At 69.4% G+C, this 43463-nt stretch carries 35 protein-coding genes, 2 tRNA genes and 3 rRNA genes (1 of these 40 only partly in view); 37 read left to right on the forward strand and 3 right to left on the reverse strand.

Features of this window, described 5'->3' with window-relative positions:
• From hpt to GB932_RS11220, 12 genes are all read left to right on the forward strand, one after another.
• Positions 1–430: the 3' portion of a hypoxanthine phosphoribosyltransferase gene (gene hpt, locus GB932_RS11165; protein ID WP_156760779.1), read on the forward strand. The gene continues 122 nt to the left of window position 1, outside the view; the window shows 430 of its 552 coding nt (coding positions 123–552); the start codon falls outside the window, past its left edge; its stop codon occupies positions 428–430.
• A gap of 391 nt (positions 431–821) precedes the next feature.
• A complete protein-coding gene (gene ftsH / locus GB932_RS11170; RefSeq protein ID WP_156760780.1) occupies positions 822–2831 on the forward strand; it encodes an ATP-dependent zinc metalloprotease FtsH in 2010 nt (669 codons plus the stop codon).
• 14 nt (positions 2832–2845) lie between these two features.
• On the forward strand, positions 2846–3478 hold the full coding sequence (folE, locus tag GB932_RS11175; RefSeq protein ID WP_156760781.1) for a GTP cyclohydrolase I: 633 nt from the start codon (positions 2846–2848) through the stop codon (positions 3476–3478).
• Positions 3475–4266, forward strand: coding sequence for a dihydropteroate synthase (gene folP, locus GB932_RS11180; RefSeq protein ID WP_156760782.1), 792 nt, complete (start codon positions 3475–3477; stop codon positions 4264–4266). Before folE ends, folP begins: the two co-directional genes overlap by 4 nt.
• A gap of 44 nt (positions 4267–4310) precedes the next feature.
• Positions 4311–4694 carry a dihydroneopterin aldolase gene (folB, locus tag GB932_RS11185; RefSeq protein ID WP_156760783.1) on the forward strand — a complete coding sequence of 128 codons (384 nt, stop codon included), beginning with the start codon at positions 4311–4313 and terminating at the stop codon, positions 4692–4694.
• On the forward strand, positions 4691–5224 hold the full coding sequence (gene folK / locus GB932_RS11190) for a 2-amino-4-hydroxy-6-hydroxymethyldihydropteridine diphosphokinase (protein ID WP_156760784.1): 534 nt from the start codon (positions 4691–4693) through the stop codon (positions 5222–5224). Before folB ends, folK begins: the two co-directional genes overlap by 4 nt.
• Positions 5221–5709, forward strand: coding sequence for a DUF3180 domain-containing protein (locus GB932_RS11195; protein ID WP_156760785.1), 489 nt, complete (start codon positions 5221–5223; stop codon positions 5707–5709). Before folK ends, GB932_RS11195 begins: the two co-directional genes overlap by 4 nt.
• 127 nt (positions 5710–5836) lie before the next feature.
• On the forward strand, positions 5837–6412 hold the full coding sequence (locus tag GB932_RS11200) for a PH domain-containing protein (RefSeq protein WP_156760813.1): 576 nt from the start codon (positions 5837–5839) through the stop codon (positions 6410–6412).
• The gene (locus tag GB932_RS11205) at positions 6409–8079 is read left to right on the forward strand and encodes a PH domain-containing protein (protein ID WP_231916146.1); all 1671 of its coding nucleotides are present in this window, start codon (positions 6409–6411) and stop codon (positions 8077–8079) included. The genes GB932_RS11200 and GB932_RS11205 overlap by 4 nt, the downstream gene beginning before the upstream one ends.
• Entirely contained in the window at positions 8079–8786 is a 708-nt protein-coding gene (locus tag GB932_RS11210; RefSeq protein WP_156760786.1) for a Rossmann-like and DUF2520 domain-containing protein, read from the forward strand. The genes GB932_RS11205 and GB932_RS11210 overlap by 1 nt, the downstream gene beginning before the upstream one ends.
• A gap of 116 nt (positions 8787–8902) precedes the next feature.
• Positions 8903–10423: a lysine--tRNA ligase gene (gene lysS / locus GB932_RS11215; protein ID WP_156760787.1), complete on the forward strand. Its 1521-nt coding sequence runs from the start codon at positions 8903–8905 to the stop codon at positions 10421–10423.
• A gap of 154 nt (positions 10424–10577) precedes the next feature.
• Complete coding sequence (locus GB932_RS11220; protein WP_156760788.1) at positions 10578–11243, forward strand: hypothetical protein; 666 nt, start codon at positions 10578–10580, stop codon at positions 11241–11243.
• Positions 11244–11258: 15 nt separating this feature from the next.
• Here GB932_RS11220 and GB932_RS11225 read toward each other — a convergent pair whose 3' ends face one another.
• On the reverse strand, positions 11259–12419 hold the full coding sequence (locus GB932_RS11225; protein ID WP_156760789.1) for a DUF4192 family protein: 1161 nt from the start codon (positions 12417–12419) through the stop codon (positions 11259–11261).
• A 138-nt stretch (positions 12420–12557) separates the two neighbouring features.
• Between GB932_RS11225 and GB932_RS11230 the strand changes: the two genes are divergently transcribed.
• Together GB932_RS11230 and cls are read left to right on the forward strand one after the other, a co-directional pair.
• Positions 12558–12752, forward strand: coding sequence for a hypothetical protein (locus GB932_RS11230; RefSeq protein WP_156760790.1), 195 nt, complete (start codon positions 12558–12560; stop codon positions 12750–12752).
• 101 nt (positions 12753–12853) lie between these two features.
• Positions 12854–14260: a cardiolipin synthase gene (cls, locus tag GB932_RS11235; protein ID WP_231916150.1), complete on the forward strand. Its 1407-nt coding sequence runs from the start codon at positions 12854–12856 to the stop codon at positions 14258–14260.
• On the opposite strand, the gene GB932_RS11240 is transcribed toward cls, so the two are convergent.
• Positions 14241–15242 carry a diacylglycerol/lipid kinase family protein gene (locus GB932_RS11240; protein ID WP_156760792.1) on the reverse strand — a complete coding sequence of 334 codons (1002 nt, stop codon included), beginning with the start codon at positions 15240–15242 and terminating at the stop codon, positions 14241–14243. The genes cls and GB932_RS11240 overlap by 20 nt on opposite strands.
• Before the next feature lie 42 nt (positions 15243–15284).
• On the opposite strand from GB932_RS11240, the gene serS reads away from it, so the two are divergent.
• The 6 genes from serS (at position 15285) to GB932_RS11270 (ending at position 20483) form a co-directional block, all read left to right on the forward strand.
• The gene (gene serS, locus GB932_RS11245; protein WP_156760793.1) at positions 15285–16556 is read left to right on the forward strand and encodes a serine--tRNA ligase; all 1272 of its coding nucleotides are present in this window, start codon (positions 15285–15287) and stop codon (positions 16554–16556) included.
• Complete coding sequence (locus GB932_RS11250; protein WP_197517444.1) at positions 16553–17398, forward strand: HAD family hydrolase; 846 nt, start codon at positions 16553–16555, stop codon at positions 17396–17398. Before serS ends, GB932_RS11250 begins: the two co-directional genes overlap by 4 nt.
• A 111-nt stretch (positions 17399–17509) precedes the next feature.
• Positions 17510–17594, forward strand: a tRNA-Ser gene (locus GB932_RS11255).
• A gap of 56 nt (positions 17595–17650) precedes the next feature.
• Positions 17651–18895: an LCP family glycopolymer transferase gene (locus GB932_RS11260; protein ID WP_156760794.1), complete on the forward strand. Its 1245-nt coding sequence runs from the start codon at positions 17651–17653 to the stop codon at positions 18893–18895.
• Positions 18896–18965: 70 nt separating this feature from the next.
• Positions 18966–19057: transfer RNA gene (locus GB932_RS11265), tRNA-Ser, on the forward strand.
• Between the two features lie 178 nt (positions 19058–19235).
• On the forward strand, positions 19236–20483 hold the full coding sequence (locus GB932_RS11270) for an MFS transporter (protein WP_156760795.1): 1248 nt from the start codon (positions 19236–19238) through the stop codon (positions 20481–20483).
• 9 nt (positions 20484–20492) lie between these two features.
• Here GB932_RS11270 and GB932_RS11275 read toward each other — a convergent pair whose 3' ends face one another.
• Positions 20493–22148: a helix-turn-helix domain-containing protein gene (locus tag GB932_RS11275; protein ID WP_197517446.1), complete on the reverse strand. Its 1656-nt coding sequence runs from the start codon at positions 22146–22148 to the stop codon at positions 20493–20495.
• 142 nt (positions 22149–22290) lie between these two features.
• Here GB932_RS11275 and GB932_RS11280 point away from each other — a divergent pair, with 142 nt between their 5' ends.
• From GB932_RS11280 to rrf, 17 genes are all read left to right on the forward strand, one after another.
• A complete protein-coding gene (locus GB932_RS11280; protein ID WP_156760797.1) occupies positions 22291–23397 on the forward strand; it encodes an alcohol dehydrogenase catalytic domain-containing protein in 1107 nt (368 codons plus the stop codon).
• Between the two features lie 51 nt (positions 23398–23448).
• Positions 23449–24816: a hypothetical protein gene (locus tag GB932_RS11285; RefSeq protein WP_156760798.1), complete on the forward strand. Its 1368-nt coding sequence runs from the start codon at positions 23449–23451 to the stop codon at positions 24814–24816.
• 61 nt (positions 24817–24877) lie between these two features.
• The gene (locus tag GB932_RS11290) at positions 24878–25726 is read left to right on the forward strand and encodes an ABC transporter ATP-binding protein (protein ID WP_156760799.1); all 849 of its coding nucleotides are present in this window, start codon (positions 24878–24880) and stop codon (positions 25724–25726) included.
• Positions 25723–26718 carry an ABC transporter substrate-binding protein gene (locus GB932_RS11295; protein ID WP_156760800.1) on the forward strand — a complete coding sequence of 332 codons (996 nt, stop codon included), beginning with the start codon at positions 25723–25725 and terminating at the stop codon, positions 26716–26718. The genes GB932_RS11290 and GB932_RS11295 overlap by 4 nt, the downstream gene beginning before the upstream one ends.
• Positions 26719–26808: 90 nt before the next feature.
• Positions 26809–28890 (forward strand): iron ABC transporter permease, encoded by a 2082-nt coding sequence (locus tag GB932_RS11300; protein WP_231916147.1) that lies wholly within the window; start codon positions 26809–26811, stop codon positions 28888–28890.
• Between the two features lie 162 nt (positions 28891–29052).
• Positions 29053–29883: an ABC transporter ATP-binding protein gene (locus tag GB932_RS11305; protein WP_156760802.1), complete on the forward strand. Its 831-nt coding sequence runs from the start codon at positions 29053–29055 to the stop codon at positions 29881–29883.
• A gap of 5 nt (positions 29884–29888) precedes the next feature.
• The gene (locus GB932_RS11310; RefSeq protein WP_156760803.1) at positions 29889–30638 is read left to right on the forward strand and encodes an ABC transporter permease; all 750 of its coding nucleotides are present in this window, start codon (positions 29889–29891) and stop codon (positions 30636–30638) included.
• Positions 30635–31390: an ABC transporter permease gene (locus tag GB932_RS11315; RefSeq protein WP_156760804.1), complete on the forward strand. Its 756-nt coding sequence runs from the start codon at positions 30635–30637 to the stop codon at positions 31388–31390. Before GB932_RS11310 ends, GB932_RS11315 begins: the two co-directional genes overlap by 4 nt.
• 32 nt (positions 31391–31422) lie before the next feature.
• On the forward strand, positions 31423–32472 hold the full coding sequence (locus tag GB932_RS11320; RefSeq protein ID WP_156760805.1) for an ABC transporter substrate-binding protein: 1050 nt from the start codon (positions 31423–31425) through the stop codon (positions 32470–32472).
• A gap of 11 nt (positions 32473–32483) precedes the next feature.
• Positions 32484–33503 carry an adenosine deaminase gene (gene add / locus GB932_RS11325; RefSeq protein WP_197517447.1) on the forward strand — a complete coding sequence of 340 codons (1020 nt, stop codon included), beginning with the start codon at positions 32484–32486 and terminating at the stop codon, positions 33501–33503.
• A gap of 92 nt (positions 33504–33595) precedes the next feature.
• Complete coding sequence (locus GB932_RS11330; RefSeq protein WP_156760806.1) at positions 33596–34984, forward strand: NtaA/DmoA family FMN-dependent monooxygenase; 1389 nt, start codon at positions 33596–33598, stop codon at positions 34982–34984.
• A gap of 49 nt (positions 34985–35033) precedes the next feature.
• Positions 35034–35609 carry a TetR family transcriptional regulator gene (locus tag GB932_RS11335; RefSeq protein WP_156760807.1) on the forward strand — a complete coding sequence of 192 codons (576 nt, stop codon included), beginning with the start codon at positions 35034–35036 and terminating at the stop codon, positions 35607–35609.
• Positions 35610–35701: 92 nt separating this feature from the next.
• A complete protein-coding gene (locus GB932_RS11340; protein WP_156760808.1) occupies positions 35702–37081 on the forward strand; it encodes an NtaA/DmoA family FMN-dependent monooxygenase in 1380 nt (459 codons plus the stop codon).
• A gap of 25 nt (positions 37082–37106) precedes the next feature.
• Positions 37107–37625 carry a flavin reductase family protein gene (locus GB932_RS11345; protein ID WP_156760809.1) on the forward strand — a complete coding sequence of 173 codons (519 nt, stop codon included), beginning with the start codon at positions 37107–37109 and terminating at the stop codon, positions 37623–37625.
• Positions 37626–38151: 526 nt separating this feature from the next.
• Positions 38152–39679, forward strand: a 16S ribosomal RNA gene (locus tag GB932_RS11350).
• Between the two features lie 372 nt (positions 39680–40051).
• A 23S ribosomal RNA gene (locus GB932_RS11355) occupies positions 40052–43151 on the forward strand.
• Positions 43152–43299: 148 nt separating this feature from the next.
• A 5S ribosomal RNA gene (gene rrf / locus GB932_RS11360) occupies positions 43300–43416 on the forward strand.
• Together the 16S, 23S and 5S rRNA genes form the textbook arrangement of a ribosomal RNA operon.
• The last annotated feature ends 47 nt before the right edge of the window (positions 43417–43463 follow it).

The following is a 43463-nucleotide window of genomic DNA, read 5'->3' on the forward strand; positions in this document are numbered from 1 at the left end:
CCTCGTCGGCGTCCTCAAGGGCGCGATCATGGTGATGGCCGACGTCGCCCGGCACCTCACGATCGACGCCCCGATGGACTGGATGGCCATCTCGAGCTACGGATCCTCCACGAAGTCGAGCGGCGTCGTGCAGATCCGCAAAGACCTCGACACCCCGCTCGAGGACAAGCACGTCCTCGTCGTCGAGGACATCATCGACTCCGGCCTCACCCTGCACTGGCTGCTCGAGCACTTCGCGACCCGCGGCGCCGCCTCGATCGAGGTCCTCACGGCCTTCCGCAAGCCCGATGCCATGAAGGTCGAGATCGACGCCAAGTACGTCGGCTTCGACATCCCCAACGACTTCGTCGTCGGCTACGGCCTCGACTACGCCGAGCGGTACCGCGGCCTGCGCGACGTCGCGATCCTCGCGCCCCACGTGTACTCGTAGGGATCCGCCGGGCGCGTGTCGCTGCGCCAGGTGTCATGTCCGCGGCGCGTTCCCGCGCGCTCGTTCCTCCCCGCTGCGCGCCCCGGGCGCCGCGGGCGCGTCGTCCGGGGACCCCGTGCGCGCGGCGTGGGCCCAGCGCGCCCGCCAGGCCCGCGCCAGCGCCGCGGACATGACACCTGCCTCCGCTCGCCAGCCGTCGGGATGTGTCGCGGGAGAAGACCCCGCCGCAGCGGACGGGAGCGGACACGATGCCTGCCGCAGCGGTCATCCCTCATTCCGCCGTCGGCGAATCACAGAGCGGGCATAGACACCGGCCGGTAGCCTGAGACGACCTGCGCCAGGGCCCTGCCCGCGCGTCGATCGTCAGGAGGAGTCGGGACAGTCCCGCACCATGAACGTCAAGAAGATCTTCCGCCATCCGGTCCTGTACGTCGTGCTGATCGCGGCCGTCCTCATCGCGGGATTCTCGCTGTTCACGAGCTTCAGCGGGCCGAAGCAGATCACGACGCAGGAGGGCTTCGAGCTCCTCGAGGGCGACACGGTGAGCGAGGTGCTCATCACCGACGGCGATCAGCGCGTCGACCTGACGCTCAGCGAGGCCCATGACGGCGCGACGAACGTCCAGTTCTACTATGTGGGCGCCCGCGCCGACGACGTGGTGAAGGCCGTCGAGGCCGCCGCGCCCGCGGACGGGTACGACGACGAGGTGCCGCAGGCGTCGTTCTTCGGCAGCCTCCTGTCGATCATGATCCCGGTCCTGCTGCTCGGCCTGCTGTTCTGGTTCCTGCTGTCGAACGCGCAGGGCGGCGGCAAGATGGCGCAGTTCGGCAAGTCGAAGGCGAAGAACGTCACGAAGGAGCACCCGGACGTCACGTTCGCGGACGTCGCGGGAGCCGATGAGGCGGTCGAGGAGCTGCAGGAGATCAAGGAGTTCCTCGCGGATCCGACGAAGTTCCAGGCGCTCGGCGCGCGGATCCCGAAGGGCGTCATGCTGTACGGCCCTCCCGGCACGGGCAAGACGCTGCTTGCGCGAGCGGTCGCGGGCGAGGCGGGCGTGCCGTTCTATCCGATCTCCGGATCCGACTTCGTCGAGATGTTCGTCGGCGTCGGCGCGAGCCGCGTGCGCGACCTGTTCAACCAGGCGAAGGAGCACTCGCCGGCGATCATCTTCATCGACGAGATCGACGCGGTCGGCCGCCACCGCGGCGCCGGCATGGGCGGCGGGCACGACGAGCGCGAGCAGACGCTGAACCAGATGCTCGTCGAGATGGACGGCTTCGATCCGAAGTCGAATGTCATCGTGATCGCGGCGACGAACCGCCCCGACATCCTCGACCCGGCGCTGCTGCGTCCTGGCCGCTTCGACCGCCAGATCGGCGTCGACGCCCCCGACCTCAAGGGGCGCCTGCAGATCCTGCACGTGCACGGCCGCGGCAAGCCGCTGGCCGACGGCGTCGACCTCGAGGACGTCGCGCGCAAGACGCCCGGCTTCTCGGGTGCCGACCTCGCGAACGTGCTGAACGAGGCGGCGCTGCTCACGGCGCGCTCGGATGCGCAGCTGATCGACGATCGCGCGCTCGACGAGGCGATCGACCGCGTCATCGCGGGGCCGCAGCGTCGCACGCGCGTGATGAAGGACAAGGAGAAGCTCATCACGGCGTACCACGAGGGCGGACACGCGCTCGCGGCGGCGGCGATGAACTACTCGGATCCCGTGACGAAGATCACGATCCTCCCGCGCGGCAAGGCCCTCGGCTACACGATGGTGCTCCCGGTCGACGACAAGTACTCGATCACGCGCAACGAGCTGCAGGATCAGCTGACGTACGCGATGGGCGGCCGCGTCGCGGAGGAGATCGTCTTCCACGACCCGACGACGGGCGCGGCGAACGACATCGAGAAGGCGACGAGCATCGCCCGGAAGATGGTCACCGAGTACGGCATGACGAGCGAGATCGGCCCCGTGAAGCTGGCCGGCTCGTCGGGCGAGGTCTTCATGGGCCGCGACATGGGTCACGGGCGCGACTACTCGGACACGATGGCGGAGCGCATCGACCGCGGCGTGCGCGAGCTGATCGAGCAGGCGCACGACGAGGCGTACGAGGTGCTGAACGCGAACCGCGAGGTGCTCGACCGGCTGGCGCGCGAGCTGCTCGAGAAGGAGACGCTCGATCACAAGCAGATCGCGGAGATCTTCCGCGATGTGAAGAAGCTGCCGCCGCGCCCGCAGTGGCTCTCGAGCAGCGAGCGCCCCGTGTCGGCCGTGCCGCCGATCGCGGTGCCGGCTCCGGGCGAGCAGTCCGAGGCGGGCCTCGCGGCGTCGACGGCGGCCGAGGGCGCCGGGGCGACCGCGACGGGCTCGCCCGAGACCGGCGGGTCGCCCCGCCCCGCGACCGCATAGTCACAGGAGGGCGCATGGCCGTCGACACCGAGCGGGTCGCCGCTCTGACCCGTGAGCTCCTCGTCGCGATCGGCGAGGATCCCGACCGTCCCGGGCTGCGGGAGACGCCGCGCCGGGTGGCCGAGGCGGCGGCCGAGCTGTATGCGGGCGTCGGCCAGGATCCCGCGGCGCCGCTCGCGCACACGATCGACGTCGCGCACGGGCCGGCCCCCGAGACGGTGCCGACGGGTGCGGTCCTCGTGCGCGACATCCGGTTCCGGTCGATGTGCGAGCATCACCTGCTGCCGTTCGAGGGGCGCGCCCACATCGCGTACCTGCCGGGCGACGGCGTCGTGGGGCTCGGATCCCTGGCGCGTGTGCTCGACATCGCGTCGTCGCGCCCGCAGGTGCAGGAGCGTCTGGGGGAGCAGGTGGCCGACGCCATCGCGCACGGCCTCGGCGCGAGGGGCGTGTTCGTGATGCTCGACGCCCAGCACGGGTGCATGCGCGCCCGCGGCGAGAGGCGCGTCGACAGCTCGACGGTCACGGTCGCGGCGCGCGGCGAGCTCGCGTCGCAGGCGGCGCGCGCCGAGATGGCCGCGTATGTGATCATCGGCGTGCAGAACGCCGCGACCGACGCGGGCCCGTCCGTGCAGGGGCGAGAGTGATCGAGATCATGGGCGTCGTCAACGCGACGCCCGATTCCTTCAGCGACGGCGGCGAGCACGCGGATCCCGCGTCCGCCGTCGCGCACGGGCGGCTCCTGGTGTCCGAGGGCGCGACGATCCTCGACGTGGGCGGCGAGTCGACGCGCCCCGGCGCGCAGCCGGTCGGGGTCGAGGAGGAGCTGCGCCGCGTGCTGCCGGTCGTCGAGCGCCTCGCGGGCGATGGATCCGTCGTGAGCGTCGACACGTATCGCGCCGAGACGGCGGAGCGGGCCGTCGCGTCGGGGGCGCGCATCGTCAACGACGTCTCGGGCGGCCTCGCCGATCCGCGGCTGCTGCGCGTCGTCGCCGAGTCGGGCGCCGAGGTCGTCCTGGGCCACTGGCGCGGACCGTCGGCCGACATGTACGCGTCGGCCGCCTACGGCGACGTCGCGGGCGATGTCGCGCGGGAGCTCCGCCAGCGCGTCGACGCGGCGTGCGAAGCGGGCGTCGACGCGGCGCGCATCATCCTGGATCCGGGCATCGGGTTCGCGAAGACGGCCGAGCAGAACTGGCTGCTGCTGCGCGAGCTCGACGCCGTCATCGGCCTCGGCCTCCGCGTGCTCGTCGGCACATCGCGCAAGCGGTTCCTCGCGGGGCCGCTCGGCGAGGAGGCGTCGCGCGAGCGGCGTGACCTCGCGACGGCCGTCACGAGCACGCTCGCGCAGCGGGCCGGGGCGTGGGGCGTGCGCGTGCACGACGCGGGCTCGACGCGCGACGCGCTCGCGGTGCTCGACGCGTGGGACGGCTGAGATGCGAGACTTCTCGCGACGGCACCGACGAGGAGGCGCATCCCATGACCGCACGTGACGTGATCCGGCTCTCGGGGCTCGAGGTGTCCGGCCGCCACGGGGTGTTCGACCACGAGCGGCGCGACGGACAGACCTTCTCCGTCGACGTCGCGCTCGAGCTCGACACGACGCCCGCGGCCGCGACCGACGACATCCTCGACACCGTGCACTACGGCGAGCTCGCCGAGAGGGTCGCGGCGATCGTCGGCGGCGAGCCCGTGAACCTCATCGAGACGCTCGCGCACCGCATCGCCGGCGCGGCGCTCGACGACGGCCGCGTCGCCGCCGCGACCGTCACGGTGCACAAGCCGCATGCGCCGATCCCCGCCGAGTTCGCCGATGTGTCGGTCACGATCCGGCGCGAGCGCGGCGCCTCGGGGCCCGCATGAGCCGCCGTCTCGCGGAGCCGATCCGCGATGCCCCCGCCCACCTGCGGCCCGTCGCGGCGGTCGTCGCGCTCGGGGCGAACCTCGGCGACACGGCGGGCGCGATCGCGGATGCGACGGCCGAGCTGCGCGCGCTCCCGCTGACGGCGAGCGTCGTCTGCTCCGAGCCGATCGAATCGGTCGCCGTGACCCTCGACGGGCCGGATCCCTCGAAGCCCGGATACCTCAACGCGGTCGCCCTCGTCCGCACGCGGCTCGCCCCGTCGCTCCTGCTGCGCGCCCTGCACGACATCGAGGAACGGCACGGGCGGGTCCGGCGCGAGCGCTGGGACGATCGCACGCTCGACCTCGACCTCATCGCGTACGGCGACGTCGCGAGCGACGATCCGCGCCTGCTCCTCCCGCACCCGCGGGCGCACGAGCGCGACTTCGTGCTCGGCCCGTGGGCGCAGGTGGATCCGGGGGCGCGTCTGCCCGGGCGCGGCCCGGTCGCCGACCTGCTCGCGGCCCTCCGCGCGGAGGGAGCGTCGTGAGGCGCACCTCGTCCGTCACGCTCGTCGTGTGCGCTCTCCTCGGCGCCGCGGCCGGCTTCGTCACCGATGTCGTCCTCTCGGGCGCGGGCCGTGCGACCTTCTCGCCGTCTGTGATGCTGCCGATCCTGCTCGTCGCGCTCGGCGCGTGCTGCCTGCTGTTCGCGTGGCCGATCCGCCGCTCGGTGAAGGATCCGCGGGCGCCGCGCGTGGATCCGTTCCGCGCCGTCCGCATCGCGGTGCTCGCGAAGTCGTCGAGCATGGTGGGCGCGATCGTCACCGGGTTCGCGGCGGGCCTGCTCGCGTTCGTTCTGACCCGCCCCGTGGTCCCGGCGCTAGGCTCGATGGCGACAGAGATCGCCACCGCGATCGGGGGAGTCGTCCTCGTGATCCTGGCGCTCGTCGCCGAACACCTGTGCACACTGCCGAAGGATCCCGATGAGCGAGAGTCAGACGCCGCAGAACCCGGAACAGAACCCGAGTACTGATCCGCCGATCGCGCCGCCGGTTCCCCCGGCGCCGCCGATGCCGCCGGCGCCCGTGCCGCCGGTGAACCCGGAGCCCGCGGCGCCGCCCGAGCCCGAGCCGTTCCAGGATCCCGCGTCCCCCGCGGCCATGCCGACGCCGCCGGAGTTCCCGCCGGCGCGCGAGCCGATCGCGGCGCCGCCCGCGCTCGACGACGGCACCTACTCGCACATTCGCGAGCCGCGTGGCGACGGGCTCGCCCTCGACGGCACGTGGCACCAGATCTCGCCCCGATACGTGGTCTCGCAGCTGCTGCAGGAGATCCTCGGCGTCGTCGTGGTCGCGATCGTCGCGATCGTCGTGTTCATGATCGCCGACCAGCCGTGGGTCTTCGGCATCGCCGGCATCATCGTCTTCTTCCAGCTCGTGAGCCTCGTGATCCTGCCGCGCCAGGCGAAGGCGCTCGGCTACATGCTCCGGGGCGACGACATCGTGTTCCGCAAGGGCATCCTCTGGCAGCGGATGGTCGCGGTTCCGTACGGACGCATGCAGCTGATCGACATCACGCACGGCCCCCTCGACCGGCTGTTCGGCGTCGCGAAGCTCAAGATGGTGACGGCGGCCGCCTCGACGGGCGTCGAGATCCCCGGCCTGTCGCAGGCCGCGGCCGACGCCCTGCGCGACACGCTCATCGAGGTCGCCGAGACGCGCAGGACGGGACTGTGAGCGCGGTTCCGCCTCCCGGCCAGCAGCCGGCGCCCGCACCGGTCCTGCCGTCGGGCGGATCCTCGAGCCTCGCCGACGGCGAGTGGCACCGCCTGCACCCCCTGACGCCGCTGTTCAAGGGCGGCCTCGTGATCCTCGTGGTGCTCGGCATCATCATCGCGAACATGCGCGATCGCCTCATCTACCTGGCGATCCGCATCTTCGCGCCGGACGGGGCGATCGACGACGAGGGCGTGAACGGCGATCCCGTCACCTGGGCGGTCGACTGGACGGTCGCCAACAACATGGTGCTGCTCGCCGGCGTCGCGCTGCTGCTGATCGTCGCCCTGATCGTCGCCGCCTACTGGGCGGTGTGGCGCTTCCACCAGTTCCGCATCACCGACGAGAACGTCGAGGTGCGCAAGGGCATCGTCTTCCGCTCGCAGCGCCGCGCCCCGCTCGACCGCGTGCAGGGCGTCAACCTCACGCGTCCGTTCCCGGCGCGCCTCATCGGCATGGGCAAGCTCACCCTCGAGGGAGCGGGCACGGGGGCCGACGTCGCCCTCGAGTTCCTCGCGACGAGCCGCGCCGAGCAGGTGCGCAGCGACATCCTGCGGCTCGCCTCGGGCGCGCGGCGGGCGAAAGCCGAGGCGCGCGAAGAGCGCGCGCCGGAGGGCGGCCGTCGGGAGGCGCGGCAGCGCCTCGTCGGCACGGTCAGCGAGGGCGTCTCGAGCATGATCGAGGGCGTCGACCAGGCCGACGTCGTCCCCGAGAGCGTCGTGCGGATCCCGATCGCGCGCCTCATCGGATCCCAGGCGGTCATGGCCGCGGTCTGGCTCCTGTTCTTCCTCGTCCTGATCGGCGCGGCCGTCATCGGGCCGATCCTGGCGTTCGCGGACGGGCCCGAGAAGTGGGTCATCCTCGTCGGGGCGGGGCTCGGATCCGGCATCCCGATGATCTTCGCGACCATCGCCGTCATCTGGAGCGCGCTGCAGAAGGGCTTCCGCTTCTCGATCGCGCCGACGCCCGACGGCGTGCGGGTGTCGAGCGGTCTCCTCACGACCATCACCCGGACGATCCCGCCGGGGCGCGTGCACGCGGTCGAGGTCTCGCAGAGCATCCTGTGGCGCCCGTTCGGGTGGTGGAGCGTGCGCATCAACCGCATGGGCGGCACGACGGCGGCGCAGCAGAGCAGCAGCCAGGCGCAGAACGCGGCGGTCATCCTCCCCGTCGGCACGCGCGCCGACGCCGAGCGGGTCGTCGCGCTGCTCCTGCCCGACGCGCCCGCACACGACACCGTCTTCGCATGGGAGCACGGGATCCTCGGGCCGCAGAAGCAGGATCCGTTCACGACGATCCCGCGGCGCGGCATGCTCTGGCATCCGCTGCAGCGCCGCCGGCTCGGCGCGCGCGTCACGTCCTATGCGCTGCTGATGCGCCGCGGGCGCCTCGTGCGGCGGCTCGGCGTCTTCCCCCTCGCGCGCCTGCAGGGCGTGTCGCTGCGCCAGGGGCCGATCGCGCGCCTGCAGGGCCTCGCGGCGTTCCGCACCCACACGGTGCCGGGGCCGATCTCCGGATCCGTCAGCGCGCTCGACCGCGACGACGCGCAGCGTCTCGCCGATCTCGTCGGGCGCGGGGCCGTCGTGGCCGCCGCGTCCGACCACTCGCATCGCTGGGCCGAGGTCTGATGCGGCGAGAGGGACGGCTCGGCGTCGGCATCGTCGGCGCGGGGCGCGTCGGGCCGGTCATCGGCGCGGCGCTCGCGGGGGCGGGGCACCAGATCACGGGCATCACGAGCGGATCCGACGACGAGCGCGCGGCGGCGGTCCTGGCGGGCGCGCCCGTGCTCGAGGCGCCCGAGGTGCTGCGCCGCAGCGAGCTCGTGATCGTCGCCGTGCCGCGCGAGCGTCTCGCGGCGGTCGTGCAGGGGCTCGCCGACGCGGGCCACTGGCAGATGGGGCAGCTCGTGCTGCACACCGACGCCGCGCACGGGATCGACGTGCTGCGCCCCGCTGCGGAGAAGGGCGCGATCCCGCTCGCGGTGCATCCGGCGATGACCTTCACCGGCACGTCGATCGACCTGCGGCAGCTCGCGGCGACCTACGCCGCCGTCACGGCGCCGGGGGCCGTGCTGCCGATCGCGCAGGCGCTCGCGGTCGAGCTCGGCTGCGAGCCCGTCGTCGTCGCGGAGGAGGATCGCGCGGCGTACGCCGAGGCGATCGAGACCGTCACGCAGTTCTCGCGTCAGATCGTGCAGCAGTCGACAGACCTGCTGCGGGGGATCGGCGTCGAGAACCCGGGCGGGTTCCTCTCGGCGCTCGTGCGCTCGACCGTCGACGAGGCCCTCGCCGAGGCGATCCCGGCGATCCCCGACATCCCGCCCGAGCTCGAATAGGGTCGCCAGAGAACGCCAGCAGCGGCACGCTCGGGCTGGCAGTTCTCGGCGACCCGAATCGACGGCGCCATAGACTGGGGCGAGCCTTTCCGCGACCCGAACTGAGGAACACCCACATGACTGAGACGCCCGCACAGAACGCCGCCGCCAGCGAAGAAGACGATGTCTTCGAGCAGAAGGCCGTGCGTCTGTCGAAGCGCGAGCGCCTCATCGCCGAGCGGGAGACGCCCGCGGGCGGCGCGTACCCCGTCGAGCTCGCCGTCACCACGACGATCCCCGCACTGCGCGCCGAGTACGGCGAGCTCGAGGCGGGCGAGGAGACGGGCGTGACGGCCGGCGTCGCGGGCCGCATCGTGTTCAGCCGCAACACGGGCAAGCTCTGCTTCGCATCGCTCCAGGCGGGCGACGGATCCCGCATCCAGGCGATGGTGTCGCTCGCGAAGGTCGGCGAGGATCAGCTCACCCGCTGGAAGGAGCTCGTCGACCTCGGTGACCACGTGTTCATCGCGGGCGAGGTGATCTCGAGCCGCCGCGGCGAGCTGTCGATCATGGTCGACGAGTGGCAGATGGCGGCGAAGGCGCTGCTGCCGCTGCCGAACATGTACACCGAGCTCAACGAGGAGTCGCGGGTGCGCCAGCGCTACCTCGACCTCATCGTGCGCGACCAGGCGCGCGAGACGGTGCGCGCCAGGGCGGCCGTCATGAAGAGCCTGCGCCAGACGTTCGAGGACGCCGACTTCCTCGAGGTCGAGACGCCCATGCTGCAGGTGCAGCCGGGCGGCGCGACCGCGCGGCCGTTCGTGACGCACTCGAACGCGTTCGATACCGAGCTTTTCCTGCGCATCGCGCCCGAGCTGTACCTCAAGCGCGCCGTCGTCGGCGGCATCGACCGCGTGTTCGAGATCAACCGCAACTTCCGCAACGAGGGCGCCGACTCGACGCACAGCCCCGAGTTCGCGATGCTCGAGGCGTATGAGTCGTACAGCGACTACAACGGCATCGCCGACCTCACGCAGACGCTCATCCAGCAGGCCGCGATCGCGGTGCACGGCTCGACGACCGTGACATGGGCCGACGGATCCGAGCACGACCTCGGCGGCCAGTGGGCGCGCATCTCGATGTACCCCTCGCTGTCCGAGGCGTGCGGCGTGGAGGTCACGCCCGAGACGTCTCTCGACGAGCTCGTCGCCCTCGCCGAGGAGAACGACGTCGAGGTGCCGGAGCACGCGACGCACGGCAAGGTCGTCGAGGAGCTGTGGGAGCACTTCGTGAAGGCCCACCTCACGGCGCCGACGTTCGTCATGGACTTCCCCGTCGACACGAGCCCCCTCACACGCGAGCACCGCTCGATCCCGGGCGTCGTCGAGAAGTGGGACCTCTACGTCAACGGGTACGAGCAGGCCACAGGCTATTCCGAGCTCGTCGACCCCGTCGTGCAGCGCGAGCGCTTCGTCGAGCAGGCGAAGCTCGCCGACCGCGGCGACGACGAGGCGATGCGCATCGACGAGGACTTCGTCCGCGCACTCGAGCACGGCATGCCGCCGTCGGGCGGCATGGGCATGGGCATCGACCGCCTGCTCATGACCCTCACGGGCCTCGGCATCCGCGAGACGATCCTCTTCCCGCTCGTGAAGTAGCGGGCGGGGCACGTGCGCGTGTCCTGACCGTGACCTCCCCGCGACGGAGTCGTGACCGGATCGGATCCGGGCCGTGACCTGCGGAATCCCTTCGCGCGTTAGCGTCGGAAGCGGCTGGCGTCTGCTGGCCCGTTCGACATGCGGAGGGATCACCATGACCATCACACGAGCGCCGCGAACGCTCGCCATCCTCGCCGGCGCGATCCTGGCCGGCGCACTGACAGGCTGTTCGACGGGCGCCGAGCCGGCGGACGAGCCCGAGCCCGGAACCGAAGAGCCGTCGGAGGCGCCCGTCGACTCGGAGGAGCCGTCCGAGGAGCCGTCGGAGATGCCGGGCGCCGACCCGGCCGACCCCGGTACGTGGATCATCGCCGACGGCCGGATCGGGCCGATCGAGATCGGTGCGGACTTCTCCGAGACGCTGGGGGCGCTCCCCGACGACTGGGTGAACGACGAGCAGTGCCCCTACATGGCGTACTGGAACGCACCGGAAGGCACCTACCTCGTGTCGTTCCGACACGACGAGATGTCCGACGACGGGTCCGTCGTCGCGGCCACGGTGGAGACGTGGGAGACCGAGCAGGCGGGGCCGCAGACGGCCGACGGCCTGGGCGTCGGCTCGACGCGCGACGATGTCGCGGCCGTACATCCGGACGCCGAGGAGGTGCCCGCACCGATCGGCGGCGGGATCTTCCTCGCGGTCGCTGCCGGTGATCCCGACGACGGTGCGCTGTTCTTCGAGTTCGCGGAGGACGGCGACACGGTCACGACGGTCACGGTCACGACGGACGATGTGCCGGCGTACGAGCCCTGCGCGTGACATGGCGGCGGCGCCTCAGCGGGCCGCCGCCGTCTCGGGCGCGGCGAGGCGCGCGGGCGGGAGCCCGAACGCCGCACCGCGTGCGTCGTAGGCCCAGGCGGGGAGGATCCCCTCGTTCGTCATCCCGGCGATGAGGCGCGGGAGCGTGCCTGCCGGATCGACCTCGATCGCCCGCGCCGCGTAGGCGGCCGCGTGCGTCGCGTTGCCGGTCGCCCACGACAGCCAGGCGCAGACGGCGAGGCACACGCCGACGTGCGTGCGCGGCGCGCGGGCGGCGAGTTCGCGTACGAACTCGCGCGCCCGGCGCAGGCGATCGAGGCGGGGCCGCGGGCCCTCGCCCGCGAGGCGGACGGGGAAGTCGGGTTGGTCTGCCTCGCCGTCGAGCCACTGCCTCTGCCACGCGCAGGCGCGGGTCGCCTCGTCGACGGTTCCGGCCCACAGGGTCAGCACGACGTCCCGCAGGGCGGGGCTGCGGAGGATCCACATCCACGCGGCCGCGCGGGCCGCGGACGTCTTGCCCGCCTCCTCGGCGGGTGCCGCGAAGTAGGCGTACGGGTCGTCGTCGAAGGCGGCGAGCTCGGCGTCGATCTCGCGATCCGATGCGGCCGGGCGCGCGCCGCCCGTATGCCGACGGAACGCATCCTGCGGCAGCGCGGCGAGCGCGCCGAGGTGGCGGGCGACGCACTTCCGATCTCCGTCCTCGGCGGGCGGGAGCGCGATGCCGTCGTCCTGTGCGCGCGCGACGGGTCGATCCGGCTCGGGGTCGGCGGCGGCGATGTCCGACAGAGCGCCGACATCGCCCGTCGCATACGGTGCCCAGCCGTCGGATCCGACGCACAGCTCGTCGACGACGCGCAGCCCGCACGCGTCGGCGCGATCGGCGACGGCCGCGACGAGATCCTCGTGCACGACACCCGTCCCGTCGCGTACCGGTCCATCGGTGTACACGACCGCGACGACGGCCTCGACATCCGGCAGGCGGAGGACGTGCCCGATCGCGGTGGCCGCCACCTGCTCGACCTCGCCGGGGCGAGGCAGGTCGATGCGGAGCGCCCCGCACGTCGCACCCCCGACAAGGGGCACGAGGAGGAGGCTCTCGCGCGGGGTGTACCCGACGACGTGGGGCAGCAGGGCGAGGAGGTGGACGGAGGACGCGGCACGGATCTTCTGAGGCATGCCCCGATGCTCGCGGGCGAGTGCCCCGCGCAGGCGATTGTCCACAGGGCGGCTCGCGAACACCCGCCTGTGGACACGTTGACCCCCCGCTCCGCCGCACTCAGCCGTGCGCCAGAGGCACCGCCGTACAATGGCGGCGTGGATGAGTTCTGGGTGGCAGCCGCGTGGTCGATCGCGCCGACGATCGTCATCGTCGTGCTCTTCTTCTGGATCCTCCGCAGCATCCTGACATTCGACCGCACCGAGCGTCGCGTCTACTCGAAGATCGAGGCGGAGGAGCGCGCGAAGCGCGCCCGGGCCGCAGCGGAAGCCGTATCCCCTCACACCAGCTGACCGTCCCCACGCCCTAGGCTGACGTCAGGGAGCGCGAAGGGGGAGCGGTGGACTGGTTCTCGTGGTCGGCGGTGTGGGCGGTGTTCGTCGTCGTCGTCGACATGACGATCCGCATCGCGGCGGTCATGTTCGTCCCGCCGGGGCGTCGGCCGACGTCGGCGATGGCCTGGCTGCTGCTCATCTTCTTCCTCCCCGTCCCCGGCGTGCTGCTGTTCCTCCTCATCGGGAATCCGCGCCTCCCGAAGAAGCGACGCGAGGTGCAGTCCGAGGTCAACGAGTTCCTGCGCGACGCGAACGAGCACCTCGAGCTCGGCACGCTGCTGCCGAACCCGCCCGAGTGGTTCGAGCAGATCGTGAAGATGAACCGCGAGCTCGGCGCCCTGCCGCTCTCCGGCGACAACGGGGCGCGCCTCATCTCGGGGTATCAGGAGAGCATCGACGCGATGACGGCGGCGATCCGTCAGGCTCAGCGATACGTGCACGTCGAGTTCTACATCCTGAAGGCCGACGCGGCCACAGATGACTTCTTCCGCGCGCTCGAGGAGGCGATCGAGCGCGGCGTGGCTGTGCGCGTGCTCATGGACCACTGGGCGAACCTCTCCAAGCCGCTGCACCGGCAGACGAAGGAGCGGCTCACGAGGATGGGCGCCGATTGGCGGTTCCTGCTTCCGCTCAAGCCTCTGTCTCGCAAGTTCCAGCGCCCCGACCTGCGCAACCACCGCAAGCTCGTCGTGGTCGACGGCGACGTGGCCTTCATCGGATCCCAGAACCTCACGGATCCGTCGTACAACGTGCCGAAGAACATCCGCCGCGGACTGCAGTGGGTCGACCTGATGGTGCGGCTCGACGGGCCGGTCGTGCGCTCGGTCGACGCCGTCTTCCTCACCGACTACTACAGCGAGACGGGCGAGATCCCCCAGGGCATCGATCTCTCGGAGGAGATCCCCGGAACCGACGACTTCGACTGCCAGGTCGTGCCGTCGGGCCCCGGCTTCGAGAACGAGAACAACCTGCAGCTGTTCCTCAGCCTGCTCTACGCGGCGCAGGACAAGGCCATCATGGTGAGCCCGTACTTCGTGCCCGACGAGGCGCTGCTGCGCGCCGTCGCCGCCGCATGCACCCGGGGGGTGCGGGTCGACCTGTTCGTCAGCGAGACGAGCGACCAGGCGATCGTCTACCACGCGCAGCGTAGCTACTACGAGGACCTGCTGCGCATGGGCGTGCGGATCTGGATGTACGAGGCGCCGTACATCCTCCACACGAAGTCGCTCACGGTCGACGACGAGACCGCGGTCATCGGATCGAGCAACATGGACATGCGCTCGTTCGGCCTCAACTTCGAGGTGTCGCTGCTCGTGCGCGGATCCGAGTTCGTCGACCAGGTGCGGGCGGTCGAAGACGACTATCGGGCGCGCAGCCGCGAGCTGACCCTCGAGGAGTGGGGGCGCCGGCCGCTCCGCAGCCGCGCGCTCGACAACCTCGCGCGCCTCACGAGCGCGCTGCAGTGAGGGCGTGCCCGCGCGGCACCACGGCGCGAAGGGCGCCGCGGTCGATCTCGCAGCGGATCCGCGCGGCGTCGCCGTATTCGTCGCCGTCGAGCTCGACGGGGCGCGGCTCCGGGCTCGCGGCCTCGATGCGCTCGCCCGACAGATAGCGGATCGACTGATTGCGCGTGCGCTCGACGACCCGCCGCCCGAGGCGGGAGCGACGCAGCACCGAGTTGTCCCACCACAGCTTCCGCCACACGCCGAGCCAGCCGAACGGCCCGGCGGGCTGGATCAGCGCGACGTCGAGCAGCCCGTCGTCGATGCGCGCGCCCGGCACGAGGTCGATGCCGGCGGGCAGCGCGCCGCAGTTCGCGAACAGCACGCTGTGGACCTTCGCGGAGTGCAGCGACCGCCCCTCGAGCTGGTAGGCGATGCGGAACGGCGCCGACGCCGGCAGCGACCTCGCCGCCCCGTCGACGTACGCCACCCACCCCAGCTGCTTCTTCATCCGCGGGTTCGTGTTCGCGATCATGGCGGCGTCGAGCCCCATGCCCGCCATCACGACGAAGGCGTGCACCTCCTGCTCGCCCGACGCGCGCGTGATCGTCGCGACGCCGATGTCGACGTCGAGGACGTCGCCGTCGAAGGCGGCGCGCACCATCGGATCCATCTCGAGCGGCAGCCGCAGATTGCGCGCGAGGAGGTTGCCCGTGCCGCTCGGCACGATCGCGAGCGGCACACCGGATCCGCGCATCGCCTCCGAGACGGCGCGCACGGTGCCGTCTCCGCCCGCGACGAGCACGACGCTCGCGCCCGCCTCGAGCGCCCGGCGCGTCGCGCCCTGGCCCGGATCCTCGACGCTCGTCTCGACGAGAAGCGGCTCCGGCCATCCCGCCCGGGCGGATCCGTTCGCGACGGCCGCCTGCAGCGCGGCGACGCTCCGGACCTTCACGGGGTTGAACACGAGGGCGGCCCTGCCGTGTCCGTCGCGCCCATCGCCCATGCGATCACTCTAGGACGGCGAGCGCGCGCATACACTTGACGAGTGATCGATCCCGTACTTCTCCGTGAGAATCCCGAGGCCGTCAAGCTGTCGCAGGTCGCGCGCGGCAGCTCGCCCGACACGGTCGACGCCGCGATCGTCGCGGAGGTGTCCCGCCGCGAGGCCCTGACGGCGTTCGAGGAGCTGCGCGCCGAGCAGAACGCGTTCGGGAAGACGGTCGCGAAGGCGCCGAAGGAGGACAAGCCCGCGCTCGTCGCGCAGGCGAAGCAGCTCGCGCAGCGGGTCAAGGAGGCGCAGGCGGCGTCAGCCGAGGCCGAGCAGGCCTATCGCGTCGCCGTCGACCGCATCGAGAACATCGTCATCGACGGCGTCCCCGCCGGCGGCGAGGAGAACTTCGTCACGCTGCGCGAGGTCGGCGAGATCCCGTCGTTCGACTTCACCCCGCGCGACCACCTCGAGCTGGGCGAGATGCTCGGCGCGATCGACATGGAGCGCGGCGCGAAGGTGTCCGGCGCGCGCTTCTACTTCCTCAAGGGCGTCGGCGCGCGGCTCGAGCTCGCGCTCATGAACTACGCGCTGGCCACGGCGCTCGAGAACGACTTCACGCCGATGATCACTCCGACACTCGTGCGGCCCGACGTCATGGCCGGCACCGGCTTCCTCGGCCAGCACTCGGACGAGATCTATCACCTCGAAGAAGACGACCTCTACCTCGTCGGCACGAGCGAGGTCGCGCTCGCGGGATACCACCAGGACGAGATCCTCACCTTCCCCGAGAGCGGATCCATCAAGTACGCCGGCTGGTCGACCTGCTACCGGCGCGAGGCGGGTTCGCACGGCAAGGACACCCGCGGCATCATCCGCGTGCACCAGTTCAACAAGCTCGAGATGTTCGTCTACTGCGACCCGGCACAGGCCGAGCAGGAGCACGAGCGCCTGCTCGCGCTCGAGGAGCGCATGCTGTCGTCGCTCGGGCTCGCGTATCGCGTGATCGACGTCGCGGCGGGGGATCTCGGATCCAGCGCCGCGCGCAAGTTCGACACGGAGGCATGGGTGCCGACGCAGGGCGCGTACCGCGAGCTCACCTCGACGTCGAACTGCACGACGTACCAGGCGCGCCGCCTCGACATCCGGCACCGGCCGGAGGGTGGCGGGAAGACGCAGCCCGTCGCGACGCTCAACGGCACGCTCGCGACGACGCGCTGGATCGTCGCACTGCTCGAGACGCATCAGCAGGCCGACGGATCCGTCGTCGTGCCCGCGCCTCTGCGGCCGTACCTCGGCGGCCTCGAGGTCCTGGAGCCCGTTCGATGACGTTCGAGCCGTCGCCCGTCATCCAGGGCGACGAGCGCCTGCTCATCGCCCTGGACGTCGACGGCACTGTGCTGCTCGAGGATGAATCGTTCAGTCCCGGAGTGCAGGAGGCCGTTCGCCGCGTCGCGGCGCGCGGGCATATCGTGACTCTCGCGACGGGGCGCAGCTGGGACGCGACGCATCCCGTCCTCGATGAGTTCGGCATCGCACCCGAGTATGTCGTGACCGCCAACGGCGCGACGATCATGGAGCGCGCTGAGGCGCTGCCGACGGGCTATCGGCGGCACACGATCGAGACCTTCGATCCGTCCGATGTGCTCACGCACCTCGAGCGGCACCTGCCGGATGCGAACTATCTCGTGGAGCTGGCGGACGGCGCGCGTCTCTACAGCGCGTTCGTCGACGACTGGGGCCTGTCGCGCCCCAACGCCCATCACGCGACGCTCGACGAGATGAAGGCGCACGCCGTGACACGTGTGGTCGTCGTCTCTCCCGATCACGACAACGGCGAGTTCGTCGACTTCGTCGAGAAGATGGGCCTGCACCAGGTGTCGTATTCGGTGGGCTGGTCGGCGTGGCTCGACATCGCGCCGCAGGGCATCGACAAGTCGACGGCTCTCGAGCAGGTGCGCGAGATGCTCGGCGTCGAGCGCGAGCGGGTCGTCGTGATGGGCGATGGCCGCAACGACATCCAGATGCTCGACTGGGCGCGGTCGGGCGGCGGTGAGGCCGTCGTGATGGGCCAGGCGGTTCCCGAGGTGCTCGAGCACGCGTCGCGCGTGACCGGCACGGTGCACGAGGGCGGGGTCGCGCGGGCCCTCGACGAGATCGCGGGCGCCTGACTCACCCGGCTCTTCACGGATCCCCATGGTCCGCTCAGGTGCGACGGGAATCATCGCCCACACGTTCCTCGGCTAGAATCGGGCGCGGTCGGCGCTGCGGCGCCCGACACGGGAGGGTTGTCCGAGCGGCCGAAGGATCTGGTCTTGAAAACCAGCAAGCAGCAATGCTTCGTGGGTTCGAATCCCACACCCTCCGCTGAGTAGTTCGGTCCGCCAGGAAGGGCGCGTGTGAGCAGAACTCCGAGTCACGGTGTGCGTGGACCGATCGCGCGTCACACGAAGCTGCGATCGCCGGGGCTCCTCCTGCAGGGTGTCAAAGCGCTCGCGTTCCTCGTCTCGGCGGCGCTCGTCGCGGTCGTCGGCGTCGGCGCATATGCGTACACCGACTTCACGAGCACGCTGCGCGGCAACTCGATCACCCTCGAGGGGCAGGACACGGATCCGCCCGATGTCGATGTGCTGCCGAATGAGGCCGTCAACATCCTCGTCACCGGCATCGACAAGTGCGAGGCGGACCTGCTCGACGACTTCGGGGGCCGATGCACGGAGGCGATGGCGAAGGAGCAGGAGAGCTCGTTCGCCAGTCAGCTCAACGATGTCAACATGGTCGTGCACATCTCGCCCGAGCCGCGGCACGTCACGGTCATCCAGATCCCGCGCGACATGATGACCTCGCGCCCGGCCTGCACGGACGAGGACGGCAACGCGACATCGCCCGTCGCCATCGCGCAGTTCAACGAGGCGTATGCGACCGGCGGCGTGGACTGCGTCGCGAAGACAGCGGCAGAGCTCACCGGTCTCGACATCGACCACGCGGCGCTCATGACCTGGGGCGGCGTGATCGACATCACGAACGCGATCGGCGGCGTCGACGTGTGCGTCGCCAACGACATCGAGGATCGCGAGCACACGGGACTCGTGCTCGATGCAGGGGAGCACACGCTCGCGGGCATGAGCGCCCTCCAGTTCCTCCGTGTGCGCGAGAGCATCGGCGACGGATCCGACCTCGCCCGCATCGGCAACCAGCAGGTCTACATGGGAGCGCTTGTGCGCAAGCTCGTGAGCAACGAGACGCTGAGCGACGTCGGCGCCCTCCTGCGCCTGTCGCGGGCCGTCGTCGACAACGCGACACTCTCGTCGGGGCTGACGAACGACCCGATGGCGCTCGTGTCGATCGCGAGCGCGCTGTCGGGCGTCCCGACGCAGGAGTACGCGTTCATCCAGATGCCGGCGCTCGACTACCCGGCGGATCCGAACAGGGTCATCCAGGACGAGGCATCGTGGGCGCAGATATTCGAGGCGCTCGCGGCCAATCAGCCGATCATCGTCGAAGAGGAGCCCGAGCCCGGGGCGACGGACGAGCCGACGCCCGATCCGACCGTGGAGCCGACCGGATCGCCCACTCCGAACCCCACGGAGATCCCGCTCCCGAGCAACCTCAGCGGCTCCAACGCCGACGACGAGATCGACTGCGGATCGCAGGAGGTCCTGTTCTGACACGCCACGTTTCGACGTGGCGCCGACGAGCGGGTAACATGGATGAACGTGCCTGCGAGAGCGGGTGCAAGGAGACGTGCCGGAGCGGCCGAACGGACTTCACTGCTAATGAAGGGTCGGGCTAAAACTCGACCGGGGGTTCAAATCCCCCCGTCTCCGCCATGAGAACCCCTGGGTGACCAGGGGTTCTTTTCGTTTCGCGTGCGCACGTGCTCCGTTCAGCCGCGCTCGCTATCCTGGAACGTGGCGCGTGCGCGCGCCGAGAAAGGCTGTGCATCTACCGGCCGTCGGCACCTCCGGCGGACAACGGCGGCACCCACCGCTCACCGTGGAGGTGTCCATGTCACTCACCCGCGCCGCCCAGACGCGACCGGATCAGAAGCCCTCGCTTCTCCGGATCGCCGGCCCCGCGTACTTCGTCATCGCGTTCGTCGCGCGTGTGCCCTACGCGATGATGGTCGTCGGCGTCCTGACCCTCGTCGCGTCCGCGCGCGAGTCGATCTCGGCGGCCGGCCTGAGCTCGGCCGCCGTCGGCATCGGCACGGCATGCTTCGGCGCGCTGCTCGGCGCCGCCGCCGACCGGTTCGGCCAGCGCCGCGTGCTCCTCGCGCTCGCGCTCGCGAACTCGACGCTCATGCTGCTGTTCGCCGCCGCCGTCTACGGCGACGCCTCCGTCGGCCTCGTGCTCGCGACGGCGTTCGGCATCGGGGCGACCGCCCCGCAGGTCGCGCCGATGTCGAGGGCGCGCCTCGTCGGGCTCATCGCCGACCGGATCGCGCCGGAGCGCCGCGCCCGCACGGTGTCGTCGACGATGGCGTACGAGTCGGCCGCCGACGAGACCGTCTTCGTCCTCGGCCCGTTCTTCGTGGGGATCCTCGCGGCCGGGATCGCGCCGTGGGCGCCGCTCGTCGGCGCCGCCGTCCTCACCCTGGCCTTCGTCTGCGCATTCGCGCTGCACCCGACGGGGCGCCGGTCGGATCACGGTCGCGCGGACGGCCGGCCGGCGTCGCCCGTGCGCGACCTCTTCCGCGCGCGGATCCTCGTGATCGTCGCGGGCATGTTCGGCGTCGGCGCGTTCTTCGGCACGACGCTCACCTCGCTGACGTCGTTCATGGCCGACCGCGGCGACGGCGAGAGCGCCGGGGTCATGTACGGGATCATGGGCATCGGATCCGCGGCGCTCGCGCTCGGCGTCTCGATCCTCCCGGCGCGGTTCACCCCGCGGGTCCGGTGGATCGCGTTCGCCGCCATGATGGTGGCCGGCAGCGCGCTCGTCGCCGCCGCGCGCGACATCCCCGCGATGGCGCTCGCCCTCGGCCTCGTCGGCATCGGCGTCGGCCCGACCCTCGTGACGCAGTACAGCTTCGGCGCCGCCCACAGCCCCGCGGGGCGCTCGACGACGGTGATGACGATGCTCGGGTCGAGCCTCATCGTCGGGCAGGCGCTGGGCTCCGCCCTCGCGGGCGAGGTCGCGGAGCGTGCCGGCACGGACTGGGCCGTCGTGCTCCCGGTGATCGCGGCCGCCGTCGTGCTCGCGGCGGGCGCCGCGAACGCGTCGCTCAACCGCCCGGGGCGCATCGTCGCCTGAGCGCCGGGGTCAGCGCCGGGCGGATCCACCGCCCTCGCGCGCGGCGAGGACGTGCAGGGCGAGGTGCGCCTCGAGGCGCCGCGGCGACGCGTCCCAGCCCGCGCCGAGGATCCGCGCGATGCGATCGAGGCGCTGCCGGATCGTGTTCCGATGCACGTGCAGCAGGCGCGCGACGCGCTCGACGACGCCGTCGCTCTCGAGGAACAGGAACGCGGTCCGCACGAGCGACGTGCCGTGGGACGCGTCGTACTCGCGCAGCGGATCCACGGGCGCCGTGAGGCTGGCCGGCAGCTCGCCGCGCCGCGACAGGTCGAGCAGCGCGCTCAGCATCCCGAGGTCGGCCGCGTCGGCGACGCCCGTGCGCCCGAGGGCGATGACGGATCCGTAGGCGAGCTGCGCGCGCGAGTGCGCGTCGGCGATGAGGCGCACATCGTCGACGGGCCCGGCCACGCCGGCCCGCAGCACCCAGCCGCGTGAGGCGAAGAGCTGCGCGGTGCGCTCGGCCCAGGACGCATCGACCGTCGCGAAGCAGATATGGTCCTCGTGCGCGGCCATGATGATCACGCCGTCGCCCACCGATCGCAGGGCCCGCACGCGCTGCTCGCGACCGGCCGCGGGCGCCTCGATGACGACGACGCGCAGCGCGGATCCGGAGGAGATGCCCCAGCGGCGCAGCCAGCGCTCGAGGTGCTCGCGCGGCGCGTCCGGCCGCGCGAGCATGTCGCCCAGCACCTCCGTCTGCAGGCGCAGATCGGCCTCGTCCTGCGCGCGGAGGAACAGCAGCGCGAGGGCGACGTGCGCCGCGATCCGCTCGAGCAGGGCGCGCGCCGTCTCGTCGACGTCGGGCTCCGCGGTGAGCGAGCCGAGGAGCTCGTCACCCGCCGTCACGGGCACGGAGGCGGATCCGCCGAACGACGCCTCCGCCGTCGCCGCGACGACGGATCCCTCGGCGTCGCGCAGTTCGAGGTCGCGCGCGATCGCGCGATGCCCGACGGCGAGGATCCGCTGGACGCTGGGGGCCTCGGTCATGGTGCCGATGAGCTCGTTGTCGAGCGACACCATCGCGCTGATCATCTCGAGCTGCGCGGCGCGATGATCCTTCTCGCGGGCGAGATCGTCCGCGGTGCGCGCCAGCTCCGCGAACCGCATCGACTTGTCGAGGGCGACCGCCGCGTGCCGGCCGAGCGAATCGACGTCGGAGATCTCCTCGGGGGTGAACGCGCGCGGGTGCCGCTCGGCGACCACGAGGGCGCCGAGAGCGCGACCGCCGACGGTGAGAGGCACCCCCATGATCGCCCGCACGCCCTCCGCGCGCACGATCTCGTCGATCTCCGGGATGTGGGTGAGGTGGTCGTCGTCGAGGTAGTCGCGCGTCTGGTACGGCGCGACGCCGCGCGCGATCTGCCCGAGCACGCCCGTGCCGAGCGGCTGCCGCAGCGTGCGGTATCCGTGGGTCGTGACGCCGTCCGTCTGGCGGATGTAGGTCTCGTGCCGCTCGAGGTCGGTGAAGCTGATGTACGCCATATCGGTGCCGAGCAGGGTGCGCGTGCGCCGCACGATCGCCTGCAGCACGTCCTCGACATCGTCCAGCGCCGCGATGTCGGTCGCGGTGTCGAGGAGGATCCGCAGCAGGTCCTCGCGCGTCCGTCGCGACATGTCCGTCATGCATACAAGCATGCACCGAATATGGATTGTGATCCATACCTCCGGCGAGCGGTCCCGGATAGCGTCGCATCGACAGTTGAGCGACGCGGACCGCGATGGTGCACCCGCAGCGGCGGCCCGCTCCGACGAGGGGAGTCCCGCCATGCGGATCACCGGTGCCGTTCTCGAGGAGACCGGCCGCGCCGCGCCGTACACCGCCTCGCGCCCGATCAGCATCTCCGAGCTCGACCTCGGCGAGCCCGGTCCGACCGAGGTCCTCGTGCGCATCGAGGCAGCGGGCGTCTGCCACTCCGATCTGTCTGTCGTCGACGGGAACCGCGTTCGCCCGACGCCGATGCTCCTCGGGCACGAAGCCGCAGGGCGGGTCGTCTCGGCCGGATCCGATGTGACGGATCTCGACGCCGGCGAGCGCGTGACGATGGCGTTCCTGCCGCGATGCGAGGACTGCGACGGGTGCCGCACGGACGGGCGCCTTCCCTGTGAGCGCGGCACCGCGAGCAACAACGCGGGGACCCTCCTGCGCGGCTCGCGGCTCCTCAGCCGCGGCGGCGAGCGGGTCTTCCACCACCTCGGCGTCTCGGGCTTCGCGACCCACGCGGTCGTCGACCGCGCATCGGTCGTCCCGGTCGGCGACGACGTCCCGCCCGAGGTCGCCGCCGTGCTCGGCTGCGCCGTGCTCACCGGCGGGGGCGCGATGCTGAACGCCGTGCGGCGCGAGCGCGGCGAGTCGGTCGTCATCGTCGGCCTGGGCGGCGTCGGCGTCGCGGCGCTCATCGCGGCCGTCGCCGAGAACGCGGGCCCCGTGATCGCGGTCGACTCGGTGCGGGAGAAGCTCGAGCTCGCTCTCGAGCTCGGCGCCGACGAGGCCGTCACGCCCGACGAGCTCGCCGAGCGCGGGATCCGGGCGGCACACGCCCTCGAATGCGCGGGCCACCCGCGCGCATTCGAGACGGCGTTCCGTGCAACGATGCCCGGCGGGCGCACCGTGACCGTCGGGCTCCCGCACCCCGAGGCGCTCGCGGAGGTCTCACCGCTCACGATCACCGCCGAGGCGCGCACGATCATCGGGAGCTACCTCGGATCCGCCGTCCCGGCCCGCGACATCCCGCGCTTCGCGCAGTGGTGGCGCGAGGGGCGATTCCCCGTCGAGAAGCTCATCAGCCGCCGCATCCGGCTCGAGGACATCAACGACGCCATGGACGAGCTCGCCGAGGGGCGCGCCGTCCGCCAGGTCATCCTCTTCGACTGATCCGCACGCCGTGCGGCGACGACGCCGCACCCGAGAGAAGGACGCAATCCGATGTCACGCAGCTATCCGAATCCGTGGAAGGCCGGGCCGTTCGATGTCCGTCTTCCGTTCCTGCACTACCGCTTCGAGTGGCGCGACTACTCGCAGGGGCTCGTCATGTGCGCCGTCGACCTCGGCGCGATCCCGCTCATGCAGGAGCTGCTGGGCATGCCGTTCGAGGCGGCGCTCGCGATCGTCGTCATCAACGGCCTGCTCTATCTCCTGCACCACATGCTGGGCGATCCCGTCATCCCCGGCTGGATCACCCCGGCGATCCCGCTGCTCACGCTCTACCTCAACGAGTTCCCGGTGGAGCAGAGGGTGCATGCGCTGATCGCGTTCCAGCTGCTTCTCGGCGCCTTCTCGATCACGCTGGGGGCGACGGGCCTCGCCGCGAAGGTCGTCAGGGTCGTGCCGAACGCCCTCCGCGCGGGCATCGTGATCGGCGCGGGCGTCGCCGCGGTGCAGGGCGTGTTCGCGGCGGGCGGGCGTTTCGAGACCTTCCCCTGGACGATCTCGATCGCCGTGGGCCTGGCCTTCTTCCTCATGTACTCGAACGCGTTCAAGCGACTGCAGCGCCGCAGCCGCGCGGCCGAGTTCCTCGGCAGCCTCGGGATCCTCCCCGCGATCCTCGTCGCGGTCTTCGTCGCGCCGATGTTCGGCGAGGCGCCGTGGCCGCAGATCGAGTGGGGGATCTCCTCGCCCGACTTCGTGACGATGTTCACGCAGTACACCGTGTTCGGCGTCGGCCTGCCGCCCGTGATGATGTTCGTCACGGCGATCCCGACGGTGCTCGCCGCCTACATCGTCGTCTTCGGCGACGTGATCCAGGCGAAGGCCGTGCTGTCGGAGGCCGACGCGTTCCGTCCCGACGAGAAGGTGGTCTACGACCCGAATCGCGCGCACCTCATCTTCGGCGGCCGCAACCTGCTGATGGGGATCTTCGGCCCCGACAACGCGATGTGCGGTCCGCTCTGGGCGGCGATGCACGTGACGACGACGGAGCGCTACAAGAAGGGTCCCGCCTCGATGCAGTCGATCTTCGGCGGCGCCGGGTGGTTCCGGTGGGGCACCAACACGGGACTCTTCCTGCTGCCGATCGTGTCGCTGCTCGAGCCGATCCTCGGGGTCGCGCTCGCACTGACACTCCTCATCCAGGGCTTCGTCTCGATCCGCGTGGGGATCATGGAGGCGGCCAGCCGAACGGATCTCGGCGTCGCGGGCGTGATCGCGGCGATCCTCGCGACGAAGGGCGCGGCCTGGGGATTCGGCGCCGGGATCGTGCTGTGCCTGCTGATCTACACGGTCGACTTCTTCCGCGGCGAAAGCGATGGCCTGTTCTCGGAGAAGCCGGCCGAGGAGGACTCCCCGCGCGAGTGAACGGCGCCGCGTGTGACGCCCGAGTTCTCAGGGCGCGCCAGGTGAGGTTAGGCTTACCTGCATGTCTGCCGATCGCGTCGCCCTGCGCGCGCACCGCGTCTGCATGGGGTACGGCCCCGTCGACGTCGTGCGCGATGCCGAGATCTCCCTCGAGCCCGGTGCCGTCGTGGGTCTCGTCGGGCCGAACGGATCCGGCAAGTCGACGCTGCTGCGCGGCCTCGCGCGGCTGCAGGGGATCCGCGAGGGCGAGATGCTCGTCGAGGGAGGCCGCGACGCGCTCGCGATCACATCGCGCGAGTTCGCGCGCATGGTCGCGATGCTCGCGCAGAGCCGGCCGGTTCCGTCGGGCGTCACGGTGCGCGACGTCGTCGAGTTCGGCCGCCACCCGCACCGCCGCGGCTGGCGCGGGCGCGACGACGACGGCGCGCGCGTCGTCGACCACGCGCTCGAGCTGACGGGCATGGAATCGCTCGCCGATGCCCTCGTCGACTCGCTCTCGGGCGGCCAGCTGCAGCGCGCCTGGTTCGCGAGCGCCCTCGCGCAGGACACCGGCGTGCTCCTCCTCGACGAGCCGACGAATCACCTCGACCTCCGCTACCAGATCGAGACGCTCGAGCTCATGCGCTCGCTCGCCGACGACCACGGCGTCGCCGTCGGCGTCGTGCTGCACGACCTCGACCAGGCGGCCGCGCTCGCGGATCGCCTCGTCGTGCTCTCGCGCGGCCGCGTCGTCGCGTCGGGCGATCCCGCCGAGGTGCTCACGAGCGCGCTCCTGAGCGACGTCTACGAGATCGACATCGAGGTCGAGCACGGCGCGGACGGACGCGCCCCACGGATCCACGCGCCGCGGATGCGTCTGCGGTGTTCGACGGGGGCGGCCCTGGCCGCCGCGAGCAAGGAGAACGCATGAAGAGGACAGCTGTCTGGACGACGGGGGCGATCGCGATCGCCGCGCTCACCCTGACGGGGTGCGGCGCGACGGAGGCGCCCGTCGAGGCGGGGGACGACGACGGGGCGGCCGCCGAGGCCATCACGATCGTCGACGGCCGGGGCGAGGAGGTCACGCTCCCCGACGGTCCCGCCCAGACGGTCGTCGCGCTCGAGTGGAACCAGGCCGAGTCGGTCGTCACCCTCGGCGGCGAGCTCGTGGGCCTGAGCGACGTCGACGGCTACACCAGCTGGGTGGGCGAGGCGGCGCCGCTGCCGAACGAGCCGACCGACCTCGGCGTCCGCACGGAGCCGAGCATCGAGGCCGTGTCCGAGCTCGAGCCCGACCTCATCATCGGCAGCCTGCGGTCGATCCCCGAGGAGGCCATGGAGCAGATGGAGCGCATCGCGCCCGTCGCGCTCTTCACGGGCGCCGATGCGGCGGATCCCCTCGACGTCGTGCGCTCCGACTTCGAGACGATCGCGACCCTGCTGGGCGCGGAGGAGCGCGGGGCCGAGGTGCTCGCCGAGTTCGACGAGACGCTCGAGGCCAACGCCGCGCGGATCGAGGACGCGGGCCTCGTGGGCACGCCCTTCGTGTTCGCGTCGCCGTACGCGGACGGGGCGAACGTCACGGTCCGCATGCACGGGCCGCGCTCGGCGACGCAGGCCGTCGCCACCGAGATGGGCCTCACCGCCGCTTGGGAGGACGACGGCGACGACGGATACGGCCTGTCGAACACCGACCTCGAGGGGCTCACGGCGCTGCCGGACGAGACCGAGTTCTTCTACTGGGACAACGCCGACGAGGAGGACGTCGTGAAGACGTCGCTCGCGGGCAGCGCCGTCTGGGAGAGCCTCGCGTTCGTCGAGGACGGGCGCGTGCACCCCGCCTCGCTCGGCATCTGGGCGTACGGCGGACCGGCCTCGATGGCGGCCTGGAGCGACGACATCGTCCGAGCCCTCGGGGCCTAGCGGATGGCGGGCGACACGGCGACGGCGGCTCCGCCTCGCACCGGACCGGAACCGGCATCCGCCGCGCGGACGCGCGGACGCGGACTGCCCGTGGTCGCGGTGGCGGGCGATGCGCCCGCCACCGCACGCGGGTGGTCGGCCGCGGCGATGGTCGGCGCCGCCGTCCTCGTCGTGGTGTGGCTGCTCGTCGCCGTCGTCGCCCATCTGACGCAGGGAACGGCCGACCTCGATCTCGCCGCGCTGTGGGCGCTCGTGACGGGGGAGGGCACCTCCCGCGACGCGGTCGTCGTCGCGGAATCGCGCGTGCCGCGCCTGCTCGCGGCGCTCGTCGTCGGATCCGCCCTCGGCGCCTCGGGCGCCGCCATGCAGGCCGTCGCACGGAACCCGCTCGCGTCTCCCGACACGACGGCCGTCAACGCCGGCGCGCACCTGGCTGTGACGATCGCGGCGGTGCTCGGCGCGACGCTCAGCCCGTTCGCCGGCGTCGGCGTCGCCTTCATCGGCGGGCTCGCGGGCGCCGCGGTCGTGATCGCGCTGTCGTCCGGGAAGGACGCGTCTCCGATCCGGCTCGTGCTCGCGGGATCCGCCATCACCCTCGGCGTCTCGTCGATCACGTCGGCGCTGCTGCTCATGTTCCCGTGGCGCACGCAGAACCTCTTCGCCTGGGGCGCGGGATCCCTCGCGCAGAACGGCTCGCAGACCGTGCTCACGCTGGCGCCCATCGTGGTCGTCGGCATCGCCGCCATCATCGTCTTCGGCCGCCGGCTCGACCTGCTGCAGCTCGGCGACGACGCGGCGCGGTCGCTCGGCCTCAATGTGGGCGCGACGCGCGTGTGGTTCATCGTCCTGGCGGTGCTGCTCGCCGCGACGGCGGTCTCGATCACGGGGCCGATCGGCTTCATCGGGCTGTGCGCGCCCATCCTCATGCGCGTGCTCGCGCGCTGGGTGCGCCCGATGCGGCGCCACCGGATCCTCGTGGGCATGAGCGCCGTGGCCGGCATCGCCCTCGTCCTCACGGCCGACGTGGTCCTGCGCGCGGTCGTGCCGGGCGGATCCCAGGTGACGATCCCCACGGGCGTCGTGACGGCGCTCATGGGCGCGATCTTCCTCATCGCCCTCGCCCAGACCGTGCGGACGGGCGTGTCGTCGGAGGCGCTCGCATCGATGCGCGCGGGAACCCGTTTCGGTCGGCGCGCCCCCTGGATCGTCATCGCCCTCGCGGGGGCAGGGCTTGTCGCGATCGCGGTCGCCGGTGCGCTGATCGGCGACTCGGCGCTCCTGCTCGGCGACGTCGCGCACTGGGTGCAGGGGGTCGCCTCCGTGCACGTGCAGATCGTGCTCGAGACGCGGATCCCGCGCGTGCTGGCCGCCGTGCTCGCGGGGGCGTGTCTCGCGATCGCCGGATGCCTCGTGCAGACGGTCACACGCAACCCGCTCGCGGATCCCGGCGTGCTCGGGATCTCGGGCGCGGCCGCGTTCGGCGCGGTCGCGGTGATCGTGACGATGCCCCAGGTGAGCTTCGTCCACACGCTGCTGGGGGCGCTCGCGGGCGCCGGCGCGGGGGCGGTGGTCGTGTTCGCGCTCGGGGCGGGCCGCGATGCCGGCCCCGCCCGCACAGTGCTCGTCGGCGTCGGGACGGGGGCGGCGGCGGGGGCCCTCACGACGCTGCTCATCGTGCGCACCGATCCGTTCAACCAGTCGATGGCGATCACCTGGCTCGGCGGATCCACCTACGGGGCCTTCTTCGCGCACCAGCTGCCGATGGTCGCGGCCCTCGTCGTCGCGGGGATCGTGCTCTCGCGCACGTCGCGCGACCTCGACCTCGTGCAGTTCGACGACACGACGCCGCGCACGCTCGGGATCGACCTCGGGCGCATGCAGATCCTGCACATCGCGATCGCGGTCGTGCTGACGGCCGTCGCGACGGCATCTGTCGGGGTGATCTCGTTCGTCGGCCTCGTCGCGCCGCATGCCGCGCGGCTCCTCGTCGGGAAGCGCCACGCGACGGTCCTGCCCCTCGCCGCGGCGCTCGGCGCGCTGCTCGTGGCGACGGCCGACCTCGTGGGCCGCACGGTCATCGCGCCGGGCCAGCTGCCGGCGGGCCTCGTCACGGCGGTCATCGGCACCCCGTACTTCCTCTGGCTGCTCTGGCGCATGCGCGCCCGACGCTGAAGCGGAGGCCGGGGGAGCGCCCGGCGCGGGTCGTCACGAGGGTGCCACCGTCGCGACACGGCCTCGAAACAGAGCGAACCTAGTTTGTGAACTAATCGATTCACTCGCGGTACGGGGTGATCGATCGTCCGCAAGCCGCTCGCTCGGAATCGAGGCCGTCCCATGACTCTCGCACCTCCGGAATTCGCCCAGCGCGTCGATCCGGCCCCGGCCGCGCCGCGCATGGCGGTGTCGATCGCAGGCGTCGACAAGTCCTTCGCCCTCGGCCGAGGCAGGACGCTCCAGGCTCTCGCCCAGGTCGATCTCGAGATCTCCGAGGGCGAGTTCGTCGCCGTCATCGGGCCGTCGGGATGCGGCAAATCGACGGTGCTGCGTCTCGCCGCCGGCCTCGACGAGCCGTCGAACGGCGACGTGGAGATCTTCGGCAACACCCCGCAGAAGCTCGCGCGGGAGCATCGCCTCGGCGTCGCGTTCCAGGAGCACGCGCTGCTCCCGTGGGCGTCGGTGCGCGCGAACATCGCGCTGCCCTACAAGGTCGCGGGTCGCCCCGTCGACGACGCCCGCGTCGACGGCCTCATCGAGCTCGTGGGCCTCGCGGGATTCGAGAAGGCGCGGCCGAAGCAGCTGTCCGGCGGGATGCGGCAGCGCGTCTCGATCGCGCGGGCGCTCGCCCTGAGCCCAGACCTCCTCCTCCTCGACGAGCCGTTCGGCGCGCTCGACGCCGTGACGCGGCGCCGGATGAACGGCGAGCTCGCACGCATCTGGGCGGAGGAGCGGATCACGACGATCCTCGTCACCCACGACGTCGACGAGGCGCTCATCCTCGCCGACCGGATCGTCGTCATGACGGGGCGTCCCGGTCACGTCCGCACCGTGCGGGGCGTCGACTTCCCGCGCCCACGCGATCGCGACGTGACGCGCAGCCCCGAGTTCCACGAGCTCGTCGACGAGCTCACCGCGCTGCTCGACGGATCCGACGGGGCGGTCGAGTGACCCGGGTGCGGCGCTCCCCGGCCGTCGTCGGATACGCGATCGCCGGCACCGCCGCGCTCCTCGTCGGCGCGCAGCTCATCGGCCGGTTCGAGCTGGCGGGCAAAGCGTGGCCGCCGCTCACGGACGTCATCGCGTACGTCGCGACGCCCGCAGGAGGGAGCCTCCTCCTGCGCAACCTCGTCGTCACGCTCGAATCGGCCGCGAAGGGGCTCGTCATCGGCATCGCGGTCGCGGTCATCGGCGCGGCGCTCGCCCTCGTCGTCCCGATACTGCGCCCGGGGCTCGACCGCTTCTCGGCGATCCTCCACGCCGTCCCGACGATCGCGCTCGCGCCGCTGCTGATCACGACGGCCGGCCGGGAGGCGACTCCCACGGTCATCGCGGCCCTGAGCGTCGGCTTCCTCATGTTCGTCACCATGACGTCGGCGTTCGCGAACGGCAGCGCCGCGCACGCCGACGTGTTCACGGTTCTCGGAGCGTCGCGCTTCGCGCGGCTCACGCGATTCGAGCTCCCGCGGGCGATCCCCTCCTTCTTCGACGGGCTCACCCTGTGCGCGCCCGCCGCCGTTCTCGGGGCGACGATCGGCGAGTGGTTCGGCGCCCCGATGGGGCTCGGCCTGCTCATCGTCAGCTCGATGCAGAACTTCCAGATGTCGCTGCTCTGGGCGGCCGCGATCGCGGCGACGCTCGTCTCCCTCGCGGCCTATCTCGCCTTCACACGACTGCAGCGCTTCGTCGCGGGGAGGTTCGCATGATGCGCCTGCGCGCGTTCGGAGCGGGGATCCTGCACCTCTGGCCCATCGCCCTCGTGATCGTCGCGTGGGATCTGTGGGTCGTCGTGAACGGGTACACCTCGACGGTGGCGCCGCGGCCGTGGCTCGTCTTCGAGGACGTCGTCACGAGCGTCGGCGCCTACGTCCCGTCGGCGGCGTACACGATCGTCGTGGCCCTCATCGGTCTCGTCGGCGGCACCCTCGTCGGCTTCTGCGCGGCCGTGGTCGTCTGGTCCTCGGCGGCGCTCGCCGGCGTCGTCACGCCCGCGGCGCTCGTGATCCGCTCGGTGCCGATCACGGCGCTGATCCCGATCATCGCGCGCATCGTCGGGTACGGGGATCCGGCCGTCGTCGCCTCGACCGTGCTGATCTGCTTCTTCCCCGCATTCGTCTTCACGCTGTCCGGGCTCGCCGCGATCCCCGACAGCAGCCGAGACCTGTTCCGCGTGCTCGGCGCGGGGCGCGCACAGCTGCTCGTGCGGCTCGGCGTGCTGTACGCGCTGCCGAACCTGATGGTGTCGGTGCGCATCACGGCGCCGACCGCCGTGCTCGCGGCGATGCTTGCGGAGTTCCTCATGGGCGCGAGCGGTCTCGGCGCGATGTTCTCGACATCCCGCAGCTATTCCGACATGGAGCGCGCGTGGGGCACCGCCGTCGTCGCGACCGTCGTCTCCGTCCTCGTGTTCGTCGGCGCCCGAGCCCTCGAGCGCCGCGTGGTCGCGCGCGTCGTGTGACCCGCTCTCGTCCCCACCCGAAGGAGTTCCCCATGACCCGCACACCCGCCCGCCGGCTCCGCCTCGCCGCGGCGTCCGGCGTCGCTCTCACCGCATCGATCGCCCTCTCCGCCTGCGCGGGAAGTGCGGCCGAGGAGTCCGCCGACGGCCTCACGACCGTCCGCGTCTCGCTGGGCTGGATCTCGAACGTCGAATGGGCCGGATTCTGGATCGCCGATGCGAACGGCTACTACGAGGAGGAGGGGCTCGACATCGAGTGGATCGGCGGCGGGCCCAACGCCCCGACGACGATGCAGTCCGTCGCGGCCGGCGACGCGGACATCGGGATCAACGCCGGCGGTCAGCAGTGGGTCGCGTCGTTCGCCGACGGCAACGAGTGGACGGCCATCGGCGCCCTGTTCCAGGAGAGCCCCGGCGCGATCGTCTCGATGGCCGACGACCCCGTGCACTCCGCCGAGGATCTCGTCGGCGACACCGTCATGGGGCAGGAGGGCACGCAGATCATGTACGACGCCATGTTCCGCCTCGAGGGCCTCGAGCCCGACTACGAGTTCATCCCCGTCGGCTTCGACATCGCGCCCCTCGTCGAGGGGCAGGGATCCGCCTACACGGCGTACTCCACGAACCAGCCGATCATGCTCGAGGAGCAGTACGAGCTGTCGCCCGACGACTACGTCGTCACGATGTACACCGACCTCGGCCTGCCCATGTACGGGAACATCGTCTACGGCCAGTCCGACTACGTCGCAGGCAACGGCGATGTCATGGAGGGCTTCCTCCGCGCGTCGATCCGCGGCTGGGAGGAGAACGCCGACGATCCGGCTGTCGGCGCGGAGCTCGCCGTGAACGAGTACGGCGCGGATCTCGGCCTCGACCTCGTGCAGCAGACCCGCGAGAACGAGCTGCAGCAGGAGCTCGTCGAGGGAGCGAGCGGCGACCCGCTCTTCTGGATGGACACCGAGCGGCTCGCGGGTGAGATGTACACGGGCCTCGACGCCGCCGGGTACGAGGACCTGCCCGATCCCGAGAGCTACGTCGACATGAGCTACCTCGAGGCCGCGCACGCGAGCCTCGCCGAGTGACGGGACATCCGATGACGATCACCGAGACCGCGGCCCCGATCACCACGGCCGGCGTGCGAGACCTGCGCGAGCTCCCGAAGGGGCACCTGCACCTGCACATGGAGGCGGGCATGCGTCCGTCGACGCTCGCCGAGCTCTGCGCGGAGCTCGGCATCGCCCCTCCCGATGTCACGGCGTACTCCGGGTTCACGGAGTTCTCGGCGATGTACCGCACCCTCCTCGCGGTGCTGCATGTCGAGGACAATGTGCGGCGCCTCATCGACGAGATCTTCGAGGACAGTGCGGACCACGGCGTCGCCTGGCTCGAGCTCAACGTGAGCCCCACCTTCTACGCGCAGCAGTACGGATCCATCCCTGCGGCGCTCGACGCGCTCCTCGCGATGGCGGCGGAGTCATCGGAGCGCCACGGCGTCGCCTGCGGATTCATGGTGACCGCCGACCGTACGGCGGGGCTGGAGCTCGCCGTCGCGCTCGCCGAGGCGGCGGCGGCCCGCGCGGGCCGAGGCGTCGTCTCGATGGGTCTCGCCGCCGAGGAGCGCGGGAACCCGTGCGCCGACTTCGGTCCGGCGTTCCGGATCGCGAAGGACGCCGGGCTGCAGGTCACGCCGCACGCGGGCGAGCTCGTCGGCCCCGAGTCGGTGCGCGGCGCGCTCGACGTCCTCGACGCGGACCGCGTGCTGCACGGCATCCGCGCCGTCGAGGATCCCGCGCTCGTGGCGGAGCTCGCCGAGAGGGGCATCCCGCTCGACATCTGCCCGACCTCGAACCTCGTCCTCGTCGACTCGATCACCGACCTCAGGGCGCACCCGATCCGCGATCTGCTCGCGGCGGGTGTGCGCTGCTCGATCAACGCCGACGATCCGATCCTCTTCGGGCCCGGCCTCCTCGAGGAATACGAGACCTGCCGCAGGGTCGTCGGCCTCACCGACGAGCAGCTCGCGCAGTGCGCGTGGACGTCCATCGAGACGACGCTCGCCCCCGAACCGGTCAAGGAGGCGGCCAGGGCGCGCATCGCGGACTGGCTCGCCTGACGCACAAGCCGGGCGGTGTCGCGTCGTCGGGTCGCGGCACCGCCCATCCCTCGCCCCACCGACGGGCCTCATCACCACAGACGGGAATCCGCATGAAGACGCTGCATTTCGGAGTATTCGAGGTCATGGGCCCGCAGGTGGGCGGCACGCTCAGCTGGCCGCACCCGCTGAGTGCGAGCATCGACTACGCCGATCCGCAGCATTGGATCCGCATGGCGCGCACGGTCGAGGACGCCGGCTTCGACTTCCTGTTCTTCGCGGGCGGATACGGCTATCCGATCGTCGGCGACGACATCTCGCGCGTCGCAGTCGAGCGGGGGATCAACTTCGCGGGCCTCGATCCCGACTACCTCATCCCGATGCTCGCCCAGGCCACCTCGCGGCTCGGATTCGTCGTGACCATGCCGACGGGAGTCGACCATCCCGTGCAGCTCGCGCGCCGATTCACGACGCTCGATCACCTCACCCGCGGCCGCATCGGCTGGAACATCGTGACGGGCGCCTCCCAGAACGCCGTCGCCGATGTCTTCGGCCATGACGAGATGGTGCCGCACGACGTGCGCTACGCCATGGCGCGCGAGTTCGTCGAGCTCGCGGCGACGATGTGGGAGTCGTCGTGGAGCGACGACGCGCTCGTCGCCGACAGGGTGACGGGCGAGTTCGCGCGGCGCGACGGCGTGCGCCGCCTCGACTATGCGGGCGAGCACTACTCCTCCCGCGGCTACTACACGGCGCCCCCGTCGCCGCAGCGCACGCCCGTGCTGTTCCAGGCGGGGACCTCGCCGACGGGTCGTGCGTTCGCCGCCGGAAGCGCCGAGTGCGTGTTCGTGCAGGCGACGACGCCGACGCGCACGGCGTCCGCCGTCGCCGACATCCGCCGGCTCGCGGACGAGCGCGGCCGCGACGGCGCCGGGCTGAAGCTCATGGCGGGCATGACGGTCTTCGTCGCGGAGACCGCCGACCGAGCGCGCGAGCTCGAGGCCGAGTTCGACGCGATGCAGACCGACGAGATCGTCGCGGCGCTGTACGCGGGGAACACCGGGATCGACCTGCTGTCGCTCGACCCGGATCGCACGCTGCACCAGGTTCTCGACGCGGGCGGGCCGGTCGGACAGATGGGGACGAGCAACATCGAGCGCTTCCTCGGCGACGACGCACCGATGGTGCGCGAGATCCTCGACCAGCTGCGCGGCCGCGGTACGCGCGGATTCCGTGTCGTGGGCGACGGCGCGAGCGTGGCCGATCAGATCGAGCGTCTCGCGGCGGAGACCGACCTCGACGGGTTCCTCATCGAACCGGTCTTCGCCCCGTCCGATCTCGAGGCGTTCGGTCGGCTCGTCATGCCGATCCTCCGCGGCCGCGGGCGCCTCGCCGATGCCAGGCCGGGCGAGACGCTCCGCGCGCGGATGACCCAGACGCCCGAGAACGACCGGTTGGGATCCGCGCACCCCGTGATCGCCGCGGCCCCGGTCCCCGCCTGACGGGGCCGCCGTTCCGGACGGGCGCGATGTGCCTCCTATCCTGGAGCGCATGACCTCCACTCCCGAGCGCGATCGCCTGCTCGATCTGGTCGCCGACCTGATCCTGCGCGAGGGGATGATCGATGTCAGCCTCAGCGCGATCGCCCGCGGCGTCGGATCCAACAACCGCATGCTCCTGTACTACTTCGAGTCGAAGGAGAACCTCCTCGACGAGGCGTCGGTGCGCGCGTTCGACCGCTTCGAGCGCCTGCGCGACCTGTTCGCGCGATTGGCTGGCGACGGGTCCCTCGAGGACCGGCTGCTCGCCGCGTGGGATGACCTGTCGGCGCCGGAGAACGTGCCGTATCTGCGGATGTACTTCCAGCGGTTCGGGGTCGCGATGCGCGACGCGGATCAGTGGGCGTCGTTCACGGAGCGCGCGGGACACGAGTGGGTCGACCTCACGTGGCGGGTCATCGCGGACGAGGGGCACGGCGAGGAGCGGGCGCGCGTCGTCGCGACCGAGATCGTCGCTCTGTGGCGCGGCCTGCAGTTCGCTCTCCTGACGGGGGTGGATCCGGATCGGCTGCGGGCCGCCTACGGCGTGGGCGTCCGCGGGGCGCTGGCCGCGCTCGACGAGTCCTGATCACGGCTTGTTCTCGCCGCCGTGACGCGGGGGAAACATGCCGCTCGTAGCGTGTGAACTGATCAGTTCACATACGAGCGAGAGGCAGGCCCATGGCGGAACCGTGGAAGATCGGCATGTTCCAGTGCGCGGGGCTGATGGGGGCGTGGAAGCTCCCGGAGAACAGGTCCACGGAGCTGTTCGAGCTCGACCATTGGATCCGCATGGTGCGGCGCTGCGAGGACGCGGGGGCCGACTTCTTCTTCTTCGCCGACGACTACGGGTACCCCGTCGTGGGCGACGGGATCCCCGATACGGCGGTCCGCGGCGGGGTGCAGTTCCCCAAGGGCGACCCCACGATGATCCTCCCGGCGCTCGCGGCCGTGACGGAGCGCATCGGCCTCGTCACCACGCTCTCGACCCAGGTCGAGCTGCCTCCGATGGTCGCCCGCAAGATGGCGACCCTCGACCATATGACGAACGGCCGAGTGGGCTGGAACATCGTCACCGGCGCGGGGCAGAACGCGTCGGCGCGGCTGTTCGGGCGCCCGCTGACCGAGCACGACGCGCGCTATGAGATCGCTGACGACCACGTCGACCTCAGCCTGAAGCTGTGGGAGGGGTGCTGGGACGAAGGTGCGCTGCGGGTCGATCGCGACGCGGGCGTCTACGCCGATCCGGACGGTGTGCGCGAGATCGTGCACGACGGCCCGCACTTCCGTTCCCGCGGTGTGCTCGCCGTGCCGCCGGGGCCGCAGCGCACGCCGATGCTCTTCCAGGCCGGCGCGTCGGTGCCGGGGCGGGCTCTGGCGGCGAAGTACGCGGAGGCGGTGTTCCTCGCCGCCGAGGTGCCCGCGCTGAAGGAGCAGATCGCCGACATCCGGCGGCGCGCCGCCGAGAACGGCAGGGATCCGCGGGGCATCAAGTGCCTGATCGCGGGCACCTTCTACGTCGGCGAGACGAACGAGGACGCGCAGCGGATCCGGGCGCGGCAGGTGGCGACGAAGACGCTCGACGACGCGGCCGCCTCCTATGCGTTCTTCACGGGCCTCGATCTGTCGAAGATGGATCCGGACAAGCCGCTCGACCCGGAGGCGGGCCTCACTCAGACAGGACGCACGAACGTCGAGCGCTTCCTCGGGCCGAACGCGCCGACGGTGCGCGAGATCCTCGAGGAGTTCCAGGCGAACAGCGTCATGGGCGCGCCCTATGTCGGGAGCCCGGTCGAGGTCGTCGACGAGGCGCAGGCGGTCCTCGACGAGACCGATGCCGACGGCTTCCTCGTGCAGCCGGATCACACGGGGACGTTCGACAGCTTCATCGACCTCGTCATGCCGGAGCTGCGCCGACGCGGCCTGGTCGCCGATGCAGTGGAGCGGACGACGCTCCGCGAACGGCTGACGGGATCGGGATCCCCGCACCTCGCGCCGGAGCATCCGGGGGCCGCCTACCGACGCACGACGGAGCCGGCGCGCGAACCGGCCGGCGTCTGACCGAGCAGAGAGAGCATTCGAGAGCATGAGCACTTCCCAGACACAGATTCCCGGCGTCGAGGCGCGCGCGTTCCGCAGCGCCATGGGGCGGTACGCCTCGGGCGTCACCGTGGTGACGGGGCACGACGGAGCGGAGCCCGTGGGCTTCACCTGCCAGTCGTTCTACAGCGTCTCGATCGAGCCGATGCTCGTCTCGTTCTGTGTGATGAAGACGTCGACGTCGTATCCGCGGATCCGCAGCTCGGGGCGCTTCGCCGTCAACGTCCTCGCGGGCGAGCAGGAGGAGGTGTCGACGAGGTTCGCACGGAAGGGCGTCGACAAGTGGGCCGGTCTGGAGTGGGGCATGTCCGGGGCGGGGAACCCGCTGCTTCCCGGCGCGCTCCTCTCTGTGTGCTGCCGACTGTGGGCGGAGCACGATGCGGGCGATCACTGGATCGTGCTGGGGGAGGTGCAGCAGGTGAGCATGCCGGACGAGCCGAGCGACCCGCTGCTCTTCTATCGCGGGGCGTATCACCGGCTGGCGGCGCTCGGATCCGCGGCGTAGTCGCGCGACACGCCCGGATGGCGGCCCGAGTTGGCGCGGTGTTCACGTCCGCGTAATGTATTCACTTGTCGCCGCCAAGCGGTGAGGTTGAGCCGGAAGGTTCCTTCATCCCAGACAGGCGACACAGCGAAGATGACTGGTTCGGATTCGCTCCTGTGTGAGCAGGCTTCTCGGTTCGAGGGCGTTCAGGTTTCACTCAGGTGCGGTTCGTAAGGTTGTCTCTTGTGCCTCAGGGCTCAAGCGGTTGGGTTCGATCACAGCTACGGCGTGTCGGGTTTGACAGCGAGGACCTGGGGGATAAGATAGAGAAGTTGCCCCGGAGGGCTCAGTCGGGAGGCTGAGGGCCGGGTGCGTCTGATCCTTGAGAACTCAACAGCGTGCACTTGTCAAATGCCAATTTATTGATTGTCCCTGGCCTTTTGGTCAGAGCAATTCCTTTTTGGATCATTTGGTGTCAGATGACATCACATTGGTCAGCATCAAACTCGCTGCTCACTCGTTTTCCCGTGTGGGTATGCATTTTTTCTTTTTGGAGAGTTTGATCCTGGCTCAGGATGAACGCTGGCGGCGTGCTTAACACATGCAAGTCGAACGATGAAGCACCAGCTTGCTGGTGTGGATTAGTGGCGAACGGGTGAGTAACACGTGAGCAACCTGCCCCGGACTTTGGGATAAGCGCTGGAAACGGCGTCTAATACCGAATACGCACCATGAAGGCATCTTCGATGGTGGGAAAGATTTTTCGGTCCGGGAGGGGCTCGCGTCCTATCAGCTTGTTGGTGAGGTAATGGCTCACCAAGGCGTCGACGGGTAGCCGGCCTGAGAGGGTGACCGGCCACACTGGGACTGAGACACGGCCCAGACTCCTACGGGAGGCAGCAGTGGGGAATATTGCACAATGGGCGCAAGCCTGATGCAGCAACGCCGCGTGAGGGACGACGGCCTTCGGGTTGTAAACCTCTTTTAGTAGGGAAGAAGCCTTCGGGTGACGGTACCTGCAGAAAAAGCGCCGGCTAACTACGTGCCAGCAGCCGCGGTAATACGTAGGGCGCAAGCGTTATCCGGAATTATTGGGCGTAAAGAGCTCGTAGGCGGCTTGTCGCGTCTGCTGTGAAAACTGGAGGCTCAACTTCCAGCGTGCAGTGGGTACGGGCAGGCTAGAGTGCGGTAGGGGAGATTGGAATTCCTGGTGTAGCGGTGGAATGCGCAGATATCAGGAGGAACACCGATGGCGAAGGCAGATCTCTGGGCCGTAACTGACGCTGAGGAGCGAAAGAGTGGGGAGCAAACAGGCTTAGATACCCTGGTAGTCCACTCCGTAAACGTTGGGAACTAGTTGTGGGGGCCTTTCCACGGTCTCCGTGACGCAGCTAACGCATTAAGTTCCCCGCCTGGGGAGTACGGCCGCAAGGCTAAAACTCAAAGGAATTGACGGGGACCCGCACAAGCGGCGGAGCATGCGGATTAATTCGATGCAACGCGAAGAACCTTACCAAGGCTTGACATACACCGGAAACGGCCAGAGATGGTCGCCCCCTTGTGGTCGGTGTACAGGTGGTGCATGGTTGTCGTCAGCTCGTGTCGTGAGATGTTGGGTTAAGTCCCGCAACGAGCGCAACCCTCGTTCTATGTTGCCAGCACGTTATGGTGGGAACTCATGGAATACTGCCGGGGTCAACTCGGAGGAAGGTGGGGATGACGTCAAATCATCATGCCCCTTATGTCTTGGGCTTCACGCATGCTACAATGGCCGGTACAATGGGCGGCGATACCGCGAGGTGGAGCGAATCCCAAAAAGCCGGTCCCAGTTCGGATTGAGGTCTGCAACTCGACCTCATGAAGTCGGAGTCGCTAGTAATCGCAGATCAGCAACGCTGCGGTGAATACGTTCCCGGGTCTTGTACACACCGCCCGTCAAGTCATGAAAGTCGGTAACACCTGAAGCCGGTGGCCTAACCCCTTGTGGGAGGGAGCTGTCGAAGGTGGGATCGGTAATTAGGACTAAGTCGTAACAAGGTAGCCGTACCGGAAGGTGCGGCTGGATCACCTCCTTTCTAAGGAGCATCTTGAATCGGTCCGGTTTCGATCGGGTCTGGTTCTAAGGCGCCTGCTCGGAGCGAATGTCTTCGAGGGGTGAGCTCATGGGTGGAACATTTGACAAGGCGTCTCGTGATGATGGTTCTGATCAGTACGCGGCCCTTTTTGGTTGTGGGAACGTCGGGGTTGTCGGAGCGGGGCGCGTGCACGTTGTTGGGTCCTGAAGGCTCAGTCGTTTGGCTGCAGCTTTCGGCCCCCGGGATGAAGCACCTGTTGGTGTGGAGTTCGGGGTGCGACCGTACTTTGAGAACTACACAGTGGACGCGAGCATCTTAAAGAAAGCGAACACAGGCGAGGGTCTTTTTGATCTTTGTCTGTGACTCATGTGATTTCAAGTCTTTAAGAGCAGACGGTGGATGCCTTGGCATCTGGAGCCGAAGAAGGACGTAGCAATCTGCGATAAGCCTTGGGGAGCCGATAAGCGGGCTGTGATCCGAGGATTTCCGAATGGGGAAACCCCGCCAGGCGCATTTATGTGTTCTGGTGACTCCCGCCTGAATGTATAGGGCGGGTAGAGGGAACGTGGGGAAGTGAAACATCTCAGTACCCACAGGAAGAGAAAACAAAAGTGATTCCGTGAGTAGTGGCGAGCGAAAGCGGATGAGGCTAAACCGTGCGTGTGTGAGAGCCGGCAGGCGTTGCACGTGCGGGGTTGTGGGACCTACTAGGAGTCGCTGCCGTGATTCCGATCGTACAGAAGCGTATAGACGAACCCGTTTGAAAGCGGGACCAGAGAGAGTGCCAGTCTCGTAGTCGACATGCGTGTTCTGCGGTTGTGGGGATCCCAAGTAGCACGGGGCCCGTGAAATCCTGTGTGAATCTGTCAGGACCACCTGATAAGCCTAAATACTTCCAGATGACCGATAGCGGACAAGTACCGTGAGGGAAAGGTGAAAAGTACCCCGGGAGGGGAGTGAAATAGTACCTGAAACCGTCTGCTTACAAACCGTCGGAGCCTCCTTGTAGGGGTGACGGCGTGCCTTTTGAAGAATGAGCCTGCGAGTTAGTGATACGTGGCGAGGTTAACCCGGGTGGGGTAGCCGTAGCGAAAGCGAGTCTGAATAGGGCGATCGAGTCGCGTGTTCTAGACCCGAAGCGAAGTGATCTATCCATGGCCAGGCTGAAGCGACGGTAAGACGTCGTGGAGGGCCGAACCCACTTAGGTTGAAAACTGAGGGGATGAGCTGTGGATAGGGGTGAAAGGCCAATCAAACTTCGTGATAGCTGGTTCTCTCCGAAATGCATTTAGGTGCAGCGTTGCGTGTTTCTTGCCGGAGGTAGAGCTACTGGATGGCCGATGGGGCCCAAAAGCTTACTGACGTCAGCCAAACTCCGAATGCCGGTAAGTGAGAGCGCAGCAGTGAGACTGTGGGGGATAAGCTTCATAGTCGAGAGGGAAACAACCCAGACCACCATCTAAGGTCCCTAAGCGCGTGCTAAGTGGGAAAGGATGTGGAGTTGCTTAGACAACCAGGAGGTTGGCTTAGAAGCAGCCACCCTTGAAAGAGTGCGTAATAGCTCACTGGTCAAGTGATTCCGCGCCGACAATGTAACGGGGCTCAAGCACGCCACCGAAGTTGTGGCATTGACACATGCGGCTAGCCTTCGTGGTTCAGTCGTGTTGATGGGTAGGAGAGCGTCGTGTGCCGGGTGAAGCGGCGGAGTGATCCAGCCGTGGACGGCACACGAGTGAGAATGCAGGCATGAGTAGCGAATGACACGTGAGAAACGTGTCCTCCGAATGACCAAGGGTTCCAGGGTCAAGCTAATCTTCCCTGGGTAAGTCGGGACCTAAGGCGAGGCCGACAGGCGTAGTCGATGGACAACGGGTTGATATTCCCGTACCGGCGAAGAACCGTCCAAGCTAATCCAGTGGTGCTAAGCGCCCGAATCCATCCATCGTCACCTTCGGGTGGCACCGGGTGGGCTAGCGCGCGACCCCATGCTGGTGCGGTTAGCGTATTAACAGGTGTGACGCAGGAAGGCAGCCCAGCTGGCAGATGGTGTCCAGTGCAAGCGTGTAGGCCGGGTCATAGGCAAATCCGTGACCCATGAGGCTGAGACGTGATGCGTTTCAAGTGGGTGATCCTATGCTGCCGAGAAAAGCATCGACGCGAGGTTCTAGCTGCCCGTACCCCAAACCGACTCAGGTGGTCAGGTAGAGAATACCAAGGAGATCGAGATAATCGTGGTTAAGGAACTCGGCAAAATGGCCCCGTAACTTCGGGAGAAGGGGCGCCCAGCACTTATAGGCACTTGCTGCTGAAAGGGTGTGTGGGTCGCAGAGACCAGTGGGGAACGACTGTTTACTAAAAACACAGGTCCGTGCGAAGTCGCAAGACGATGTATACGGACTGACGCCTGCCCGGTGCCGGAAGGTTAAGAGGACGAGTTAACCGTTTGGTGAAGCTCAGAATTTAAGCCCCGGTAAACGGCGGTGGTAACTATAACCATCCTAAGGTAGCGAAATTCCTTGTCGGGTAAGTTCCGACCTGCACGAATGGCGTAACGATTCCCCAACTGTCTCAACCACGAACTCGGCGAAATTGCACTACGAGTAAAGATGCTCGTTTCGCGCAGCAGGACGGAAAGACCCCGTGACCTTTACTATAGCTTGGTATTGGTGTTCTGTGTGGCTTGTGTAGGATAGGTGGGAGACTGTGAAGCGATCACGCTAGTGATTGTGGAGTCGTTGTTGAAATACCACTCTGGTCACTTGGGACATCTAACTTCGGACCGTGATCCGGTTCAGGGACAGTGCCTGGTGGGTAGTTTAACTGGGGCGGTTGCCTCCCAAAGAGTAACGGAGGCGCCCAAAGGTTCCCTCAACCTGGTTGGCAATCAGGTGGCGAGTGTAAGTGCACAAGGGAGCTTGACTGTGAGACTGACAGGTCGAGCAGGGACGAAAGTCGGGACTAGTGATCCGGCAGTGGCTTGTGGAAGCGCTGTCGCTCAACGGATAAAAGGTACCTCGGGGATAACAGGCTGATCTTGCCCAAGAGTCCATATCGACGGCATGGTTTGGCACCTCGATGTCGGCTCGTCGCATCCTGGGGCTGGAGTTGGTCCCAAGGGTTGGGCTGTTCGCCCATTAAAGCGGTACGCGAGCTGGGTTTAGAACGTCGTGAGACAGTTCGGTCCCTATCCGCTGCGTGCGTTGGAAGTTTGAGAGGATCTGACCCTAGTACGAGAGGACCGGGTTGGACGAACCTCTGGTGTGCCAGTTGTACCGCCAGGTGCATGGCTGGTTGGCTACGTTCGGGATGGATAACCGCTGAAAGCATCTAAGCGGGAAGCCGGCCTCAAGATGAGACTTCCATGGGTTTCGGCCCGTGAGGCTCCCAGCAGATTACTGGGTTGATAGGCCAGATGTGGAAGCACGGTAACGTGTGCAGCTGACTGGTACTAATAAGCCGATGACTTGATAACACTTCGTTCTTCTTAACGATCTTCGCGTCCACTTTGTGGTTCTCAGGGTATGGTTTGCGCCGTACTTGTGGGGACAAGTAAACAGTGTCCAGCTGTTGAAGCACAGGTTTGCCTGCGCCTCTTTTGAGGGGTGTGTGGTGGTAGGTGTTTCGGTGGTTATTGCGAGAGGGAAACGCCCGGTTACATTCCGAACCCGGAAGCTAAGCCTCTCAGCGCCGATGGTACTGCACCGGGGACGGTGTGGGAGAGTAGGTCGCCGCCGGACTTCACGTAGACGAAAGGGTCGCCCAATGCTGGGCGACCCTTTCGTGC

Origin of the sequence: Microbacterium karelineae, from assembly GCF_009745985.1 — a bacterium.
In the GTDB taxonomy this organism is placed as follows: domain Bacteria; phylum Actinomycetota; class Actinomycetes; order Actinomycetales; family Microbacteriaceae; genus Microbacterium; species Microbacterium karelineae.

Excerpts from the sequence above, each read along its gene's own strand:
- ftsH (WP_156760780.1), top strand. The coding sequence starts at position 822 with ATGAACGTCAAGAAGATCTTCCGCCATCCGGTCCTGTACGTCGTGCTG.
- folE (WP_156760781.1), top strand. The coding sequence starts at position 2,846 with ATGGCCGTCGACACCGAGCGGGTCGCCGCTCTGACCCGTGAGCTCCTC.
- folB (WP_156760783.1), top strand. The coding sequence starts at position 4,311 with ATGACCGCACGTGACGTGATCCGGCTCTCGGGGCTCGAGGTGTCCGGC.
- folK (WP_156760784.1), top strand. The coding sequence starts at position 4,691 with ATGAGCCGCCGTCTCGCGGAGCCGATCCGCGATGCCCCCGCCCACCTG.
- GB932_RS11200 (WP_156760813.1), top strand. The coding sequence starts at position 5,837 with ATGCCGACGCCGCCGGAGTTCCCGCCGGCGCGCGAGCCGATCGCGGCG.
- GB932_RS11210 (WP_156760786.1), top strand. The coding sequence starts at position 8,079 with ATGCGGCGAGAGGGACGGCTCGGCGTCGGCATCGTCGGCGCGGGGCGC.
- lysS (WP_156760787.1), top strand. The coding sequence starts at position 8,903 with ATGACTGAGACGCCCGCACAGAACGCCGCCGCCAGCGAAGAAGACGAT.
- GB932_RS11220 (WP_156760788.1), top strand. The coding sequence starts at position 10,578 with ATGACCATCACACGAGCGCCGCGAACGCTCGCCATCCTCGCCGGCGCG.
- GB932_RS11225 (WP_156760789.1), bottom strand. The coding sequence starts at position 12,419 with ATGCCTCAGAAGATCCGTGCCGCGTCCTCCGTCCACCTCCTCGCCCTG.
- cls (WP_231916150.1), top strand. The coding sequence starts at position 12,854 with ATGACGATCCGCATCGCGGCGGTCATGTTCGTCCCGCCGGGGCGTCGG.
- GB932_RS11240 (WP_156760792.1), bottom strand. The coding sequence starts at position 15,242 with ATGGGCGATGGGCGCGACGGACACGGCAGGGCCGCCCTCGTGTTCAAC.
- GB932_RS11250 (WP_197517444.1), top strand. The coding sequence starts at position 16,553 with ATGACGTTCGAGCCGTCGCCCGTCATCCAGGGCGACGAGCGCCTGCTC.
- GB932_RS11270 (WP_156760795.1), top strand. The coding sequence starts at position 19,236 with ATGTCACTCACCCGCGCCGCCCAGACGCGACCGGATCAGAAGCCCTCG.
- GB932_RS11275 (WP_197517446.1), bottom strand. The coding sequence starts at position 22,148 with ATGACGGACATGTCGCGACGGACGCGCGAGGACCTGCTGCGGATCCTC.
- GB932_RS11280 (WP_156760797.1), top strand. The coding sequence starts at position 22,291 with ATGCGGATCACCGGTGCCGTTCTCGAGGAGACCGGCCGCGCCGCGCCG.
- GB932_RS11285 (WP_156760798.1), top strand. The coding sequence starts at position 23,449 with ATGTCACGCAGCTATCCGAATCCGTGGAAGGCCGGGCCGTTCGATGTC.
- GB932_RS11290 (WP_156760799.1), top strand. The coding sequence starts at position 24,878 with ATGTCTGCCGATCGCGTCGCCCTGCGCGCGCACCGCGTCTGCATGGGG.
- GB932_RS11295 (WP_156760800.1), top strand. The coding sequence starts at position 25,723 with ATGAAGAGGACAGCTGTCTGGACGACGGGGGCGATCGCGATCGCCGCG.
- GB932_RS11305 (WP_156760802.1), top strand. The coding sequence starts at position 29,053 with ATGACTCTCGCACCTCCGGAATTCGCCCAGCGCGTCGATCCGGCCCCG.
- GB932_RS11315 (WP_156760804.1), top strand. The coding sequence starts at position 30,635 with ATGATGCGCCTGCGCGCGTTCGGAGCGGGGATCCTGCACCTCTGGCCC.
- GB932_RS11320 (WP_156760805.1), top strand. The coding sequence starts at position 31,423 with ATGACCCGCACACCCGCCCGCCGGCTCCGCCTCGCCGCGGCGTCCGGC.
- add (WP_197517447.1), top strand. The coding sequence starts at position 32,484 with ATGACGATCACCGAGACCGCGGCCCCGATCACCACGGCCGGCGTGCGA.
- GB932_RS11330 (WP_156760806.1), top strand. The coding sequence starts at position 33,596 with ATGAAGACGCTGCATTTCGGAGTATTCGAGGTCATGGGCCCGCAGGTG.
- GB932_RS11335 (WP_156760807.1), top strand. The coding sequence starts at position 35,034 with ATGACCTCCACTCCCGAGCGCGATCGCCTGCTCGATCTGGTCGCCGAC.
- GB932_RS11340 (WP_156760808.1), top strand. The coding sequence starts at position 35,702 with ATGGCGGAACCGTGGAAGATCGGCATGTTCCAGTGCGCGGGGCTGATG.
- GB932_RS11345 (WP_156760809.1), top strand. The coding sequence starts at position 37,107 with ATGAGCACTTCCCAGACACAGATTCCCGGCGTCGAGGCGCGCGCGTTC.